Annotated in this window: 54 protein-coding genes (1 of these 54 running past the window's edge); 34 read left to right on the top strand and 20 right to left on the bottom strand. The window is 64.5% G+C overall.

Annotated elements, in window-relative coordinates; translation table 11 throughout:
• Positions 1-537 carry the 3' portion of a spermidine synthase gene (locus ABIB73_RS14560; RefSeq protein ID WP_354225036.1) on the top strand. 138 nt of this gene lie to the left of the window's left edge, so 537 of the gene's 675 nt are visible here — the last part of the coding sequence; its start codon lies beyond the left edge, outside the window; the stop codon is at positions 535-537.
• Here the strand turns inward: ABIB73_RS14560 and ABIB73_RS14555 are convergent.
• Positions 534-1,454, bottom strand: coding sequence for an alpha/beta fold hydrolase (locus ABIB73_RS14555; protein ID WP_354225035.1), 921 nt, complete (start codon positions 1,452-1,454; stop codon positions 534-536). The genes ABIB73_RS14560 and ABIB73_RS14555 overlap by 4 nt on opposite strands.
• 169 nt (positions 1,455-1,623) lie before the next feature.
• Here ABIB73_RS14555 and ABIB73_RS14550 point away from each other — a divergent pair, with 169 nt between their 5' ends.
• The 16 genes from ABIB73_RS14550 to ABIB73_RS14475 all read left to right on the top strand — a co-directional run bounded on the left by ABIB73_RS14550 (position 1,624) and on the right by ABIB73_RS14475 (position 15,515).
• A complete protein-coding gene (locus ABIB73_RS14550) occupies positions 1,624-2,004 on the top strand; it encodes a hypothetical protein (protein WP_354225034.1) in 381 nt (126 codons plus the stop codon).
• A complete protein-coding gene (locus tag ABIB73_RS14545; RefSeq protein WP_354225033.1) occupies positions 2,001-3,083 on the top strand; it encodes an alpha/beta fold hydrolase in 1,083 nt (360 codons plus the stop codon). Before ABIB73_RS14550 ends, ABIB73_RS14545 begins: the two co-directional genes overlap by 4 nt.
• Positions 3,080-3,673, top strand: a complete 594-nt coding sequence (locus tag ABIB73_RS14540) for a GNAT family N-acetyltransferase (RefSeq protein ID WP_354225032.1) — start codon at positions 3,080-3,082, stop codon at positions 3,671-3,673. Before ABIB73_RS14545 ends, ABIB73_RS14540 begins: the two co-directional genes overlap by 4 nt.
• Positions 3,674-3,854: 181 nt before the next feature.
• Positions 3,855-4,310: a phasin gene (locus ABIB73_RS14535; protein WP_354225031.1), complete on the top strand. Its 456-nt coding sequence runs from the start codon at positions 3,855-3,857 to the stop codon at positions 4,308-4,310.
• A 164-nt stretch (positions 4,311-4,474) separates the two neighbouring features.
• Positions 4,475-5,761 carry a DUF445 domain-containing protein gene (locus ABIB73_RS14530; protein WP_354225030.1) on the top strand — a complete coding sequence of 429 codons (1,287 nt, stop codon included), beginning with the start codon at positions 4,475-4,477 and terminating at the stop codon, positions 5,759-5,761.
• Positions 5,762-5,947: 186 nt separating this feature from the next.
• The gene (locus tag ABIB73_RS14525; protein ID WP_354225029.1) at positions 5,948-6,718 is read left to right on the top strand and encodes an esterase/lipase family protein; all 771 of its coding nucleotides are present in this window, start codon (positions 5,948-5,950) and stop codon (positions 6,716-6,718) included.
• Positions 6,719-6,934: 216 nt separating this feature from the next.
• On the top strand, positions 6,935-7,801 hold the full coding sequence (gene paaX, locus ABIB73_RS14520; protein WP_354225028.1) for a phenylacetic acid degradation operon negative regulatory protein PaaX: 867 nt from the start codon (positions 6,935-6,937) through the stop codon (positions 7,799-7,801).
• Between the two features lie 76 nt (positions 7,802-7,877).
• Positions 7,878-8,870, top strand: a complete 993-nt coding sequence (gene paaA / locus ABIB73_RS14515; RefSeq protein WP_354225027.1) for a 1,2-phenylacetyl-CoA epoxidase subunit PaaA — start codon at positions 7,878-7,880, stop codon at positions 8,868-8,870.
• A 10-nt stretch (positions 8,871-8,880) separates the two neighbouring features.
• Complete coding sequence (gene paaB / locus ABIB73_RS14510; RefSeq protein WP_080136639.1) at positions 8,881-9,168, top strand: 1,2-phenylacetyl-CoA epoxidase subunit PaaB; 288 nt, start codon at positions 8,881-8,883, stop codon at positions 9,166-9,168.
• Positions 9,168-9,944 carry a 1,2-phenylacetyl-CoA epoxidase subunit PaaC gene (paaC, locus tag ABIB73_RS14505; RefSeq protein WP_354225026.1) on the top strand — a complete coding sequence of 259 codons (777 nt, stop codon included), beginning with the start codon at positions 9,168-9,170 and terminating at the stop codon, positions 9,942-9,944. The genes paaB and paaC overlap by 1 nt, the downstream gene beginning before the upstream one ends.
• A complete protein-coding gene (paaD, locus tag ABIB73_RS14500; RefSeq protein ID WP_354225025.1) occupies positions 9,938-10,441 on the top strand; it encodes a 1,2-phenylacetyl-CoA epoxidase subunit PaaD in 504 nt (167 codons plus the stop codon). Before paaC ends, paaD begins: the two co-directional genes overlap by 7 nt.
• A gap of 2 nt (positions 10,442-10,443) precedes the next feature.
• Complete coding sequence (gene paaE / locus ABIB73_RS14495; RefSeq protein ID WP_354225024.1) at positions 10,444-11,526, top strand: 1,2-phenylacetyl-CoA epoxidase subunit PaaE; 1,083 nt, start codon at positions 10,444-10,446, stop codon at positions 11,524-11,526.
• 55 nt (positions 11,527-11,581) lie between these two features.
• Positions 11,582-12,031, top strand: a complete 450-nt coding sequence (gene paaI / locus ABIB73_RS14490) for a hydroxyphenylacetyl-CoA thioesterase PaaI (protein WP_354225023.1) — start codon at positions 11,582-11,584, stop codon at positions 12,029-12,031.
• 35 nt (positions 12,032-12,066) lie between these two features.
• Complete coding sequence (paaK, locus tag ABIB73_RS14485; RefSeq protein ID WP_354225022.1) at positions 12,067-13,398, top strand: phenylacetate--CoA ligase PaaK; 1,332 nt, start codon at positions 12,067-12,069, stop codon at positions 13,396-13,398.
• Positions 13,399-13,449: 51 nt separating this feature from the next.
• Complete coding sequence (locus ABIB73_RS14480) at positions 13,450-14,454, top strand: quinone oxidoreductase family protein (protein WP_354225021.1); 1,005 nt, start codon at positions 13,450-13,452, stop codon at positions 14,452-14,454.
• Positions 14,455-14,456: 2 nt separating this feature from the next.
• A complete protein-coding gene (locus ABIB73_RS14475) occupies positions 14,457-15,515 on the top strand; it encodes a YeeE/YedE family protein (RefSeq protein WP_354225020.1) in 1,059 nt (352 codons plus the stop codon).
• Here ABIB73_RS14475 and ABIB73_RS14470 read toward each other — a convergent pair.
• Positions 15,494-16,411 carry a DMT family transporter gene (locus tag ABIB73_RS14470; protein ID WP_354225019.1) on the bottom strand — a complete coding sequence of 306 codons (918 nt, stop codon included), beginning with the start codon at positions 16,409-16,411 and terminating at the stop codon, positions 15,494-15,496. The genes ABIB73_RS14475 and ABIB73_RS14470 overlap by 22 nt on opposite strands.
• 100 nt (positions 16,412-16,511) lie before the next feature.
• On the opposite strand from ABIB73_RS14470, the gene pdxR reads away from it, so the two are divergent.
• Entirely contained in the window at positions 16,512-17,942 is a 1,431-nt protein-coding gene (gene pdxR, locus ABIB73_RS14465) for a MocR-like pyridoxine biosynthesis transcription factor PdxR (protein WP_354225360.1), read from the top strand.
• Positions 17,943-17,952: 10 nt separating this feature from the next.
• Here pdxR and ABIB73_RS14460 read toward each other — a convergent pair whose 3' ends face one another.
• The 5 genes from ABIB73_RS14460 to ABIB73_RS14440 are packed head-to-tail and all read right to left on the bottom strand — an operon-like array spanning position 17,953 to position 22,709.
• Positions 17,953-19,176 (bottom strand): bifunctional alpha/beta hydrolase/OsmC family protein, encoded by a 1,224-nt coding sequence (locus tag ABIB73_RS14460; protein WP_354225018.1) that lies wholly within the window; start codon positions 19,174-19,176, stop codon positions 17,953-17,955.
• Positions 19,177-19,202: 26 nt separating this feature from the next.
• Positions 19,203-19,862, bottom strand: a complete 660-nt coding sequence (locus tag ABIB73_RS14455) for a sulfite oxidase-like oxidoreductase (RefSeq protein WP_354225017.1) — start codon at positions 19,860-19,862, stop codon at positions 19,203-19,205.
• Between the two features lie 3 nt (positions 19,863-19,865).
• Entirely contained in the window at positions 19,866-21,188 is a 1,323-nt protein-coding gene (locus ABIB73_RS14450; protein WP_354225016.1) for an MFS transporter, read from the bottom strand.
• 33 nt (positions 21,189-21,221) lie between these two features.
• On the bottom strand, positions 21,222-22,442 hold the full coding sequence (locus ABIB73_RS14445) for a cytochrome P450 (RefSeq protein WP_354225015.1): 1,221 nt from the start codon (positions 22,440-22,442) through the stop codon (positions 21,222-21,224).
• A gap of 57 nt (positions 22,443-22,499) precedes the next feature.
• On the bottom strand, positions 22,500-22,709 hold the full coding sequence (locus tag ABIB73_RS14440) for a ferredoxin (RefSeq protein WP_354225014.1): 210 nt from the start codon (positions 22,707-22,709) through the stop codon (positions 22,500-22,502).
• Between the two features lie 158 nt (positions 22,710-22,867).
• Between ABIB73_RS14440 and ABIB73_RS14435 the strand changes: the two genes are divergently transcribed.
• The gene (locus ABIB73_RS14435) at positions 22,868-23,515 is read left to right on the top strand and encodes a TetR/AcrR family transcriptional regulator (protein ID WP_354225013.1); all 648 of its coding nucleotides are present in this window, start codon (positions 22,868-22,870) and stop codon (positions 23,513-23,515) included.
• On the opposite strand, the gene ABIB73_RS14430 is transcribed toward ABIB73_RS14435, so the two are convergent.
• The 4 genes from ABIB73_RS14430 to ABIB73_RS14415 form a co-directional block, all read right to left on the bottom strand.
• Positions 23,512-24,162, bottom strand: coding sequence for an aspartate/glutamate racemase family protein (locus ABIB73_RS14430; RefSeq protein ID WP_354225012.1), 651 nt, complete (start codon positions 24,160-24,162; stop codon positions 23,512-23,514). The genes ABIB73_RS14435 and ABIB73_RS14430 overlap by 4 nt on opposite strands.
• A 148-nt stretch (positions 24,163-24,310) precedes the next feature.
• Positions 24,311-25,324 (bottom strand): amino acid ABC transporter substrate-binding protein, encoded by a 1,014-nt coding sequence (locus ABIB73_RS14425; RefSeq protein ID WP_354225011.1) that lies wholly within the window; start codon positions 25,322-25,324, stop codon positions 24,311-24,313.
• Positions 25,325-25,336: 12 nt separating this feature from the next.
• Complete coding sequence (locus ABIB73_RS14420) at positions 25,337-26,686, bottom strand: aspartate aminotransferase family protein (protein WP_354225010.1); 1,350 nt, start codon at positions 26,684-26,686, stop codon at positions 25,337-25,339.
• Positions 26,687-26,689: 3 nt separating this feature from the next.
• On the bottom strand, positions 26,690-27,562 hold the full coding sequence (locus ABIB73_RS14415) for a MurR/RpiR family transcriptional regulator (RefSeq protein WP_354225009.1): 873 nt from the start codon (positions 27,560-27,562) through the stop codon (positions 26,690-26,692).
• Positions 27,563-27,649: 87 nt separating this feature from the next.
• Here ABIB73_RS14415 and ABIB73_RS14410 point away from each other — a divergent pair, with 87 nt between their 5' ends.
• On the top strand, positions 27,650-28,837 hold the full coding sequence (locus ABIB73_RS14410; protein ID WP_354225008.1) for an amino acid ABC transporter permease: 1,188 nt from the start codon (positions 27,650-27,652) through the stop codon (positions 28,835-28,837).
• 2 nt (positions 28,838-28,839) lie between these two features.
• Positions 28,840-29,946 carry an amino acid ABC transporter permease gene (locus ABIB73_RS14405; protein ID WP_354225007.1) on the top strand — a complete coding sequence of 369 codons (1,107 nt, stop codon included), beginning with the start codon at positions 28,840-28,842 and terminating at the stop codon, positions 29,944-29,946.
• 65 nt (positions 29,947-30,011) lie between these two features.
• Here the strand turns inward: ABIB73_RS14405 and ABIB73_RS14400 are convergent, their stop codons facing one another.
• Positions 30,012-31,430 (bottom strand): amidase, encoded by a 1,419-nt coding sequence (locus ABIB73_RS14400; protein ID WP_354225006.1) that lies wholly within the window; start codon positions 31,428-31,430, stop codon positions 30,012-30,014.
• Between the two features lie 112 nt (positions 31,431-31,542).
• Positions 31,543-32,319, bottom strand: coding sequence for an SDR family oxidoreductase (locus ABIB73_RS14395; RefSeq protein WP_354225005.1), 777 nt, complete (start codon positions 32,317-32,319; stop codon positions 31,543-31,545).
• A gap of 155 nt (positions 32,320-32,474) precedes the next feature.
• On the opposite strand from ABIB73_RS14395, the gene ABIB73_RS14390 reads away from it, so the two are divergent.
• A complete protein-coding gene (locus tag ABIB73_RS14390; RefSeq protein WP_354225004.1) occupies positions 32,475-33,548 on the top strand; it encodes a tartrate dehydrogenase in 1,074 nt (357 codons plus the stop codon).
• 168 nt (positions 33,549-33,716) lie between these two features.
• On the opposite strand, the gene ABIB73_RS14385 is transcribed toward ABIB73_RS14390, so the two are convergent.
• Genes ABIB73_RS14385 through ABIB73_RS14370 form a run of 4 tightly spaced genes read right to left on the bottom strand, consistent with a single transcriptional unit; the run spans position 33,717 to position 37,926 of the window.
• Complete coding sequence (locus ABIB73_RS14385; RefSeq protein ID WP_354225003.1) at positions 33,717-34,790, bottom strand: malate/lactate/ureidoglycolate dehydrogenase; 1,074 nt, start codon at positions 34,788-34,790, stop codon at positions 33,717-33,719.
• Between the two features lie 11 nt (positions 34,791-34,801).
• Positions 34,802-35,713 (bottom strand): NAD(P)-dependent oxidoreductase, encoded by a 912-nt coding sequence (locus ABIB73_RS14380; RefSeq protein WP_354225002.1) that lies wholly within the window; start codon positions 35,711-35,713, stop codon positions 34,802-34,804.
• Between the two features lie 12 nt (positions 35,714-35,725).
• Positions 35,726-36,976: a Zn-dependent hydrolase gene (locus tag ABIB73_RS14375; RefSeq protein ID WP_354225001.1), complete on the bottom strand. Its 1,251-nt coding sequence runs from the start codon at positions 36,974-36,976 to the stop codon at positions 35,726-35,728.
• Positions 36,977-37,008: 32 nt separating this feature from the next.
• Positions 37,009-37,926: a LysR family transcriptional regulator gene (locus tag ABIB73_RS14370; protein WP_354225000.1), complete on the bottom strand. Its 918-nt coding sequence runs from the start codon at positions 37,924-37,926 to the stop codon at positions 37,009-37,011.
• Between the two features lie 120 nt (positions 37,927-38,046).
• Here ABIB73_RS14370 and ABIB73_RS14365 point away from each other — a divergent pair, with 120 nt between their 5' ends.
• The 6 genes from ABIB73_RS14365 (at position 38,047) to ABIB73_RS14340 (ending at position 43,683) form a co-directional block, all read left to right on the top strand.
• Entirely contained in the window at positions 38,047-38,862 is an 816-nt protein-coding gene (locus tag ABIB73_RS14365) for a putative hydro-lyase (protein ID WP_354224999.1), read from the top strand.
• Between the two features lie 87 nt (positions 38,863-38,949).
• The gene (locus ABIB73_RS14360; RefSeq protein WP_354224998.1) at positions 38,950-40,194 is read left to right on the top strand and encodes an ABC transporter substrate-binding protein; all 1,245 of its coding nucleotides are present in this window, start codon (positions 38,950-38,952) and stop codon (positions 40,192-40,194) included.
• 211 nt (positions 40,195-40,405) lie between these two features.
• Positions 40,406-41,284 carry a branched-chain amino acid ABC transporter permease gene (locus ABIB73_RS14355; RefSeq protein WP_354224997.1) on the top strand — a complete coding sequence of 293 codons (879 nt, stop codon included), beginning with the start codon at positions 40,406-40,408 and terminating at the stop codon, positions 41,282-41,284.
• Positions 41,284-42,267: a branched-chain amino acid ABC transporter permease gene (locus ABIB73_RS14350; protein WP_354224996.1), complete on the top strand. Its 984-nt coding sequence runs from the start codon at positions 41,284-41,286 to the stop codon at positions 42,265-42,267. Before ABIB73_RS14355 ends, ABIB73_RS14350 begins: the two co-directional genes overlap by 1 nt.
• On the top strand, positions 42,264-42,995 hold the full coding sequence (locus ABIB73_RS14345; protein ID WP_354224995.1) for an ABC transporter ATP-binding protein: 732 nt from the start codon (positions 42,264-42,266) through the stop codon (positions 42,993-42,995). Before ABIB73_RS14350 ends, ABIB73_RS14345 begins: the two co-directional genes overlap by 4 nt.
• Positions 42,979-43,683 carry an ABC transporter ATP-binding protein gene (locus ABIB73_RS14340; protein WP_354224994.1) on the top strand — a complete coding sequence of 235 codons (705 nt, stop codon included), beginning with the start codon at positions 42,979-42,981 and terminating at the stop codon, positions 43,681-43,683. Before ABIB73_RS14345 ends, ABIB73_RS14340 begins: the two co-directional genes overlap by 17 nt.
• A gap of 66 nt (positions 43,684-43,749) precedes the next feature.
• On the opposite strand, the gene ABIB73_RS14335 is transcribed toward ABIB73_RS14340, so the two are convergent.
• Both ABIB73_RS14335 and otnC read right to left on the bottom strand, forming a co-directional pair.
• Positions 43,750-44,016: a hypothetical protein gene (locus ABIB73_RS14335; RefSeq protein WP_354224993.1), complete on the bottom strand. Its 267-nt coding sequence runs from the start codon at positions 44,014-44,016 to the stop codon at positions 43,750-43,752.
• Between the two features lie 16 nt (positions 44,017-44,032).
• A complete protein-coding gene (gene otnC / locus ABIB73_RS14330; RefSeq protein ID WP_502918433.1) occupies positions 44,033-44,689 on the bottom strand; it encodes a 3-oxo-tetronate 4-phosphate decarboxylase in 657 nt (218 codons plus the stop codon).
• Positions 44,690-44,802: 113 nt separating this feature from the next.
• Here otnC and ltnD point away from each other — a divergent pair, with 113 nt between their 5' ends.
• The 6 genes from ltnD to ABIB73_RS14300 all read left to right on the top strand — a co-directional run bounded on the left by ltnD (position 44,803) and on the right by ABIB73_RS14300 (position 54,265).
• The gene (gene ltnD, locus ABIB73_RS14325) at positions 44,803-45,720 is read left to right on the top strand and encodes an L-threonate dehydrogenase (RefSeq protein WP_354224991.1); all 918 of its coding nucleotides are present in this window, start codon (positions 44,803-44,805) and stop codon (positions 45,718-45,720) included.
• Between the two features lie 17 nt (positions 45,721-45,737).
• Entirely contained in the window at positions 45,738-46,520 is a 783-nt protein-coding gene (gene otnI / locus ABIB73_RS14320; RefSeq protein WP_354224990.1) for a 2-oxo-tetronate isomerase, read from the top strand.
• A complete protein-coding gene (otnK, locus tag ABIB73_RS14315; protein WP_354224989.1) occupies positions 46,517-47,794 on the top strand; it encodes a 3-oxo-tetronate kinase in 1,278 nt (425 codons plus the stop codon). Before otnI ends, otnK begins: the two co-directional genes overlap by 4 nt.
• 165 nt (positions 47,795-47,959) lie before the next feature.
• The gene (locus tag ABIB73_RS14310) at positions 47,960-49,651 is read left to right on the top strand and encodes a methyl-accepting chemotaxis protein (RefSeq protein ID WP_354224988.1); all 1,692 of its coding nucleotides are present in this window, start codon (positions 47,960-47,962) and stop codon (positions 49,649-49,651) included.
• 245 nt (positions 49,652-49,896) lie between these two features.
• Positions 49,897-53,076, top strand: coding sequence for an efflux RND transporter permease subunit (locus ABIB73_RS14305; RefSeq protein WP_354224987.1), 3,180 nt, complete (start codon positions 49,897-49,899; stop codon positions 53,074-53,076).
• Positions 53,063-54,265 carry an efflux RND transporter periplasmic adaptor subunit gene (locus tag ABIB73_RS14300; protein WP_354224986.1) on the top strand — a complete coding sequence of 401 codons (1,203 nt, stop codon included), beginning with the start codon at positions 53,063-53,065 and terminating at the stop codon, positions 54,263-54,265. Before ABIB73_RS14305 ends, ABIB73_RS14300 begins: the two co-directional genes overlap by 14 nt.
• 148 nt (positions 54,266-54,413) lie before the next feature.
• Here the strand turns inward: ABIB73_RS14300 and ABIB73_RS14295 are convergent, their stop codons facing one another.
• Complete coding sequence (locus tag ABIB73_RS14295) at positions 54,414-55,928, bottom strand: acetyl-CoA acetyltransferase (RefSeq protein WP_354224985.1); 1,515 nt, start codon at positions 55,926-55,928, stop codon at positions 54,414-54,416.
• Positions 55,929-56,120 lie beyond the last annotated feature (192 nt).

Raw genomic sequence — 56,120 nt, 5'->3', positions numbered from 1 at the left:
GCCGCGCTCGCGACGCTCGCGGCGAAGCAGGTCGAGGCGGTCACAAAGCCCGTCGTTCTCATCGGTGGCCTTGGCATGGGCTTTACGCTGCGCGCGGCGCTTGCCGTGCTCACGAGCAGGGCGAAGATTGTGGTGTCGGAGCTCGTGCCGGCGGTGGTGACCTGGGCGCGAGGCCCGATGGCGCAGGTTTTCGGTGACAGTCTCGATGATCCCCGGGTGAGCATCCGGGAAACCGATGTTGGCGAAATCATCCGAGCGCAGCGATCGGCCTTTGACGCCATTCTCCTCGACGTCGACAACGGGCCTGAGGGACTAACCCGGAAGGGCAACGACGCGCTCTACAATGCGAGCGGGTTGAAAGCCGCAAAGACGGCGTTGCGGCCGGGTGGAGTGCTCGCCGTCTGGTCGTCGGGACCCAACCCCGCTTTTACCAAGCGCCTTGGGAGCGCCGGCTTTGACGTCAATGAAGTCGCTGTCCGCGCCACCGGCAGGGGCGGTGGCGCGCGTCATGTGATTTGGATCGCGCGGAAGGGCTAGGCCGCCTTCGCCGCCGCACCATGCGCATGGTTGTCGATGGCATCGATGATCTCGGGCCAGAAGCGCATCGGCAGCGCGTGGCCCATGCCATCGATCATCAGCAACTTTGCGCCTGGAACGGAGGCCGCCGTGTCCTTGCCGCCCTCTGGCCGCACGAGCGGATCGACCGTTCCGTGGATCACCAGCGTCGGTGTCTTCACATCATGCAGCCGTTCCTTTCGGCTGCCGGAGGCAAGGACGGCGCGGAGTTGCCGGCCGACGCCGGCCGGATTGAGGCCGCGTGCGAACACGCGCTCGGCACGATCAGGGTCGAGCGCCTCTTCCTCCGGAAACGATCCGGCGCGTAACACCTTCCAGGTCTGGCCGTAGCGGACAATGAATTCCTCTTTGCTGCGCGGCGGCGGTGCCATCAGCATCGCGGAGGCTTCCCGCGTCGGCGGCGGTACGCGCGGATTGCCTGTGGTCGACATAATCGAGGTGAGCGAGCGCACGCGCTCGGGAAATGACAGCGTCACCTCCTGCGCGATCATGCCGCCCATGGAGGCGCCGACCAGATGCGCGGATTTGATGCCGAGCGCATCCATCAGGCCGACCGTATCCCTGGCCATGTCGATCAGCTTGTAGGTTGCGGCAACTGGGATCCTGAGGAAGCGCAGCTTCAGCAGCTCGAGCGGCGTCAGCCGTTTGCCGCCGGTCAAATAGCTGGACTTGCCGATGTCGCGATTGTCGAAGCGGATCACGCGAAAACCGCGTCCGGCGAGCTGCTCGCAGAAGGCGTCGTCCCAATGGATCATCTGCGCGCCGAGCCCCATGATCAACAGCAGCGGCTCGGCGTTGTCGGTGCCAAAGATCTCGTAGCAGATGTCGATGCCGTTGGCGTGGACGGTCTGGGGCGGCTGATGCGCGGAGGCGTTCACGGGCGCGTTCCCTCGAGTTTTTGATCGATGCTGTATCGCATGGTTTCCTGTCGCGAAGAAGCGGCGTGCGCGAGACCGCACCCGTGGCTTGCCGGTTGACCGGCACCTCGCAACGGTGTGGTATGGCGGGACAAGAAGGGCCCAAGCCCTCCACATTGGGAGGACGCTGATGACCGACAAGATCACCGATCCGGTCGCCTTGTGGCAGAAAATGGTTGGCGAGATGGAGAAGGGTTTCAACTCCTTCGCCACCAAGGCGATGGAGACACCCGAATTCTCGCAGGCCGTGAACCGCGCCGGTGGCGTTGCTGCGGGTGCGCAGAGACAGTTCGGCGATCTCATGGAGAAATACCTGGTTTCCATGAACCTGCCGAGCCGCGAGCAGATGACCGGGATCGCTGAACGGCTGCAAGCCATGGAAGGCCAGATTGGCGAAATCAAGTCGATGCTGAGCCAGATGTCGGCCGCTTCCGGCGGATCGCAGGTCGACGCGGCATCGCGACCGCCGCGCACAAGACGTCCACCCTCCGAGGGCGGAGAGCCGAAATGAACGCGCCGACGGGACTTGATTTCGCAGGGATCCCGGAGCGCATCCAGTCCGAGGTGCAGCGCGCAATCCAGCGCAGCATCAAGGGCGTCGAATATTTCTCCACCTCGGGTCCCACGCTCGGCTCGACGCCGAAGGACGTGCTGCATTCGCGCGGCACGATGAGCCTCTATCACTACCGGCCGATGTCGGAAGAGATCTATCGCGTGCCGGTCCTGGTCGTGATGGCGACCACCAATCGCGGCTACATCCTCGATCTCGTGCCCGGGCAGAGCTTCATCGAGTTCCTGCTCAAGCGTGGCTACGACGTCTACATGCTCGACTGGAGCGCGCCGCGGCCGGAGGAGAAGAGTTTGCGGATGGAGGACTATGTCCTCGACTTCATCCCCGATTGCGTCCGCCGGGTGCAAGCCGATTCCGGCGAGCAGGACGTCTCTGTCATCGGTTATTGTTTCGGCGGTGTGCTATCGCTGCTCTACGGCTCGATCTTCCCGGACGGGCCGATGAAGAATCTGATCTGCTTCACCACGCCGATCGATTTCCGCGAGATGAAGCTGTTCTCCAACTTCTCCGACCGCCGCTATTTCGACGTCGACCGCCTCGTCGACAGTATCGGCAACGTGCCGCCGGAGATGATCCTGTCGTCCTTCGAGATGCTGCGCCCTGCCTCGCGCACGGTGAGCCAGATTCAGCTCTGGGAGAACATCTGGAACGACGAGTTCGTGAAGTCTTACCGGATGTTCGATCGCTGGGCGACCGACACGCTGCCGCTCGCGGGCGAATATTTCCGCACCATCACCAAGGATCTGATGTGGGACAACAAGCTGTTCAACGACACCATGTCGGTCGGCGGCCGTGCGGCAAAGCTGGAGAACATCAAGGTGCCATTCCTGCATGCGGTAGCCGAGCATGATCACATCGTGCCGTATGACGCCGCAAAGCATCTGATCACCAAGATCGGGTCTGGCGACAAGGAAGAGGTGATGCTCAAGGGCGGTCACGTTTCGCTGGTCGCCGGCGCCAATGCAGTGAAGCGGCTGTGGCCGAAACTGGATACCTGGCTGGGAAAGAGATCGACATGAATGAGCAGCGTGCCTATCCGCGTCACGTCAAGACCGAGGCCGGCGACATCGAGATCCGGCTGATGTCGCCAGCGGACGAAGCCGCGGTGCTCGCCTTCGGCAAGGGCCTGCCGACCCATGACCTGTTGTTCCTGCCGCGCAACATCAGCGAGCCCAAGGTGCTGTCCGCCTGGGTCAAGGAGATCGAGCGCGGCGCGATCACGAGCCTGCTCGTGGTCATGGACGGCAAGGTCGTCGGCTGCGGCACGCTGGTGCGCGATCCGCATTCCTGGTCGCCCCATGTCGGCGAGATCAGGATGGTGGTTTCGCCCGACGTCCGCGGAAAGGGGGTGGGAAAAGCACTGTCTCAGGAGACTTTCGCGCTCGCGCTCGGGGCCGGTTTGGAAAAGCTCTCCGTCCAGATGACGGTCGACCAGCAGGCGGCGATCGCCCTGTTCGAGAGCCTTGGCTTCAAGGCAGAGGCGCTGCTGCGGGACCATGTCCGGGACGTCGATGGCAAGACCCACGACATTGTCGCGCTCGGGCACAACATCGCGCAGGTCCAGGCCCAGATGGAGGCCTATGGGCTGCCGGGCGCTGTCCAGCACTAAAAACCCGGGCGGCTAGGGAGGCACCAGATTGCCTCCCATTAAGGCTGTTCACGGTTTCGTGATATCGCAGTGCAATATGAATGTTGCATCGCACAATTAACTATGCGATAGAAGCCGTGCCCCGGGCCACAAATGGACGGGGTGAGCCCATAGCTCAACCCAATGAGGATGGAGAGACCCAATGACCACCGAAACCAACACCGCTTTCGAGGGCTTCAAGGACGCGTTCAAGAACATCCAGAACCTGGAAGTTCCTGAGGCTGCCCGCGAGTTCGTCAAGAAGACCGCCAATACCGCTAAGGACCGCGCTGCCGAAGCTTTCGCCGGCTCCGAGCGGGTGACCGCCGCCGTCGAGAACGCGGTGACCGAATCCGTCGCCGAGGCCGGCAAGATCAGCCGCAACATCCAGCAGGCGATCTATGAGGACGCCGAGGCGTTCTTCTCCGGCATCGACAAGCTCGCGTCCGCCAAGTCGTTCAGCGAAGCCGTCGAGATCCAGTCTGGCCTGCTCCGCGCCAGCGGCGAAACCTTCGTCTCGCGTGCCAAGGCGACCACCGACTATCTCGGCAAGCTCGCCGCCAATGGTGCGAAGTCCGCTCAGGACAACTTCGCCAAGGTCTACACCAAGACCGCCTGAACCGGCGCTCGAGACGAGAAACTGAATTTTGAGGCCCGCTTCGGCGGGCCTTTGTTTTTTGCGCTGCCGTCGTTGCGAGCGAAGCGAAGCAATCCAGTCTGCGTCTGCGGAGAGATTCTGGATTGCTTCGCTTCGCTCGCAATGACGAGTACTGTGATGCAGTCATGGCTCCATCCGCTACTTTCTCCTTTGACTCTCCTGGTGATGCCGAACGCGCGGCCGAATTGCGCCGCGTGAAAGCATTGGCGACGCTGGTGCTGGCTTCGACGCTCGCGCTGTTTGTCGTCGCGAAATGGCTTTTGCCCGTGCATCCCGCCTTCGGCTTCATCGCTGCTTTCGCGGAAGCCGCGACCATCGGCGGGCTCGCCGACTGGTATGCGGTGGTCGCTCTGTTCAAGCGGCCGCTTGGCCTTCCGATCCCGCACACCGCGATCATCCAGAGCAATCAGGCCCGCATCGCCGACAAGCTCGGCGAGTTCATCCAGGTGCATTTCCTCGAGGCCGGGCCGGTCGAAGCCAAGCTGAACGAGATCGACTTCGGCTCCTTCGTCGCCGACTGGCTGCGCGACCGCAAGCGCAGCGACGATCTGGCGCGCTTCGCGCTCCGCCTGCTTCCGGAGGCGTTCTCGGCGACGGAAAGCTCCGGCCTGATGACCTTCATCATCCGCCGCATGTCCTCGCAGCTCCAGGCGATCGACCTCGCGCCGCTCGTCGCCGGCACGCTGCGCGGCTTCGTCGCGGAGCGGCGGCACCAGATCCTGTTCGACGATCTCCTGCGCGTGATGCACGACACGCTGAATCAGAAGGAGACGATGGCGATGATCCGCGAGAAGGTGCGCGCGGAATTGCCGACCCTGCTCAGGCTGTATCGCGCCGACAAGTTCCTGGTGAACAAGATCGTGGCGTCCGCCACCGCCTTCTTCGACGAGGTGCGCAGCGATCCCAAGCATCCATTCCGCGGCGAGTTCGACCGCATGGTGCTGACCTTCGTCGACCGGCTCGGCACTGACCAGGCCTATATAGGTCGCATCGACGGCTTGAAGCGCGATCTCCTGGCGCGCCCCGAGCTTGCCGATCTCGCGCGCACCGTCTGGGCCAACACGCGGGCCTTCATCGAGCGCAGCGCGACCGGCGAGACGCAGGTGTTGCAGCATCATCTCGCGGGCATGTTCGTTGCCGCCGGTGAAGCGCTCGCTGGCGACGCCGAGCTGCGCGGCGAGATCAACAAGGGGTTGGTGACGGTGCTCCGCAGCTTCGTCGCCGACCAGAAGAGCGGCGTCTCCACCTTCATCTCCGACCAGGTGAAATCGTGGAATATGGCGCAGCTGATTTCGCTGATTGAAATCAACATCGGCCGCGATCTGCAATACATCCGCTTCAACGGCTCGCTGATCGGCGGGCTCGCCGGTCTCACGCTCTACTCCGTAGAATTCCTGCTGCGATTGCTGTGACTTTTGCGTCACGCCCCTGAGCATTAACGCCCAGCCTATTGTGGCCCCGCGCCTGTCCCGCTTGAATGTCGGGAACCGGCCACCTAGCTGATTCATGTTGCGCTGCGGAACGTTCAAGAAGCCGGCGTATTGGAATTCATCGCCCCAGCCGGCATCGCGGCCGGTCTCCTTCCAAAGGAAACATTGATGACCGCCACCGCCCAGACCCTGCGCCCGCCGTCCCGTACCCTGATGTTTCTGGAGGGGCGCGCGATTCATGAGCTCGGCGCATTCCTCGGCGCGCTGCCGCTTCTGAGCCTCGCGCCGCGCGGCGACGGACATCCGGTTCTCGTGCTGCCGGGCTTGGTGGCCTCCGACGCGTCCACGCGTCCGCTGCGCGCGTTCCTGACGTCCAAGGGCTATGCGGTGAGCGGCTGGCGCCAGGGCCGCAATTACGGCCTGCGTTCGGGCGTGCAGCATGCGATGGTCGATCTGGTCCAGGAGCTCAACGACACCCATGGCCGCAAGATCAGTCTTGTGGGCTGGAGCCTCGGTGGCCTCTACGCGCGCCAGCTCGCCAAGATGATGCCCGAGCGGGTGCGTCAGGTAATCACGCTCGGCAGCCCCTTTGCCGGCGATCCCAAATCGACCAATGCCTGGCGTATCTATGAATGGGCCAGCGGACAGCGTGCCGATCAGGTCGATCCGCGCTTCGGCGGCGAGCTCGCCGTTCCGCCGCCGATGCCGACCACGGCGATCTTCAGCCGCACCGATGGCGTCTGCGCCTGGCAGGGCTGCATGGAAAAGACCGGCGCCGAGACCGAGAGCATCGAGGTGGAGAGCAGCCATTGCGGCATGGGGCATCACCCCGCCGCGGTCTATGCTGTGGCCGACCGTCTCGCGCAGACGGAAGGCGAGTGGCAGCCGTTTGATCGCAGCGGCTGGCGCAGCCTGGTCTATCCCGACCCGCATCGGTAGTGCTCTTCTTCACCTCGCTCCGCTTGCGGGGAGAGGTCGGATCGCATCGGAGATGCGATCCGGGTGAGGGGGACTCTCCGCGAGTCCAACTCCCACCGTTTCTGAGGAAGCAGCCCCTCACCCCAACCCTCTCCCCGTAAGAACGGGGCGAGGGAGAAGCAAGAGCGTTGCACCCGTCCATTGTCGTGCCTGCACCAAACGCGCTATGCCTCCCGCATGGCGCATCCGCTCTCCCGCATCATCGACCAGCTTAAGCGCGAGCCGTCGCGCACCGGCTCCATCGTCATCACGGTGTTCGGCGACGCCATCGTGCCGCGCGGGGGCTCGGTGTGGCTCGGCACGCTGCTGGAATTCTTCGCGGGCCTCGACATCGACAGCGGCGTGGTGCGCACCGCAATGTCGCGGCTCGCGGCCGATGGCTGGCTCACGCGCGAAAAGGTCGGCCGCAACAGTTTCTATCGGCTCGCCGAAAAGGGCCGGCAGACGTTTGAAGCTGCCACGCGCCACATTTACGATCCGCCACAATCCGACTGGACCGGACGCTTCGAGCTGCTCCTGATCGGCAATGGTGAGGACCGCGACGCCTCGCGTGAGGCGCTGCGCAACGCCGGCTTCGGCAGTCCGCTGCCGGGCGTGTGGGTCGCGCCGTCGGGCGTGCCGATCCCGGAGGAAGCTGCGGGCGCCATTCGCCTCGAAGTCTCGGCCGAGGACGACAGCGGGCGCCGCCTGCTCAGCGCGAGTTGGCCGCTGGACCGCACTGCGGACGCCTATCTCAAGTTCATGAAGATGTTCGAGCCGCTGCGCGCCGCCATCGCGCGCGGCGCGTCTCTCTCCGAGGCTGATGCCTTCACCGCGCGCATCCTCCTGATCCACTATTATCGCCGGGTCGTTCTGCGCGATCCGCTACTGCCCGAGAGCCTGCTGCCGGCCGACTGGCCGGGCAGGGCCGCCCGCGAGCTCTGCGGCGAAATCTATCGCGCGCTGCTCCTCCCGTCGGAACAATGGCTTGATGGCTACGGAACCAATAAGAAGGGGCCTTTGCCCCCGGCGCGAAAGCTGCTGGAACGGAGGTTCGCGGCCTGATTTTTATGTTACATAAAAATCTTGCATGAACTAATTTTTGTCATATATTGCCTCCCAACGAATTGGGAGGATGCGCATGTATACCCAGGCGCTCAATACAGCCGAGGCCGACGACCGCGGTCTTGAGGATGCAGCAAAGGCCGCGCGATTCCAGGCCCGCATCGATGCCGAAGAGCGCATCGAGCCGAACGATTGGATGCCGGCCGGCTATCGCAAGACACTGACCCGCCAGATCTCCCAGCACGCCCACTCCGAAATCGTCGGCATGCTGCCCGAAGGCAACTGGATTACGCGCGCGCCGTCGCTGCGTCGCAAGGCCGCGCTGCTTGCCAAGGTTCAGGACGAGTGCGGCCACGGGCTTTATCTCTACGCTGCCGCCGAGACGCTCGGCACCTCGCGCGAAGAGCTAGTCGACGCCATGCTCGCCGGAAAAGCCAAATACTCATCCATCTTCAACTATCCGACGCTGACCTGGGCCGACATCGGCACCATCGGCTGGCTGGTCGACGGCGCCGCGATCATGAACCAGATCCCGCTATGCCGCTGCTCCTATGGCCCCTATGCGCGCGCGATGATCCGCGTCTGCAAGGAGGAGTCGTTCCACCAGCGCCAGGGTTACGAGATCATGCTGACGCTGTGCCGCGGCTCGGACGAGCAGAAGGCGATGGCGCAGGATGCGCTGAACCGCTGGTGGTGGCCGGTGCTGATGATGTTCGGACCGCCCGATGCCACCAGCCAGCACAGCGACGTCTCGACCAAGTGGAAGATCAAGCGCTTCTCCAATGACGAGCTGCGCCAGAAGTTCGTCGATGCGACCGTGCCGCAGACGCAATATCTCGGGCTGACCATCCCCGATCCCGGCATGAGGCAGGATGCCGACGGGCACTGGCGCTACAGCGAGATCGACTGGACCGAATTCAAGCAGGTGCTCGCGGGCAACGGCCCGTGCAACCGCGATCGCATCGCCGCGCGCCGCAAGGCGCATGAGGACGGCGCCTGGGTGCGCGAGGCCGCAGCCGCTTATGCCGCAAAGCGCGCGCATCGCCAGACCGCACAAGCTGCCGAATAGGGAGATCACAATGGCCACGCCGAACACGCCGCTGTGGGAGGTCTTCATTCGCAGTCGCAACGGGCTCGCGCACAAGCATGTCGGCTCGCTGCATGCCAGCGACGCCACCATGGCCTTGCAGGCCGCGCGCGACATCTACACCCGCCGCGGCGAGGGCCTTTCGATCTGGGTGGTGCCGTCGACCGCGATCACCGCCAGCGATCCGGCCGAGAAGGGCATGATGTTCGAGCCGGCGGAATCGAAGATCTACCGGCATCCGACGTTCTACGAGGTGCCTGACGAAGTGGGGCACATGTGATGCCCGTCGCCAACATCGAAGTCTCCGAAACGCCGCTGGTGCTTTACGCGCTACGCCGCGCCGACGATGCACTGATCCTCGGCCACCGGCTGTCGGAATGGTGCGGGCATGCGCCGATGATGGAAGAGGACATGGCGCTCTCCAACATCGCGCTCGACCTCATCGGCCAGGCGCGCGAACTCTACTCTTACGCAGCCAAGGTCGAGGGCAGGGACAACGACGAGGACAAGCTCGCGTATCTGCGTGACGTAAGGCAGTACCGCAACCTGCTGCTGGTCGAGCAGCCCAATAGCGACTTCGCCCAGACCCTGGTACGGCAGTTCTTCTACTCCGCGTTCGCCGACCTCTACTGGCGCGCGATGATGGCCTCGCGCGATCCGACGCTTGCCGCCATTGCCGCCAAATCCGAGAAGGAGAGCGCCTATCACCTGCGGCATACCTCGGAATGGATCATACGGCTCGGCGACGGCACCGAAGAGAGCCACGCCCGCGCGCAAGCCGCGATTGACCACCTCTGGGCTTTCACTGGTGAGATGTTTGCCGTCGACGACAGCGAGCGCGCCCTGATCCATGCCGGTATCGTCGTCGATCCGGGTATCTTGCGCGGTTGCTGGCTGACGACGCTTTCCGATATCGTCAACGAAGCCACGCTCAAACTGCCGCAAAACGATTGGATGCAGCAGGGCGGCCGCGTGGGCCGGCACAGCGAGCATCTTGGCCATCTCCTCAGCGAGCTGCAATCGATGCAGCGCACCTTTCCGGGGCTGACATGGTGACGGTGCTCGACAGCGATACCGAGTTGCGCCGCCGCGCCTGGGATGCCGCGGCGAGTGTGGTCGATCCCGAAATTCCGGTGCTGACCATCGCCGATCTCGGTGTGCTGCGCGACATTTCTCTCAATGGCGGTCATGTCGAGGTCGCGATCACCCCGACCTATTCGGGCTGCCCGGCGATGAACATGATCGCGCTCGAAATCGAGCTCGCGCTGGAGCGCGCCGGTTTCCGCAGTCCCAAGGTCCGCACCGTGCTATCGCCGGCCTGGACGACGGACTGGATGAGCGAGGAGGGGCGCAGCAAGCTGCGCACCTATGGCATAGCGCCGCCGCAGGCCTCCAATTCGCGCCGTGCGCTGTTCGGCGAGCAGGCGGTTGTCTGCCCGCAGTGCGGTTCGGAGCAAACCGAACTGCTGTCCGAATTCGGCTCGACCTCCTGCAAGGCGCTGTGGCGCTGCAAGTCCTGCCGCGAACCCTTCGACTATTTCAAGTGTCATTGAGCATGTCAGCAGCCGCACCACGCTTCCATCGCCTGGCTGTCAACGATCTCCGCCGCGAGTCGTCGGATGCGGTATCGCTGACCTTCGCGATCCCGCGCGAACTCGCCGACGACTATGCGTTCAGCCCCGGCCAGTACCTCACGCTCCGCACGATGCTGGATGGCGAGGAGGTGCGCCGCTCCTATTCCATCTGCTCCGGTCCCGACGATGGCGAGATCCGCATCGCCGTGAAGAAGGTCGATGGCGGCGCGTTTTCGAGCTGGGCGGCCGACGACTTGAAATGCGGCGATGAGCTCGACGTGATGACGCCGACGGGCCGCTTCGGCGTGATCCCGCCGGCCGAGACCGGAAGCATCCATGTCGGCTTCGCCGCCGGCTCCGGCATCACGCCGATCCTGTCGATCGTGAAGGGCGTGCTGGCGCGCGAGCCGCAGAGCCGCTTCTTCCTGTTCTACGGCAACCGCGCGACCGACAACATCATGTTCCTCGAAGCGCTCGAGGAGCTCAAGGATCGCTTCATCGACCGTCTCTCGATCTTCCACGTCATCTCGGGCGAGGAACAGGACATCCCGATCCTGCACGGCCGGCTCGAAGGCGAGAAAGTAAAGGTGCTGCTGCGCTCGCTGGTGCCGGCCGCGAGCGTCGACCATGTTTTCGTTTGCGGTCCCCTTGGCATGAGCGAGGAGATCGAGGCGACCTGCCGCGATCTCGGCATCGCCGGCGAGCGCATCCATGTCGAGCGTTTCGTCTCCGAATTCGGCGGCAAGCCGCGCCCGAAGAAGATTGTTGCTCCCGATGCGCGCCCGAAGGCGATCGCCTCGCTGATTATCGACGGCAAGCGCCGCGACGTGCCGGTCGCCGAGGACGAGGCGATCCTCGATGCTGCGCTGCGCGCTGGCGTCGATCTGCCTTTTGCCTGCAAGGGGGGCATGTGCTCAACCTGCCGCGCAAAATTGGTGGAAGGCGAGGCGCCGATGGACATCAACTATTCGCTGGAGCCCTGGGAGCTGAAGGCCGGTTTTGTCCTGACCTGCCAGGCCAAGCCGTCGTCCGAGCGGGTCGTGGTCGATTACGACCACGTTTGACAGTCTTGACCAACCAGCAGAACATTGCGTCCAAACATTCGGCCGGGAGAGGCGCGTGAATCTCAAGACAGCATTGTCGCCCGAAGACGTGGCCCGCGCCTGTGCCGATGCGATGTGGGCGGAGGACGACGCCAGCAAAGGCCTCGGCATGGAAATCGTCGAGATCGGCCCGGGCTTTGCGACGCTGGCGATGACAGTGCGGCCGGACATGGTCAATGGCCAGCGCATTGCCCATGGCGGCTTCATCTTCACGCTTGCGGATTCCGCCTTCGCGTTCGCGTGCAACTCGCACAATGACCGTGTGGTTGCGGCGCTGGGCCAGATCACCTTCATCAAGCCCGGCAAGCTCGGCGACCGCCTCGTTGCAGCCGCGCGCGAGGTCGCGCGCGGCGGCCGCTCCGGCATCTACGACGTTCGCGTCACCGCCGGTGCCGCCGTCATCGCCGAATTCCGCGGGCATTCGCGTGTCATTCCCGGCACGTGGCTGCCAGAGCGAGGTCAATAAGCAAAAGAACAAACCAATGATGTGGGGAAACGAGAATGGCTTCGACGAAGCTGAAGGAAGGCGGCCACACCTATAGGGCCGAGATGGATGCGCATGAGCGCGCATCGCGCGACGAGATCAGGGCACTCCAGACGCAACGTCTCGCCTGGTCGCTGAAGCACGCCTACGACAACGTCGCGCATTACCGCAAGGCCTTCGACAAGGCCGGCGTGCATCCGTCCGACTTTCACGAGCTGTCCGATCTGGCAAAGTTTCCGTTCACGGTGAAGACGGATTTGCGTGACAATTATCCGTTCAACATGTTTGCCGTGCCGCGTGAAAAATTGGTGCGCGTACACGCCTCGTCTGGCACGACGGGCAAACCGATCGTCGTGGGCTACACCCAGCGCGATATCGACACCTGGTCGGAGGTGATGGCGCGCTCGATCCGCGCCGCCGGCGGCCGCACCGGCATGATCATCCACAACGCCTATGGTTATGGCCTCTTCACCGGCGGCCTCGGCGTTCACTACGGCGCCGAAAAACTCGGCTGCACGGTGGTCCCGATCTCGGGCGGCATGACCGAGCGGCAGGTGCAGCTCATCAACGATTTTCGTCCCGACATCATCACGGTCACGCCGAGCTACATGCTGGCGATCCTGGACGAGTTCAAGCGCCAGAAACTCGACCCGCGCCAATGCTCGCTCAAGGTCGGCATTTTCGGCGCCGAGCCCTGGACCAACGCGATGCGCGGCGAGATCGAGGACGCCTTCGACATGGACGCGACCGACATCTATGGCCTCTCCGAGGTGATCGGGCCCGGCGTCGCGCAGGAATGCATCGAGACCAAGGATGGTCTCCATATCTGGGAGGATCACTTTTATCCCGAGGTGATCGATCCCGAGACCGGTGCGGTGCTGCCGGACGGCGAGAAGGGTGAGCTGGTCTTCACCTCGTTGACCAAGGAAGCCTTCCCGATCGTCCGCTATCGCACCCGCGACCTGACGCGGCTGTTGCCGGGCACGGCGCGGCCGGGCATGCGGCGCATGGAGAAGGTGACGGGGCGTTCGGACGACATGATCATCCTGCGCGGCGTCAATCTGTTTCCGACCCAGATCGAAGAGGTGCTGCTCGCGACCGACTGGTGTGGCGGCCACTTCGTCCTGGAGCTGACCCGTGAAGGCCGTATGGACGAACTGACCATCATCGCAGAGGCGCGCCCCGAAAGCTGGGACGGCCGGGGTCTCTTGGACCATGCGGACCGGATATCGACCCACATCAAGAACACGATCGGCATCAGCTCCAATGTGCGGGTGGTCGCCCCGGCCACGCTGGAGCGCTCGCTCGGCAAGGCCAAGCGGCTTTACGACAAGCGGCCGAAGGATTGACTTGACCATCCGTAAGGGCGACAAGGCCCGCGAGAAATCGTGGGTCTTTCGATGTCATCAGCCGATCCCAAAACCGTCGAAGCGCGCTGCGTTCGCCTCAATGCCAAGGCCGAGAACGCCGCCGCGATTGCACCTCGCCTCGAGCGTCATACGCTCACGTGCGGTGCAAACGATCTCCTGATCGAAGTGAAGGCCGCGGCTGTCAACCCGTCGGACGTCAAGGCAGCGACCGGGCTGATGCCCTATGCAGTCTTCCCACGGACGCCCGGCCGCGACTACGCCGGTGTGGTGATCGGCGGGCCGGCCGGCACGATCGGCCGCAAGGTGTTCGGCTCCTCCGGTGATCTCGGCATCCGCCGCGACGGCACCCATGCCACCCATCTTGTCGTCGAGGCCGATGCTGTCGTCGACAAGCCGAAGAGCGTATCCTGGGCGGAGGCCGCCGGCATCGGCGTTCCCTTCGTCACCGCCATGGAAGGTTTTCGCCGCGCCGGCCTGCCGAAGAGCGGTGACACCGTTCTGGTATTCGGCGTCAACGGCAAGGTCGGCCAGGCCGCGGTGCAGATTGCGACCTGGCAGGGTGCGCGCGTCATCGGCGTGGTGCGCAAGGCCGAGGCTTATGAAGGCCACAGCAACGCGCCCGTCGAGGTGATTGACTCCTCCGCCACCGATGTCGCCGCGCGCGTGCGCGAAGTGAACGGCGGCAAGGGTGCCGACATCGTCTTCAACACCGTCGGCGATCCCTATTTTCAGGCAGCACACAAATCGCTGGCACTTCGCGGTCGCCAGATCCTGATCGCCGCGATCGACCGCATCGTGCAATTCAACATCCTCGAATTCTACCGGGGGCAGCACACCTATGTCGGCATCGACACGCTCGGCCTGCCGTCCGCCGCAACGGGCGCGGTGCTGCGCGACCTCGGGCCCGGTTTTGCGAGCGGCCACCTGAAGCCGTTCCCGATCAAGGCCAATGCGATCTATCCGCTGGAGCGCGCCAAGGAAGCTTATGCGGCCGTCGCTGGCTCCTCGCGCGATCGCGTGATCCTGAAGCCGTAACCATGGAGTCGTCCGCTCAACTCGTCATCCTCGCCGGCCTCGCCATCGGGCTCGTCTACGGCGCTGTCGGCCTGCTCAGCGGCTTCTGCCTGATGAGCAGCATGCGCGGCTTTCTGGCGAAGGGCGACGGCCGGCTGGTGCGGACCTATGCGCTGGCGATCGCGGTTGCGATTGCGGCTAGCCAGTTTCTCGCCGGCAGCGGCGCGGTCGACCTCGGCAAGTCGATCTACCTGCAACCGACGTTTTCGGCGCCGGTGCTGTTCCTCGGCGGCCTCCTGTTCGGCTACGGCATGGTGCTGTCGAATGGCTGCGGCTCGCGCGCTCTGGTGTTGCTCGGCCGCGGCAATCTCCGCTCCTTCGTCGTCGTGATCGTGCTCGCGATTGCCGCGCAGATGACACTCAAGGGCCTGATTGCACCCGCGCGCATTGCGCTGGTTCAAGTCTCGCAAGCTACGGTCAGCGCCAATTCGTTCCCGTCGCTGCTGGCGACCGTCGGTCTCGGCGAAGCCGTCTCGCGCGTGCTGGCTTCCGTCGCGATCGTCGTTGCGCTGATCTTCTTTGCTTTCGCGCATCCGGCGTTCCGCCGCTCGCCGGGCCAGATCGCGGCCGGCATCATCATCGGCCTCCTCGCCGCCGGCGGCTGGTTCGCCACCGGTTATCTCGGCGCTGACGACTTCAGCCCGGTTCCGGTGACGTCGCTTACCTTCATCGCGCCGATCGCGGACGCCCTGCAATACGCCATGCTCTCGACCGGCCTGACGCTCAACTTCGGCATCGCGACGGTCGCCGGCGTCTTCGCCGGCAGTCTAGTCACCGCGCTCGCCACGGGCCGCTTTCAGCTCGAAGGCTATTCCTCGCCACGCCACATGCTCCGCTCGGCCGGCGGCGCCACGCTGATGGGGATCGGCGGCGTGATGGCATTCGGCTGCTCGATTGGGCAGGGGCTCACCGGCATGTCGACGCTCGCGGTGGGCTCGTTCATTGCGGTTGCCGGAATCCTGCTCGGCACGACGGCGGGCCTGCGCGGTGCGCTGCGGGTTCAGCCCCTCGCGATGGCCTGATCCCGCAGCAGTCGGTCGCCTAGAGTCGCAAGGCCGATGCCGGCGACGATCAGCGCTGCCGCGATGGCAAGACTGATGTCGATCGGTTCGCCCAGCAGGATCGCAGCACTGGCTATGCCGACGAGTGGCGTCGCGGTGGTGCCGAGCGACGTCGTCAGGGCCGAGATGCTCTTGTTCACCATCGACATCGCCCAATAGGCCAGCGCCGTTCCGATCAGGCCCGAATACAGGAACAGCTGCACCGGCTTCCACGACCATTCCACGTGCGGCAGACCGTCTGTGATCGTTGCGGCGATCGACAGCACGATCGTCGCGACCAGCACCTGCCAGATCAAAAGCTGGAGTGGCGAGGCGATCCAGCGATGTGCACGGATGTAGATGATGTTCGCGGCCCAGCAGATCGCGGCCAGGATCACCATGCCGGCGCCAAGCAGGACGTTGACGTTGGTCCAGTCGATCGATGCCGGATTCAGGATCACGGCAAGGCCCGCTAGTCCAAGCAATGCGCCGGCGACTTTGGGCGTGGTCAGTGTATCCTTGCCCAGCAGTGGCGCCGCGAGGGCGACCCAGAGCGGCGTCGTATAACCCAGCACGATGCCCTTGCTGGCGGGCAGAAAACGCAGGCCGGCCGCGACCAGCGTCGAGAACAGCGTCATGTGCAGCAAGGCGACACTGAGGACCACGGGGATGTCGCGTCGCTCCGGAATGACCAGATTGTTGCTCAGTCCGAGGATCACGAACAATCCAGTTAGCGCGATCCAGCTGCGGATTGCCGCGGTCCACAGCGGCGGAACGAATTGCACCAGCTGCTTCGTCACCGACCAGTTCACGCCCCAGGCCAGCACGACGATGAGGAAGAGGCTGACGGCGGTGCGGGGTGACAGGGGAGAATTCATCGCAAGGTCCTTGAAGCAGTCTGGCCCGGGGCATAGCATCTCAATTGGCACCTTAAAAAGTGCCAGACTGAGAAGGAATAAGGTGCCAGTTTCAGAAGAGATGATTGCCGGACTGATTGGGCTGAAGCGGGCCGGGGAGGAAGGGCTGGTGGCGCAGTTGACGAGCCAGCTGAGGAGCCTGATCGCAAGCGGCCGTATCGGTAAAGGCCACGCCTTGCCATCGAGCCGCCGGCTTGCGAGCGATCTCAACGTCTCCCGCAACACCGTCACCTATGCGTTCGAGCAGCTCGCCGCGGAGGGATATCTGGCAGCGTCGCGCGGGCGGCGCCCAGTTGTGACGGTCGATGGCGGCGAGCGGATCGAAGCAGCAGGCGCTGCCACATCGCGTGTGCGTTCGCCGAGGCCGCGGCTCTCTCCGTGGGCGTCGAAGCTCCAGCAGACCGACTGGCCGATGTCCTATCTGGCCCCGCTGCGTCCCCTGCGTCCGGGGCATGGTGATTTCAGGGAGTTTCCGAACGAGGTCTGGGCACGCTGCCTGCGCCGCAGCGCCGTGCTTGCGGCCAAACGCGAGCTCGGCCCGGTCAACCGGCCGCGGCTGCGCGAGGCGCTCGCGCATTATCTCGCGACCAGCAGAGGGGTCCGCGCCACGGCTGACCAGATCATGATCCTGCCGAGCGCGCAGGCGGCGCTGACCTTGATTGCGGCTGCCGTCATCGCGCCGGGCGACGATGTCTGGGTCGAGGATCCCGGCTATCCCGGCGCCGCGGCTGCCTTTCGAGCGTCCGGTGCGCGTGTGACCGGCGTGAGGCTGGACGAGCAGGGCATGCAGGGGATGCCGAAAATGGCAACGCCAACGCTGATCTTCATGACGCCGACGCATCAGCACCCGACGGGACGGTTGATGTCGCTCGCCCGCCGCACCGAGTTTCTCGGTGCCAGCAGGCCGGGCAAGACCTGGATCGTGGAAGACGATTACGACGGTGAATTCCACTACGATAGCCGGCCGGTGCCGGCCTTGCAGGGGCTCGATGCCCATGGCCGCGTGTTCTATGTCGGCACGTTCTCGAAGGCGATGACGTCGGATATCCGGCTCGGCTATCTCGTCGCGCCGCCGGCGCTGGTCAGCACTTTGGAGATCGCACAACGGCACGTCGGGCTGATTGCCGCCAGCCATATCCAGGAAGCGCTGGCCGAGTTCATCACGGACGGCCATTTTCTCGCGCATGTCCGGCGGATGCGCCGGCTCTATCATGCGCGTCGCGATCACCTTGTGGAGGGACTGAAGCGCCATCTCGGCGACGTGCTGTCCGTTGAGGTGCCCTCGGGCGGCATTCAGCTCGTCGCCCGCCTCAAGCGTGGGACCGCAGATCAAGCGGCGGTAAAGCGGCTGGTGGCAGCAGGAGTTGAGACTCGCCCCTTGTCCAGCCTCGCGCTCGGCCGGCCGCGCGATCACGGCCTGCTGCTCGGCTTTGCGGCCTGGCGCGAGAACGAAATCAGCGCGGCCGTGCGGACGATGGCGTCGTGTTTCTAGCGCGATCGCGCTAGCTCACAGCCCTGGTCACAATGCGGATCTCCGAGGTGAGTGTGCGGTGCACCGGACATTTGTCGGCGATCTCCATCAGCTTCTTGCGTTGCTCGGCATCGAGCGCGCCGTCGATCGCAATGTCGCGCTCGATCTGGTCGAGCATGCCGTCGCGCGTTTCGCACTCCTCGCAGTCCTTGGCGTAGATCTTGGAATGCTTCAGCGTGACCGTGACACGATCAAGCGGCAGGGACTTGCGGTCGGCATACAGGCGCATGGTCATGGAGGTGCAGGCTCCGAGACCGGCGAGCAGGAAATCATAGGGGCCCGGGCCGGCATCCTCGCCGCCGGCGGCAACCGGTTCGTCCGCCACCAGACGATGTGGCCCGACCGAAATGATCTGGTTGAACTTGCTCTTGCGGGTTTCCTGCACCACGACCAGACGCGGCGCTTCGGACGAGTCTGCCGCCGTCGCGGGTTTGGCGACTTCGACGTAGCGGTTTGCCCAAGTCGCGATCACGTCGGCGGCGTAGAGCGCGTCGGCCGGCTTGGTCAGGAGATGATCGGCATGGTCGAGCGAGACGAAGCTCTTGGAATGCTTTGCCGCAACGAAGATCTTCGTTGCGTTGTCGATGCCGACGGTGTCGTCGACCGGCGAATGCATCACCAGCAGCGCCTTGTGCAGGCCGGTGACGTCCTTCATCAGTTCGTGCTCGACGATGTCGTCGAGGAATTCGCGTTTGATCCGGAACGGACGGCCAGCAAGTGAAACCTCGACTTCGCCCTGCGCGCGGATCGCGTCGACATGCTCCTTGAACAGGCCGGTGACGTGGGCGGGATCGGACGGGGCCGCGATGGTCGCGACCGCTTTCGCCTCGGGAATCCTTCCTGCCGCCGCGAGGATCGCGGCGCCGCCGAGGCTGTGGCCGATCAGGATCGACGGCGCCTTGCGGGTCGCGCGCAGATGGTCGGCCGCGTGCACGAGATCGGCGACGTTGGAGGAAAACGTCGAATTGGCGAAATCGCCTTCGCTTGAGCCGAGACCGGTGAAGTCGAAGCGCAGCACTGCAATGCCTTTGGCAGCAAGCGCAACCGAGATGCGTTTGGCCGCCAGCGTGTCCTTGCCGCAGGTGAAGCAGTGCGCGAACAGCGCGAAGGCCACGGGCTCACCGTCCGGCAGCTCCAGCGCGGCTGCAAGCTGATGGTTGCCTTCGCCGGTGAATTGAAAGCGTTCCGTCGGCATGGGCTTCCCCTCGTTCTTGTTGAATCCTAGTCGCCTGAATAGCGCTGCTCGGCCCAGGGATCGCCGCGGTTATGGTAGCCGCGGACTTCCCAGAAGCCCGGTGCGTCCTCGGTCACGAATTCGATGGCCTGGAGCCATTTGGCGCTCTTCCAGAAATAGAGATGCGGCACGACCAGCCGCACCGGGCCGCCATGCTCGTCCGACAGCGGTTCGCCCGACCAGCTATGGGTGAGCAGCGCGTCCTCGGCGGCAAAGTCTTCCAGTGCGAGGTTGGTGGTGTAGCCGTCATAGCAGTGCAGCGCCACGAAGTGCGCATCCTCGCGCGGCTGGCAGGCCGCGAGCAGTTCGCGCGTCGCTAGCCCTTCCCACTGGTTGTCGTAGCGCGACCAGGTGGTGACGCAGTGGATGTCTGAAGTGAACTGCGTCTGCCTTTGAGCAGCAAACTCCGCATACGTCCAGAACACGGAGTTCTTGATTGCGCCGTAGACGTCGAGCCGCCAGCGCTCACGCGAAACCGGCGGCACGACCCCAAGATCGAGCACGGGCCAGTCCTTGGTGAGATGCTGGCCGGGCGGCAGCCGCTGGTCTTCCGGGCGGATAGTCCTGCCCGTCAGGAAGCGGCCCTCGCGCGCCCACTTCTCCTTGGCGCGCGTCAGCTTGCTGTCGGATGGCGGCTCGTCGGCCATGAGCTACTCGTGGCGATGCATCGCGGAGGCATGTTTGGTGTCGCGCATGGTAGAATAGATGATCAGCGACAGGCAGATGACGCCGCTGAGATAGTAGTAGAACCATTCCTCATGTCCGATGCTCTTGAAATAGAGCGCGATCGCCGGCGCCGTGCCGCCGAAGACCGAGACTGTGATGGCATAGGGCAGGCCTACGCCGAGGGCGCGGACATTGGTCGGAAACAGCTCGGCTTTGACCACCGCGTTGATCGAGGTGTAGCCTGCGACGAACAGCCAGGCACAGCAGATCAGGATGAACGCTGTGAATGGCGACTTGGTCTCCTTCAGCGTCATCAGCAGCGGCACGGTCGCGAGCGTGCCGGCGACGCCAAAGAAGATCAGCAGCGGCTTGCGACCGATCTTGTCGGAGATCGCGCCATAGATCGGCTGCAGGATGGTCGCGAAGATCAGCGTGCCGAAGATCACGAAAGTAGTCTGGTCCTCGGTCAGCCCGACCGAGAGTTTGACGAAAGTCTGCATGTAGGTGGTGAAGGTGTAGAACGCCGCGGTGCCGCCCGCGGTCAGGCCGACCACCAGCAACAGCTCGCGCGGATATTTCAGCAAATTGGCGATCGAGCCGGTCGGCTTCGCCAGTTTCTTGGCTTCCTCGAACGCTTCGGTCTCGTGCAGGCCGCGCCGCATCACCGCGGCGAAGATCGCGAGCATCGCGCCGATCACGAAGGGAATCCGCCAACCCCAGGCTTTCAGCTCCTCGGGCGTGAGGAATACCTTTTGCAGGAGCAAGAGCACGATGATCGCGGTGAGCTGGCCGCCGATCAGCGTGACGTACTGAAAGCTCGAATAGAAGCCGCGGTGCTTGGGGTCGGCGACCTCGCTGAGGTAGGTGGCGCTGGCGCCATATTCACCGCCGAGGCTCAGGCCTTCGATGACGCGGGCGAGCGCGAGAATCACCGGGGCGGCAAAACCGATCGTGGCATAGGTCGGCGTGAGCGCGATGATCAGTGAACCGAAGCACATGAAGACGACCGACAGCGTCAGCGAGATGCGGCGGCCGAAATTGTCGGCGATGTAGCCGAACAACCAGCCGCCCAGCGGCCGCATCAGGAAGGTCGCCGCGAACACAACGGCGACGTTCAATTGCTGGACGACGGGATCACTGCCTGGGAAGAAGGCGGGAGCGAAATAGAGCGCGAACGCTGTATAGGCGTAGAAATCATACCATTCGACGAGATTGCCGATCGAGCCGATGAAGATCGCCTTGATCCGCCGCTCGGCGTCGGCGACGTCAAAATGCTCGGAGGCCGGTTTGATTGCTTGCTCTGTCACGTCCGGCCTCCCAGAAATCCAATGTCTGGGAGCCTACATCGCCTTTCCGAGCAAAAATGGCAACTGGCGGGGGCCTCTCACCGTGCCCTGCGACCAGGTCACGGTGCCTGCCGGGTCGAGCCGGAAGTCCGGAATCCGCTTCAGCCATTCCTCCAGCGCGACCTGCATCTCCATCCGCGCCAGATTGGAACCGACGCAGCGATGGATGCCAAGGCCAAAGGCGGCATGGCGGTTCTCCCGCCGGTCGATCACGACCTTGTCAGCGTCCGGAAACATTTTTGGATCCCGGTTGGCGGCTGGGAAGGAGAGCAGCACCATGTTGCCAGCCTTGACCGGGCAGCCCGAGATCGTGGTTTCCTTGACCACCTCGCGCGCCATCGTCACCGGCGAATAGGCGCGCAGCAGCTCCTCCACGGCGGTCGGGATCAGCGCGGGCTCGGCGGTCAGGCGCTCGCGGTCGGCCGGCGTCCGGGCGAGGTGCCAGAGCGAGGAGCCGATCGCGCTCCAGGTGGTGTCGATGCCGGCAATCAGGAGCAGGCGCAGCGAGCCCAGCACGTGGGCTTCCTCCAGCGGCTGGCCGTCTTTGCCCTTGGCATTCATCAGATAGGAGATGAGATCGTCGGTCGGCTTCTTCCTGCGCTCCTCGATATGAGCCCTGAAATAGTCGCTCATCTCGTGCACGGCCTGGAGCAGCATGGTCTCGTCCTTGATGCCGAGCTCAAGGATCATGTGGATCCAGTTGATGAAGAGGTCGCTATCGCTCTCGGGAATGCCGAGCATGTGGGCGATCGCGCGCACCGGGATGTGCTTGGTGTAACGCGCCGCCGCATCGACCCCGGCTTCGGCGATGAAGCCGTCGATCAATTCGTTGCAGATGGCGCGGACGCGCGGCTCGAGCTTCTTCATAGCGTCCGGCGTGAACGGCGGCAGTAGCAATTGCTTGGCCGGCTTGTGCACGGGCGGATCGGAGGTGATCGGCGGGGCGGCGTTCTGGGTTACCTCGGGCCGCGCGTCGCGGACGATGATGCGGCGCGACGAAAAATGCTCGGTGTCGTTGGCGATCTCCCGCACCGCCTCATAGGTCGTCGGCATGTAGCAGCCGAGGAAGCGTTCGGTGCGCACGACGGGGCTTGCGGCGCGTAGTTCCTCCCAGATCGGGAAGGGGTCTTCCGTCCATTGCGGGTCGGTGTGGTCGAAATCGTTGACCCAGTCGGTCACGGGCGGATGGGCGGCAGGTTGGCTGACGTCGGACATCTCGGAATCCCTTGGAGCTCGTGTTCGCTGAAGGCACGCAAACGGGCAGAAGCCGCGCTACTCTTCGATCACATCGATTGCGATTTCCGGACAATTGGATTTTGCAAGCCAGGCCTTGTCTTCGAGTCCCGGCGGGACAGTTCCGTCCCCCGCTTCGTGGGCGTTGCCGTACTCGTCGAGTTCGAACAGCTCCGGTGCGAGCGCCCTGCAACGTGCATGGCCCTGGCATTTGTCGGGATCGACGTGAACTCTCAGTCGCTCTGTCATTGCGGCTTCCTCGGTCGTATGCGAGCGGTCCGAAGGACGGCTCGCGTTCCTCATGTCAGTTTCTATCGGCGGCGTTGGTTGCCAAGCTTTAAGTTATATCCTATTACATTCGCGACAGGCTTCCCCTGTCAAGCGCAAACTTATAGGCTCGGCGCAACATGCGTTCACAACTTGCCCGTAAGCCGCCCAATACCTACCACCATGGCGATCTCCGCGACGCCTTGATCAAGGCCGCGCTGCGCGAGGCCGAGCAGGGCGGGGCGGAGGCGATCAGCATCAAGGCGCTGGCAAAACAGCTCGGCGTCTCGCAGCCGGCGCCGTACCGGCATTTCGCTGACCGGGAAGCGCTGCTCGCGGCGGTGACGGCGGAGGCGTTCCGGCAGCTCAGCGCGATCCTGCGCGAGGCGATGGCGAAGTCGTCGAAACAATCAAAACTGTCGCGGCTGGCTCAGGCGACGCTGGAATTCGGTCTTCGCCGCAATGGGATCTACCGGCTGATGTTCGCATCGCGCACCGTGTCCTGCGCGGCCAAGGGCAGCGAGCTGCACGAGGCCACGCGCGAGACGTTTGTGCTGGTTATTGAAGCTCTGGAGGCGCCGGCGGTCGGCTACTTGCGCGAGCGGCACGCGCTCAAGATCTGGGCGGCGCTACACGGCGTGGTGACGCTGGCCGAGCAGGGCCTGTTCACCGGCGAGGCCGCGCATGCCACGCGCGAGGAGCTGGTCGAGGATTTCGTCAACGAGACGAAGACGGCGCTCGCGACCGCGATCAAGGACGCGCGCCGCAAGGAGAAGGCCGGCGCTTAAGTCTTTGCCGCGTGCAGCTTCATCAGCTTTTGCACGGCGCTGTCCGGCGTCGTGACGACAGGGCGGCCGGTGGCCTCCGCAACCAGCGGCGCCGTGGCCGCGATGCTGAACTGCGCGAGCGCTATGACATCGCAATCGCGCAGGTCCTTTGATGCTTCCACAATCAGCCGATCGTGTTCGGTACGGTCGCCGCGGTCGAGTGCAGCCAGCGCGCCCTCGGCAAGTCTCGGCACGATCTGGACCGAGGCGGGAAACTCCGGCGGCATCGAGACCAGCGTCGGCGGGAAGGTCGAGAGCAGGCCGACCCGCTTGCCCATCGTCACCGCCTGCTCGATCATGGCTTCGTTCGGCTTGAGCACCGGCATCGGCGCATGCGCCGCTGCGACCGCCTCGATGCAGGGGCCGAAGGCCGAGCAGGTGAACAGGATCGCGTCCGCGCCCGTCGCGACCGCGTAATCGCCGAGCGCGAGGAAGCGCTCGGTCATGGCATCGGTGAGCGCGCCGTCGCACGCCAGATCCGCCGACAGGCTGTCATCGAGCAGGTTCATCAGCCGTACCTCGGGCCAGGCCGTTGCGAACGCCGCCTCGATCGGAGCGATGGAATGCTTGAGGGCGTGGATCAGGGCGATGCGAGGGGGTGTCGTCATTGAACGTGACTACCTGGAAAAGAATCTCGTGCCCCGGACGCAGCGCAATGCGTAGTGTGGCGCTGCAGAGCCGGGGCCCATCGTGGCCGCTGGGTCCCGGCTCTGCGCAGCAGCGTTACACGCTGCAGCGCGTTCGGGACACGCGTGTTTACTTGAACGGAATGGCGTACATCAAGCCACCCTTGCTCCAGAGGCCGTTGAGGCCGCGTTCGAGCTTGAGCGGGCTCGCCTTGCCGACATTGCGCTCGTAGATCTCGCCGTAATTGCCGGTGGCCTTGATCGCCGTGACCAGCCATTTGTTGTCGAGCCCGAGCCGCGAGCCGAGATCGCCGGAGGCGCCGAGCAGGCGCTGGATCGCAGGCGTCTGCGACTTCGCCATCTCATCCACGTTGCCCTGCGTGACGCCGAGCTCCTCTGCCTCGATCAGGCCGTAATGCAGCCAGGTGATGATGTCGCTCCAGACTTCGTCGCCGTTGCGGGTGAAGGGGCCGAGCGGCTCCTTGCTGATGGTCTGCGGCAGCACGACGTAATCGGCAGGGTTCGGTGCCGCGGTGGTCACGGCGCCCGCGAGTGCGGAAGCGTCCTGGGTCATGGCATCGCAGCGGCCGCCGAAGAAGGTCTGGTACATGGTGTCGACGCGATCAAACACCAGCGGCTTCCAGTCGATGCCGTTGGCGCGACCGTAATCGCCGAGCGTGACCTCGTGCGTAGTACCTTGCGCGACGCAGACGGTGGCGCCCTTGAGATCCTTGAGCTCCTTCACGCCGAGGTCCTTCTTCACGACAAAGCCCTGGCCGTCGTAGAAGTTGATCGGGCCTTGCCGCAGGCCCAGCGTCACGCCGCGCAAATAGGTCTGCGTCGAGTTGCGGTAGAGCACGTCGATCTCGCCCGATTGCAGCGCGGTGAAACGGTTCTGCGCCGTCAGCGAGACGTAACGCACCTTGTTGGGGTCGCCGAGGACGCCGGCCGCGAGCGCGCGGCAATAGTCGACGTCGAGGCCCTTGTAATTGCCTTGCGAGTCCGGCGCGGAGAAACCTGCAAAGCCCGCGCTGACGCCGCACACCAGCGTGCCGCGGCTCTTCACCGTGTCGAGCGTCGCCGCCGACGCGATAACCGTCGAAGCCGCGAGCACACCTGCCGCAATAACCACTTTCCTCATCATAATACTCTCCCCTCAGTGATTGACACTACGCAACACGTCGTCGACGGCCGTGCCGAGCTTGTCGACGATCAGGTCGATTTCGTCGGCCGAAGTGATATAGGGCGGCGCCAGTAGCACATGGTCGCCGCGGACGCCGTCCACGGTGCCGCCGCCCGGATAGCAGCCCAGCCCATTGGCGAAGGCCTCCGCCTTGATCTTCTGGTTGAGCTTGAGCGCCGGATCGAACGAGGTGCGGCTGGCGCGATCGGCGACGAGCTCGATCGCCCAGAATAGCCCGCGGCCCCTGATATCGCCGACATGGCGGTGATTGCCGAAGCGCTCGATCAGGCGCTGCTCAAGCTGCTTGCCACGCTTCTTCACCCGGTCGAGCAGGCCGTCCTCGCGGATCACATCCTGCACCGCGAGCGCGGCCGCGCAGGCGAGGGGATGCGCCAGGTAAGTATGGCCGTGCTGGAATGCGCCCGAGCCAGCTCGGATCGTGTCGATGATCTTGCCGCTCGCGAGCATCGCTCCGATCGGCTGGTAGCCGCCGCCGAGACCTTTTGCGATGGCCTGGATGTCGGGCGCGACGCCCTCCTGCTCCCAGGCATGGGTGGTGCCGGTGCGGCCCATGCCACTCATGACCTCGTCGAGGATCAGCAGCGCGCCATGCCGGTCGCAGATCTCGCGGACCGCCTTGAAGTAGCCGTCCGGCGCGGTCACGGCACCCGCAGTGGCGCCGACAACGGGCTCGGCGAGAAATGCAGCGACGGTGTTCGGACCAAGCCGCTGGAACTCGGCCTCGAGCTCCGCGGCGAGCCGCGCCACGAACTGAGTATCCGATTCACCGTCGTGCTTCTCGTGATAGGCAAAGGCCGGCGTCACGTGGCTGAAGGCAGCCGACAGCAGCGGCGCATAGGGCGCGCGACGCCAGGCATTGCCACCGGCGGCGAGGGCGCCGAGCGTGTTGCCGTGATAGCTCTGTCGCCGCGCGATGAAATGCTGCCGCTGCGGCTCGCCGCGCTCGATGAAATATTGCCGCGCGAGCTTGATGCTGGCCTCGATCGCTTCCGACCCGCCGCTGACGAAATAGGCATAAGCGAGGCCGCCGGGCTCGTGGCCCACCAGCGTCTCGGCCAGCGCCTCGGCCGGCTCGGACGAGAAGAAGGCGGTGTGGGCATAGGCCAGTGCCGAGGCCTGCTTCGCCATCGCCGCGATCACGCGCGGATGCTGGTGGCCGAGGCAGGAGACCGCCGCGCCGCCGGAGGCATCGATGATGCGCCGTCCGTCCTCGGCGAAGAGATAGACGCCTTCGCCGCCGATCGCCTTGGGCGGCGTCTCGCGCAACGAACGATGCAGCACGCGGCTGGTGCGAGCGGCCATGGGTCAACCTTTCTCTGGGACGTAGGTCGAGGCTGCAGCGAGCCGCGCCTCTGTATTTTCGAGACGCTTCTTCGCGGCCGTGCCGCCGAGCGAGAAGGTCACCGCGGCCAGCGACTGCGCAATCGCAATGGCGCCAGTGAGACTCGGGAAGAAGCCAGGCGAGGAGGCCGCTTCGAACAGCAGCACGTGGTCGGCGCCTTCGGCCATCGGTGCCGAGAGGCTATCGGCGATCGCGATCAGCGTCGCCCCGGCACGGTAGGCAGCTTGTGCGACGCGGACGCTCGCATGTGTATAAGGCAAGAACCCGATGACGATGACCGCTTCGCCGGGCCGGAAGGCGCCGAGGTCGAGATCGTCAGGGCCGGACGTACCGACGATCTGCACCTGTTCGGGACGGAATAGCCGTAGTTCGTAGTTCAGCAGCTCCGCGACGCTGCGGCAGCTCCGATAACCGGTGATCCAGATCCGCCTGGCGTCATGCAGTGCGCGGGCCGCTTCCGTGATCGCGTGTGCGGAGATGCGCGGAAGGCCGGCAGCCTCGGCCGCGAGCTTGTCGGTGACCAGTGCGACATCGGCGTGCGGGCCATGGCTGCGGCTTTTGGCGCGGCCGGAGAACGGCGAGATTTGCGACGGCCGTCGCGCCTCGGTCAGTGCCGCGCGTAATTCATCCCAGCCGGAATAGCCGATGGCCTTTGCGAGCCGCGTGAATGCGGCGGGATCGGCGCCGGCTTCCGCCGCGAGATCGCGCATTGAACGGGTGGTGGCATCGTAATCATTCGCTGCGACGAAACGTCCGACCTCCTGCAACCGCATCGGAAGCGATGGCAATGCGATGCGCAGTTCGCTCAGCGGCGAGGATTTCGCGGGCTCGGCCATGAAACATTTGTTGCACGAATTAGAGTTTGGTGCAACAGTTGACGTGAGCCGCCGGAAATCGCTGTTTTCAAGAAGGATTTTTGTGCTGTGACCACCGATGATCCCAGGCCGCCGCCGCGCCGCCGTTTCTTCGCCGCGCTAGGACCCAATGAGTTGAAGGGCCTGTTCTGGCAAATCGTGGTCGTCGGGATCGCGGTCGCCGTCATCGCCTTCCTCTGGACCAACACCGTCACCAATCTCTCGGCCCGCCGCATCACCACCGGCTTCGCCTTCCTCGGCCGCGAGGCCGGCATGCCCATCGCCGACAGTCTGCTCTCCTACAATCCGAAGAACACCTACCTCTGGGCCTTCGTGGTCGGTGTCGCCAACACTCTTCGCGTCGCGGTGATCGGCATCGTGCTTGCGACCATTCTGGGCACGCTGATCGGGATCTCGCGGCTATCGGCCAATTGGCTGCTATCCCGGTTCGCCGCCGTCTACGTCGAAGTCTTGCGCGACATCCCGCTGCTGCTTCAGCTCCTGTTCTGGTATGTGCTGATGCAGGCGCTGCCGGCCGCGCGCGCGGCGTGGCGGCCGGTCGAGGGCGTGTTCCTCTCCAATCGCGGATTGATTTTACCGGCGGTCCCGATCGGGCTGCCACAGCTTCGGGTGTTTGGCGCGGTCGTGCTGGGCTTGGCCGCGTTCTATCTCATTCAGCGATGGCTGATTGCGCAGCAGATGCGCGATGGCAAGCCGCGGCCAGCATGGCCCTTTGCGCTCGGCGTCATTGTCGTGCTGCCGGCGGCGGTGTCGGTGTTGCTCGGCGTGTCCTGGACGATTGAATGGCCCGAGTTGCGCGGCTTCAACTACATCGGCGGGCTCACGCTCTCGCCTGAGTATTTTGCACTGCTGCTCGCGCTCGTGACCTACACCTCGGCCTTTATCGCCGAGATCGTGCGCAGCGGCATCCAGTCGGTGCCGCGCGGCCAGTGGGACGCCGCCAATGCGCTCGGCCTGCGTCGCAGCTTCATGCTGCGCCAGATCATTTTGCCGCAGGCGCTCCGCGTCATCGTACCGCCCATGACCAGCCAGTATCTCAACCTGACCAAGAACTCCTCGCTCGCGGTGGCAATCGGCTACCAGGACGTGGTCTCGATTGCCAACACCACGCTGAACCAGACTGGGCAGGCGATCGAGGCGATCGCGCTGATCATGGCCGTGTTCCTGACCATCAGCCTCGGCATCAGCTTCTTCATGAACTGGTACAATGCGCGCATCGCGCTGGTGGAGCGCTGAGCATGACGGCGATCACCGACATGCCGGACGCGCCGCGCGCCGCCCGCCGCCCGCAAATGGGAAACCCGATACTGCGCTGGCTGCGCACCAACCTGTTCTCGTCGATCCCGAACGGAATCATCTCGCTGGTGCTGCTGGCCGTACTCGCGAAAGGCGTGATCAGCTTCGTGCAATGGGGCATTGCCAACGCAGTGTGGCTGACGCCGGCAAATGACTCGAGCGCCTGCCGCGCCGCGCGCGGCGTCGGCGCCTGCTGGGCGATCATTCCGGAAAAATACCGCTTCATCCTGTTCGGCACCTATCCCTTCGACGAGCAGTGGCGGCCGGCGTTGTCGGTCGTGCTGTTCATTGCGCTGTTCTATCTTTCCACCCGCCGCGCCTTGTGGCGGCGCGAGTTGGCCTATCTCTGGATCGGCGCGCTGGCGTTGATCAGCGTGTTGATGTGGGGCGGCGTGCTCGGCCTCTCCTTCGTCTCGCAGGACCGTTGGGGCGGATTGCCGGTGACGCTGATCCTCGCGACGTTCGGGTTGGCGTTTGGCTTCCCGCTCGGCATCCTCGTCGCGCTCGGCCGGCGCTCGAAGCTGCCGGCGATCCGCTCGCTCTCGGTGCTCTATGTCGAGCTGATCCGCGGCGTGCCGCTGGTCAGCCTGTTGTTCATGGCAAGCGTGATGTTCCCGCTGTTCATGCCTGCTGGATTCAACATCGACAAGCTCCTGCGTGCGCAGATTGCTATCATCCTTTTTGCGGGTGCCTATCTTGCCGAAGTCATCCGTGGCGGGCTCCAGGCCGTGCCGCGCGGGCAATATGAAGCCGCTGATGCGCTCGGGCTATCCTATTGGCGCAAGCACCGGCTGATCGTCCTGCCGCAGGCGATCCGCCACGTCATCCCGCCGCTGGTCAACACCTTCATCGCGTTTTTCAAGGACACCAGCCTCGTGCTGATCATCGGCATCTTCGATCTGCTGACGACGGCCAAGACAGCGATCATCGATCCCGGCTGGCAGCAGTTTTCGGTCGAGGTCTACATCTTTGTCGCCGCGATCTATTTCGCGTTCTGTTTCGCGATGTCGCGTTATAGTCGCAGCCTGGAGGCAACGAGCGGGAGGTAGGCAGTTCGTGTCCCGGACAAGGCCCAGCGCGTTAGCGCTGCGCCGCGTCCGGGGCACGAGAGATGTTACTTCTTCACCCGCGGATCGATCGGCGTGGTCCCGCGCAGGCCCAGAATATCCTCCAGCACCTTCGCTCCCGCGATCACCTGTGCGTCCGCGCGGGGTGCGCCGACCACCTGCACACCGACCGGCAGGCCCGATGCTGTGAAGCCGCAGGGTAGCGACAGCGCAGGGCAGCACGCGAGCGTGATGGCATAGACGATGCCGAGCCATTCGACATAGTTGTCGAACCGCTTGCCGGCGCATTCGGCGACATAGCGGTGCTCGATCGGGAAGGGCGGCACGATTGTGGTGGGCACCAGCAGCAGATCGTAGGTCTTGAAGAACTCGACCGCGCGCGCGGTCATCCCGACGCGCTGTGCCTCAGCGCGCTCGATCCGTTCGACGGTGAGCTTGAGGCCTTCCTCGATGTTCCAGATCACCTCTGGCTTCAGCAGGTCGCGCCTGGTGCGCAGCAGGGTTGCCTTGCTCATCGCGAAGTCGAGCGCGCGCAGCACGTGAAAACATTCATGCGCTTCGCGCCAATCCGGATGCGCTTCTTCCACGATCGCACCGGCTTCGGCAAAGCGTTCCGCCGCCTTGCGTGTGATCGACTTGACTTCGGGGTCGACGGGTGTGATGCCGAGATCCGGAGAGTAGGCGATGCGCTTCGGCTTCTTGCCCGATCGTGCCGCCGACAGGAACGCGGTCGATGGCGCCGGAAGCGACAGTGGATCGGCTGCATAGTCGCCGCTCATGGCGTCCAGCAGCAGCGCAAGGTCCTCGACATTGCGTGCCATCGGGCCCTGCACGCCGAGATTGCGATCGATGGCGACCTTGGGCGTGTTCGCGACCCGGCCGATGCTTGGCCGCATGCCGACCACACCGCAGAAGCTTGCAGGACTGCGAAGCGAGCCGCCCATGTCGGAGCCTTGCGCGAGCCATGCCATGCCGGTGGCAAGCGCCACCGCCGCGCCGCCGGAGGAGCCGGCCGCTGACTTGGCCATGTCCCAGGGATTGAGCGTGGCGCCGAACACCTCGTTGAACGTATTGGCGCCGGCACCGAATTCCGGCGTGTTGGATTTTGCGTAGACGACGGCGCCGTTGGCCTCGAGGTTCTCGACCATCAGGTCGGACTGTTCCGGGACGTAGTCCTTGAAGATCGGTGAACCTTGCGTATTCAGCACCCCGGCGACATTGGAGAGATCCTTGATCGGCACCGGCAGGCCCGCGAGCAGCCCGCGCGCGCCGGCCGGCTTCTGCATCAATGCCTTGGCGCTATCCCGCGCGCGATCGAAGCACAGCGTCGGCAGCGCGTTGACCTTGCCGTCAACCTCGCTGATGCGCTTCTCCAGCACATCCAGAAGCTCGAGTGGCGAGACATCGCCGGACCGCAGTTTGTCGACGACGGCGCAGGCGGTTTGGCGGATCAGGTCTTGAGACAACTATTTTACTCCTGTGCTTATCTGTCGTCATTGCGAGCGCAGCGAGGCAATCCAGTCTGTCACTGCGGGGCATTCCTGGATGGCTTCGCTGCGCTCGCAATGACGGAAGAACTTAACCCCAACCCGCGCTGATGCCGCCATCAACCGTGTAGATGACCCCGGATGTATAGCCGGCGCGATCCGATGCCAGGAATGCCATCAGGTCGCCGATCTCGCGCGCATGCGCAGGTCTGCCGAGTGGCAGGCCCTTCTGGAATTCCTTGTAGCGACTCTCGTCGCCGAACTGGTGCTTGGCTCGCGTCTTGAGCAGGGTGACGTGGCGGTCAGTGCCGACCGGGCCGGGGTTGATGCCGACCACCCGGATGTTGTCGGCGAGGCTCTTGCCCCCGAGCGCGCGGGTGAAAGCCATCAGCGCCGCATTGCCGGCGCTGCCGCAGATGTAGCTGGCGTCGAATTTCTCGCCGGCCGCGCCGATGTCGTTGACGATGACGCCGCCGCCCTTTGTCTTCATCTGCGCGTAGATCATACGCGTGAGGTTGATATAGCCGAACACTTTCAACTCCCAAGCGTGGCGCCAGGTCGCTTCGTCGATCTTGTCGATGGAGCCGCCCGGGATGTCGCCGGCATTGTTGACGAGCACGTCGATGTCGGCGGCCTCTTTCGCAAGCCGCGCGATGTCCTCGGCCTTGCGCAAATCGACGACGCTCGTCGCGGCATCGATCTGATGCGCAGAGCGCACGCGGTCGGCCAACGCCTTGAGCTGATCGCCGCTGCGGGCGGCGAGCAGGAGATGACAGCCCTCTTCGGCAAACGCTTCGGCCGCGGCTGCGCCGATGCCCTTGGACGCGCCCGTGATCAGGACGCGCTTGCCACGCAGATGCAGATCCATGCGGTTACTCGCTCGGTGGGAACAAGATGAAATCAGTAGGCGGTCGGCCGCGCCACGGTCAACATTGCAGTGCAGCGTTGCACTGCCGCTGACTTTGGTCCATTGCAGTGCGGTCAAAAAAGCGGCGGCTGCCAGACCAACCAAGGACGTTCTCGATGAGCAAGAAGCAATACCGGATCGCGGTGATCCCCGGCGACGGCATCGGCAAGGAAGTGATGCCGCAGGGCCTGCGCGTGCTGGAGGCGGCGGCCAAGAAGCACGGCGTTTCCCTGCATTTCGATCATTTCGACTTCTCGTCCTGGGACTATTACGAGAAGCACGGGCAGATGATGCCGGATGACTGGAAGGAGAAGATCGGCAAGCACGATGCGATCTATTTCGGCGCGGTCGGCTGGCCCGCCAAGATTCCGGACCACGTCTCGCTGTGGGGTTCGCTGATCAAATTCCGCCGCGAGTTCGATCAATATGTGAATTTGCGTCCGGTGCGGTTGATGCCCGGCGTGCCGTCGCCGCTGGCGAACCGCAAGCCAGGCGATATCGATTTCTGGGTGGTGCGCGAGAACACCGAGGGCGAGTATTCCTCCGTCGGCGGCCGCATGTTCCCGGACACGGAGCGCGAGTTCGTCACCCAGCAGACGGTGATGACCCGCACCGGTGTCGACCGCATCCTGAAATTCGCCTTCGAACTCGCGCAGTCGCGACCGAAGAAGCACTTGACCTCGGCGACCAAGTCCAACGGCATCTCCATCACCATGCCCTATTGGGACGAGCGTGTGGAGGCGATGGCCAAGACGTTTCCGGGCGTGAAGTGGGACAAGTACCACATCGACATCCTGACCGCGAACTTCGTGCTGCATCCGGACTGGTTCGACGTCGTGGTCGGCTCCAATCTGTTCGGTGACATCCTCTCCGACCTCGGCCCCGCCTGCACCGGTACGATCGGCATCGCGCCGTCCGGCAACATCAATCCCGAGGGCAATTTCCCGTCAGTGTTCGAACCGGTGCACGGCTCGGCGCCTGATATCGCCGGTCAAGGCATCGCCAATCCGATCGGCGCAATCTGGTCGGGTGCGATGATGTTAGAGCATCTCGGCGAGAAGCAAGCGGGCAAGTCGATCGTCGATGCGATCGAGCGCACTCTGGCAGAGCGCACGCTCCGCACCAGGGACCTCGGCGGCAATGCCGACACCACGGCCTGCGGCAAGGCGGTTGCAGATATGGTGGATTGAGGCACGCTACCAACCACGGGGTCGTCCCGGCGAAGGCCGGGACCCATAAGCCCCAGGGCGTAGTTGTGGCGCGAAGCTCGCAACTACGACTCTTCGCCAAACCACGTTTTGTGGTTATGGGTCCCGGCCTTCGCCGGGACGACACCGATTGCGATTGCTTCGCCTCCGCTACCCCGCGATCTTCTCGATCGCCGCCTGGTCCAGCCCGAACTTCTTCCCGGCGTCCAAAATCTCCTGCCAGGTGGTCGGATCGACCGGGATACCCTCAGCCAACCGCTTCTTCTTCGTCTCGCGCTCGGGCTCGCCGGCGATCCTCACCTTGTCGACGCCGGGGGCGGGCGGCGAGCCGGTGTGCCAGGCGACGAAGCTCTCGACTTCGCGCGCCAGGTTTTCGCCGGTGCCAAGTTTGCTCGGGTCGATGATGATCGAGAGCATGCCGTTGAGGACGTTGTGCTTGCCGTCGGACGGGCCCTTGACCACCTGCCCGCCGGAGAGCGCGCCGCCGAGGATTTCGCACACCAGCGCGAGCCCCGAACCCTTGTGCTCGCCGAACGGCAGGATGGCGCCGTGCGGCGGGATCACGGCGTAGCGCGGATTGACCGTGGGTTTGCCTTCATTGTCGATAATGGTGCCGGGCTCGAGTTCGACGCCCTTGTTGTGGGCGACGCGGGTCTTACCCTGCGCGATCCTGCTGGTGGCGAAGTCGAGCACGATCGGCTCCTTGCCCGCGCGCGGGATGCCGACGCAGAACGGGTTGGTGCCGTGGCGCGCATCGCTGCCGCCCCAGGGCGCCACGATCGGGCGCGAGATCACGTTGACGAAGTGGATCGATACCAGCCCGTGGTCGATACACTGCTCGGCCCAGTGGCCGATGCGGCCGATGTGGTGCGCGTTGGAAAGGCCGACCAGACACACGCCGTTGCGCTTGGCGCGCTCTGCCGCCAGCTCCATCGCTTCATGGCCGATCACCTGGCCGTAGCCGGTGAGGCCGTCGAGGGTGAGAAGCGGACCCGTGTCGAGAACGATCTTGACGTGCTGGTTCACGGCGAGGCCGCCCGTGGTGACGCTCTGGACATAGCGCGGGATCATGCCGACGCCGTGCGAGTCGTGTCCCTTGAGATTGGCCTCGACGAGGTTGGTGGATACGAGCTCGGCCTCGCGGTCCGAAGACCCGCCCGCCTTGACGATTGCACGGACGACGTTGGTGAGCGGCTCAGCCTTGATATTGCGATAGTCGGCCATTGGCGTTGCTCTTATCCTTTCACAATTCTGCGGCAGTGCTCCCACGCCGCATGGATCAGGTTCTCGCTGGCCTCCGGCGTGCGGAAGGCGGAATGTGCCGACAGCGTCACGTTCGGCAGTTTCGTCAGTGGATGATCGCCGGGCAGGGGCTCGATGTTGAAGACGTCGAGGCCGGCATGACGGATATGGCCCGACTTCAGCGCGTCGATCATCGCTTGCTCGTCGACGACTGCGGCGCGGGCGGTGTTGATGAGGATCACGCCGGGCTTCATCTTCGCGATCTTCTCACGCGTGATCATGCCGCGGGTCACGTCATTGAGTAGCAGATGCAGCGACACCACGTCGCTTCTTGCCAGAACTGTGTCGAGGTCGGTGAACTCGACGCCCGGAAAACTCTTCGGCGAACGGTTCCAGGCGATCACCTTCATGCCGCTGCCGGACGCAATGCGTGCGACTTCCGCGGCGATGCCACCGAAGCCGATCAGGCCGAGCGTCTTGCCGGTGAGCTGCATGCCGTCCTCGCGCAGCCAGTTCCCGCCGCGCATCTCGCGATCCATCATTGCGATGACACGGGCCGAAGCCCACATCAGTGCGATCGCGGATTCCGCCACGGCTGTGTCACCGTAGCCCTTGATCAGATGCACGGAGATGCCGAGCTCGGCGAGCTCTTCCGGATTCATGTAGCTGCGTGCGCCGGTGCCGAGAAACACGACGTGCTTGAGGCCCGCGCATTTCTTCGCGACCTCGGTCGGCAGCGCGGTGTGGTCGACGATCGCGATCTCGGCGCCGTCGAGGATATCAGGATACTGCTCGGGCTTGATGTCGGGATCGCGGTGGATCCGCACCTTGGGATCGCCGGGCTGCTCCAGCCGCTCCATGATCACGGCGAGCGCTTCGTTGGCGTCGACGAAAACTCCGCGCATCGTTCTCTCCGATCAGGACGCGACGCCGGCGATCGCCAGCACGGTGTGCATCAGCACGTTGGTGCCCGCGGCGCAGTCAGGCTGCGTGGCATCCTCCAGCTCGTTGTGGCTGATACCGTCCTTGCAGGGCACGAACACCATTGCCGCCGGCATGATTGTGTTGAGGTTGCAGGCGTCGTGGCCTGCGCCGGAGGTGATGCGGCGAGAGGAATAACCGAGCGTCGTCGCTGCATTCTCGACTGCTGCGATGAGCTTGGGATCGAAATGGGTCGGCGGCTTGCGCCAGACGAGATCGATCTTCACCTCGACCTTGCGACGTGCGGCGATTTCGGCAATAGCTGCGCGCAGATCGCGATCGAGCGCATCCATGATCGCGCCGTCGGCGCTGCGGCAGTCCATGGTGAAAGCGATCTCACCGGGGATGACGTTGCGTGAGGGGTTTGCAATCACGGCTTCGCCGATGGTGCCGACCGCCTTCGGCCCGTGTTTCCTGGCAATCGCCTCCATCGCCAGCACGATCTCGGAAAGCGTCGCCAATGCATCGCGCCGCAGCGGCATCGGTGTCGATCCGGCATGGCTCTCGAAGCCGGAGATCTTGCCGTCGTACCAGAGCACGCCCTGGCCGGAATCGACCACGCCGATAGTCTTGCCTTCCGCTTCGAGGATCGGGCCCTGCTCGATGTGCAATTCGACGAAACAGCCGAGCTTCTGGAAGCCGACCGGCTTGTCGCCGCGATAGCCGATGCCGTCGAGCGCCTGGCCGACGGTCGTGCCCTCGACGTCCTTGCGCGAGAGGATGTCGTCGGTGGTGAAGTCGCCGACGTAAGCCGCCGACGCCATCATCGCGGGTGCGAAGCGCGAGCCTTCCTCGTTGGTCCAGTTGACGACGCAGATCGGTGCTTCGGTCTCGATGCCGGCGTCGTTCAGCGTGCGGATCACTTCGAGCGCGCCGAGCGTTCCCAAAATGCCGTCATACTTGCCGCCGGTCGGTTGGGTGTCGAGATGCGAGCCGATACCGACGGGCGGCTTCGACATGTCGCGTCCCTTGCGCAGGCCGAACTGAGAACCAAGTGCGTCCGTGTGCACCTCGAGGCCGGCGTCCTCACATGCCTTGCGGAACCAGTCGCGCACCTGCTTGTCTTCGCTGCTCAGCGTCAGCCGCCGCACACCGCCCTTGGCGGTCGCGCCGAATTGCGCGGTCTCGTGGATGGAGCCCCAGAGGCGGGCGGAATCGATTTGCAGGTTGGTGGCGGCTCGGCTCATGCGGTCGGTCTCTCGATTATCCGGCGCCTGTTTCAATGACGCGCCAGCGCGGGCGCGTCAACCGCGAGGCTGCTCTGCGCAATCTGACATGCAAGCTCGGCGACGCGCTCCACCGCAACGACATCGGGCGAGGCGAGCCAGCTCGCGGTGAACGTCAGCGGCGCGATTTCGAGATCGGTGTCGAGCAGTTGCAGCCGCCCGTCAGCGAGTTCGTTCTCAACGATGGCGTCGGGGATCACGGCGATGCCGAGGCCCTCGACCGCCATGTGGATGACGGTTGCCAGCGAAGCGGAGGCGTGCAGCCGGATCGGCGGCAGCTCGGGCCGGTCGAACACTTCGCGCACAACCTCGTAGGGCCTGGTCTTGCGTGGGAAGGTGATGATCGGAAACCGCGCAAGCTCTGCCCGGGTCACCGGGCCGTTGCCGAGGCCGAGCGAAGGGCTGGCGAGAAAGCCGATCGGATAGTCGGCGAGGACGCGGTTGTGCACGCCGGAGGCCGACAGCGGACCGACGACGAAGGCAAGTTCGATCTCCTGCGCAAGCAGGCGCGCGGTGAGGTTCGGCGTGATGTCGACCTCGATCTCCAGCGACAGGTTCGGGTAGACCTCGTTCATGCTCTTCACCAGCCGCGGCAGCCAAGTGTGCACGATGGTCTCGGCGACGCCGAGCCGCATCACGCCGCGCATGGCGGAGCGATCGCCGATCTCCGCTATCATCGCCGCGCGCAGGCCGATCAGCTTCTCCGCATAGACCATCATCTGCCGGCCGCTCGGCGTCGGCGAAGCGACGCGATGGTCGCGATTGAGCAGCTTCACACCCATCTCGCGCTCGAGTTGCGCGATGCGCTGGGAGATCGCGGGCTGGGTCGTATTGAGCCGTGCTGCGGCGCCGCGGAAGCTGCCGAGCTTCACAACCCAGAGGAATGTCTCGATCGATCTAAAGTCTAACATTGGAAGGATTTTCCAGTCCGATAAATAAAATTTATCGATCTTGATTAGAAAGGAAGATTAGACTTTATATCATGCTTGGTGTTGGCTTGTCTTTGTCGAGTTTATAGGCAGGTCGATCACATGACTGTTTTTGTGGCAGCGCAGCAAACTGAAACACCCGACACCCTCCCGAGCCGTCAGGCGCGGCTCGCATATCGCGGCGGCCAGGTCGGTTCCACCGCGGGTGTCGCGCCCGGCTTCGTCCAGGGCAATCTGGCGATCCTGCCGGCGGAATATGCCAGCGCTTTTCACCGTTTCTGCCAGCTCAATCCGAAACCGTGCCCGATCATCGGCATGTCCGATGTCGGCAGCCCGCACATCCCAGCGCTCGGCGCCGATCTCGATATCCGCACCGACGTGCCGCGCTACCGCGTCTGGCGCGACGGCGAAGTCGTCGACGAGCCGACCGACGTGAGCAAATACTGGCGCGACGATCTCGTGACCTTCGTGCTCGGCTGCTCCTTCTCCTTTGAAGAGGCCTTGCTCGACGAGGGCATGCCGATCCGCCACATCGAGCAGAACGTGCGGGTGCCGATGTACCGCACCAACATCGCCTGCGGCGAGGCCGGTCCGTTCGCCGGTCCCATGGTGGTGTCGATGCGTCCGTTCAAGCCGGCCGATGCGATCCGCGCGGTGCAGATCACCTCGCGCTATCCCGCCGTGCACGGCGCGCCCGTGCATCTCGGCCATCCGCATTTGATCGGCATCAAGGACATCGCCAAGCCCGATTACGGCGACCCCGTGCCTGTCGCCGATGACGAGATCCCGGTGTTCTGGGCCTGCGGCGTGACGCCGCAATCGGTGATCAACGCCGCCAAGCTGCCGTTTGCGATCACGCATTCGCCCGGCCTGATGCTGGTGACGGATCTGAAGAACAAGACCATGGCCGTGATTTAGTAGGCAGCGTTTGCTGCTTCTTCGGGCTTTACCGCATCCATCAATCGCTTCATTCGATCAGCCGAAATTCAGTAAGAGGACTTTGCCATGACGATCTCTCGCCGCGACGTGTTGCTCGGTGCCACCGCCACTGCTGCGCTGGTGCCGCTGGCGGCGCGCGCCCAGACCTCGGAAGTCGTGATCGGTGTCATCTATCCGTTCTCCGGCGGCAGTGCCCAGCAGGGCGTCGATGCGCAGAAGGCCTATGAGACCGCGCTCGAAGTCATCAACAAGGACACCGATTTCGACCTGCCGCTGGCGAAGGGCGAGGGCCTGCCGGGCCTCGGCGGCGCCAAGGTGCGCCTCGTTTTCGCCGACCACCAGGCCGATCCGCAGAAGGGCCGCGCCGAAGCCGAGCGTCTGATCACGCAGGAGAAGGTTTCCGCCATCATAGGCACCTACCAGAGCGCGGTCGCCGTCACCGTCAGCCAGATCTGCGAGCGCTACCAGATCCCGTTCGTCTCCGCCGACAACTCCTCGCCGAGCCTGCATCGCCGCGGCCTGAAATATTACTTCCGCGCGGCGCCGCATGACGAGATGTACTCGGCCGCGATGTTCGACTTCTTCGATGCCTTGAAGAAGAAGGGCACCAAGATCGAGACGCTGTCGCTGTTCCACGAAGATACCATCTTCGGCACCGATTCCGGCAACGCCCAGGCCAAGATCGCCGGCGAGCGCGGCTACAAGATCGTCTCCGACATCAAGTACCGCGCCAACTCGCCGTCGCTGTCGGCCGAAGTGCAGCAGCTCAAGACCGCGAATGCGGACGTGCTGATGCCCTCGAGCTACACCACCGATGGCATCCTCCTGGTCAAGACCATGGGCGAGCTCGGCTACAAGCCGAACGCGATCGTGGCCCAGGACGCCGGCTTCTCCGAGAAGGCGCTCTACGACGCCGTCGGCGACAAGCTCGAAGGCGTGATCTCGCGCGGCACCTTCTCGCTCGACCTCGCGCAGAAGCGCCCGATGGTTGGCAAGATCAACGAGATGTTCAAGGCGAAGTCGGGCAAGGATTTCAACGATCTCACCTCGCGCCAGTTCATGGGCCTGATCATCCTCGCCGACGCCATCAACCGCGCCAAGTCGGCCGACGGCGAGAAGATCCGCGATGCGCTGGTCGCGACCGACATCCCGGGCGAGCAGACCATCATGCCCTGGAAGCGCGTCAAGTTCGACGAGATGGGCCAGAACAACGACGCCGACCCGGTGCTCTTGCAATATGTCGGCGGCAAGTTCGTCACCATCTTCCCGCCGCAGGCCGCGATCGCCGAGGCGATCTGGCCGATGAAGTAAGCGGCGCGATATCTCCCAACGTCGTCCCGGACAAGCGCAGCTCTTGGCAACGCGTTAGCGTTGTCCAGAGCGGAGCGCAGATCCGGGACCCATTACCACAGGCAGGCGTTTCTGCGATGATTGGCTGCCGTTCATCCTCTCGATGGATTCGTGGTTATGGGTCCTGGCTTTCGCCATGACGACATCGGAGTAACGCAGGAGCAGAGCACCGGTGACAGCCCAAGCCATTATCCAAAGTCTCGCGAGCGGCCTGCTCATGGGCCTGCTCTACGGACTGATCGCCGTCGGCCTCGCGCTGATCTTCGGCCTGATGGACGTCGTGAACTTCGCCCATGGCGAGTTCCTGATGATCGCGATGTACGTGTCCTTTTTCCTGTTCACGTTTTTCGCGATCGACCCCTTGCTGTCCGCGCCATTGGTCGCCGCGGCACTCTTCGTTTTCGGAGCGGTGGTCTATCTGTTGATTGTGCGCTTTGCGATGCGCGCCAAGGCCAATGCCGGCATGGTGCAGATCTTCTCGACCTTCGGCCTCGCGATCGTGATGCGCGGTCTCGCGCAATTCTTCTTCACGCCGGACTATCGCAGCGTTCCGCATTCCTGGCTCGGTGGCAAGACAGTGTCGGTGGCAGGGATCTTCCTGCCAGAACCGCAACTCGTCGGCGCGCTGGTCTCGATCCTGGCCTTCGCCGGGCTCTATTTGTTCATCCACCGCACCGATTTCGGTCGCGCGCTGGAGGCCACCCGCGAAGACCCCGGCGCGGTGGCGCTGGTCGGCATCGACAAGAACCGCGTGTTCGCGCTCGGCTGGGGCCTCGGCGCCGCACTGGTCGGCCTTGCCGGCGCGATCATGGCGAGCTTCTTCTACATCTATCCCGACGTCGGCGCGTCCTTTGCGCTGATCGCCTATGTCACGGTGGCGCTCGGCGGCTTCGGCAGCGTGTTCGGCGCGTTCGCCGGTGGCATCATCGTCGGCCTGGTCGAAGCCGGCACCGCGCTGGTGCTGCCGCCGTCGCTGAAATCGGTCGGCATCTATGCCGTTTACCTCCTCGTCGTCTTCATTCGGCCGCGCGGCCTGTTCGGGCAGATGTGATGGACCAGCATTTTGCCGCGCGGCGTCGCCGCGACCTCATCATCGCCGCGGTGCTGGCCGCGCTCGCCGCACTGGCACCTCTGGTGGTGAAGGACGTCTACGTCCAGAACATCCTGATCCTGACCTTGTTGTACGCGGCGCTGTCGCAGAGCTGGAACATCCTCTCCGGCTATTGCGGGCAGATCTCGCTGGGCCACGCGCTCTATTTCGGCATCGGCGCCTACGCCACCGAACTGCTCTTCACCAAGTTCGGCGTGCTGCCCTGGTTCGGCATGCTCGGCGGAGGCGTGATTGCGGCCTTGATCGCAATGGGGCTCGGCTATCCCTTCTTCCGCCTGCGCGGCCATTACTTCGTGATTGCGACCATCGTCATCGCCGAGATCGGGCTGCTGCTGTTCCAGAATTGGGATTGGGCGGGCGCTGCGATGGGAATTACCATTCCGGTGCGTGGCGACAGCTGGTTGAAATTCCAGTTCCTGCGCAGCAAGCTGCCGTACTTCTATTTCGCGCTGGTGCTGTGCTGCCTCGCCTGGTTCGTCACCTGGTGGCTGGAAGACTCCAAATGGGGCTTCTGGTGGCGCGCGGTGAAGGACAATCCGGACGCCGCCGAGAGCCTCGGCGTCGTAGTGTTCAACTCCAAGATGGGCGCCGCTGCCGTCTCCGCTTTCCTCGTGGCCGTCGGCGGCGGCTTCTATGCGCAGTTTCTCGCCTATATCGATCCTGAAAGCGTGATGGGATTCCAGTTCTCGCTGTTGATGGCGCTGCCGGCCGTGCTTGGCGGCATCGGCACTCTCTGGGGTCCCGTGTTAGGGGCGGCTATCCTGATCCCGATGACGGAGCTGACACGCTCCTATATCGGCGGCTCCGGCCGCGGCGTGGACCTCATCGTCTATGGCGCGCTGATCGTGGCGATCTCGCTGGCACTGCCGCGCGGTCTGGTGAGCCTGTTCTCCCGCTCAAAAGCGAAAGGAGCCACACGATGACCGCGCTCCTTGAAACCCGCGGCGTCTGGCAGCGTTTCGGCGGCCTCGTCGCCAACAGCGACGTCTCGATCTCGGTCGGCCGTGGCGAGATCGTCGGCCTGATCGGCCCCAACGGCGCCGGCAAGTCGACGCTGTTCAATCTCATCGCCGGCGTGTTGCCGCCGACCCAAGGCTCGATCTGGTTCGACGGCGTGGATGTGACAAAAATGCCGGCGGCCGAGCGCTGCCAGCGTGGCGTCGGGCGCACCTTCCAGGTCGTCAAGAGCTTTGAGACCATGACGGTCATCGACAACGTCATCGTTGGTGCGCTCGTGCGCAACACCGTGATGCGCGAGGCGCGCCGGAAGGCGCATGAAGTGCTGGAGTTCACCGGCCTTGCCGCGCGCGCCGATGTGCTCGCAAGCGACCTCGTGCCGGCCGAGAAGCGCCGCCTCGAAGTCGCCCGTGCGCTCGCGACCGAACCGAAACTGCTGCTGCTCGACGAAGTCCTCACCGGGCTGACACCGACCGAGGCGCAGACCGGTGTGGCGCTGGTGCGCAAGGTGCGCGATGCCGGCATCACTGTTTTGATGGTCGAGCATGTCATGGAGATCGTGATGCCGCTCGTCGACCGCGCCATCGTGCTCGACCTCGGCAAGGTGCTGGTCGAGGGCAGGCCCACTGAGGTCGTCCGCGATCCCAAGGTGATCAGCGCATATCTGGGAGATCGTCATGCTGTCGGTGCGTGAAGTCACGACCGCCTATCAGGGTCTGGTCGCGATCTCCGCGATCAGCATTGAAGTCGCCAAAGGCGAGATTGTCTGCGTGGCCGGTGCCAATGGCGCGGGCAAGTCGACGCTGCTGAAATCGATCGCCGGCGCCGAGCGGCCGCGCTCGGGCACCGTGACGTTCGACGGCAAGCGTCTCGACGGCATGGCGCAGCATCACATCACCGCCACCGGCATCGCCTATGTGCCGGAGAACCGCCGCCTGTTTCCGCGTCTGTCGGTGCGCGACAATCTGCGCCTCGGCAGCTATCTTTATCGCGGCGAAGCGAACCGCGAAGAGCCGCTCGATCTCGTCTTCACGCTGTTTCCGCGCCTGTCCGAACGCCTGGAGCAGCGCGCCGAAACGCTCTCCGGCGGCGAGCAGCAGATGCTCGCGATCGGCCGCGCGCTGATGACGCGCCCACGTCTGCTGATGCTGGACGAGCCTTCGCAGGGTATCATGCCAAAGCTGGTCGACGAAATCTTCCAGGCGGTGAAGCGCATCCGCGACGCCGGCATGACCGTGCTGATCGTCGAGCAGCGCATGGCCGAGTGCCTGGAGATCGCCGACCGCGCCTACATCCTGCAAACCGGCCGCGTCCTCATGCAGGGCCCGTCCGCAGAGATCAGAGGCAATCCAGATGTGCGGAAGGCGTATCTGGGGCTCTGAACGCTCCGATTGCAGTCCAGGTCGCTCCGGCACGCGGACGGCAGGAGGGAAGAGGTCCGACAGGCGCTATCGAATGACCTCGACCTTCGCCGCCAAGTCTGGCACGCGGCTTACCCGGTAGGTGGCGTTGCTGCATGTGAGGACCCATACCTCGTGATCCGGCTTCGAGCGCTTGGCGTCCTTCACAGCCTTGAGTGCCTTGTCGCAAGCGAAGCCTTGCGTGCGGATCTGTGCCGCCAAGGTGGCCTGCACAGTCTCTTGCGTCTGTGCGGTCGATTCCCCCAGACCCCATACCAGCAGAACGATGAAAGCGAAGCCTGCGAATCTCGCCATGAACGTCCTCCATGAATTAGTGCCCATGTTCCGGCAGCGTAACCCCGAACACCTTCACCAGATCCGTCACTTGTTCCGGCGACAGATAGCGCGGGTTCATCCCCCGCAGCAGCAGATACAGCTTCGCCGTTTCTTCGAGTTCCTCCGTCGCGAACACGGCCGCTTCCAGCGTATCGCCAGCAACCACCGGGCCGTGATTGGCGAGCAGCACGGATGAATATTTCCCCGCGAGCCCCTTGATGGCATCCGCGACCGCGGGATCACCGGGACGGTAATAGGGCACGAGCGCGGTGGCGCCGCATTTCATCAGGTAATAGGCCGTCATCGGCGGCAGCGCGGCGCGCGGGTCGATCTCGGGCAGCATCGAGAGCGCGACCGAATGGGTCGAATGCAGATGCACGATTGCGCGTGCGGTCCAGCGCGTTTCATAAAGCGCGGTGTGCAGCGGAACTTCCTTGGTCGGGGCATCGCCCGAGATCAGCCGGCCCTTCTCATCCAACCGCGACAGCCGTGCCGGATCGAGGAAGCCGAGCGAGGCGTTGGTCGGCGTCACCAGCCATCCGCCATCGTGCATCTTGACGCTGATATTGCCGGAGGAGCCAGGTGTCAGCCCGCGCTCGAACAGCGACCGTCCGAAGCGGCAGATCTCCTCGCGAAGCCGTGTCTCACTCATGGCCGTCATGCTTGCTTGTCTCACGCTTTGGCAGCGCGGCCAAGCCGTGTTATTCGAGACGAGAGCCGCCGTAAAAGCCGGCCGTCCGGGAAACGTTCGCAAGGGTCAGCCGCATGTCCGCCTCCACGTCACAGAATCAGCGCATCGCCGTCATCGGGCTCGGCTCGATGGGCTTTGGCATGGCGACCTCGCTGAAGCGCGCCGGCCACACCGTCACCGGCTGCGACGTTTCGGCTGATGCCGTGGCGCGCTTCGTGAAGGATGGCGGCGCGGGCGCCAAGACGCCGGCCGAGGCGGCCAAGGGCGCGGACATCGTCGTCAGCGTCGTCGTCAATGCGGCGCAGACCGAAGCCATCCTGTTCGGTAAGGATGGCGTAGCCGAGACCATGCCGAAGGACAGCGTCTTCATCTCCTCCGCCACCATGGATCCCGACGTGGCGCGCCGCCTCGCCAAGCAGCTGGAGGCAACCGGCCGGCATTATCTGGACGCGCCGATCTCCGGTGGCGCGCAGCGCGCCGCCCAAGGCGAATTGACCATCCTTGCGTCCGGCAGTGCGGCTGCCTTTACAAAAGCGCGGCCGGCGCTCGATGCCATGGCCGCAAAGCTTTACGAGCTCGGCGATGCCGCAGGGCAGGGCGCCGCCTTCAAGATGATCAACCAGTTGCTCGCTGGTGTGCACATCGCGGCCGCATCGGAAGCGATGGCGTTCGCCGCCAAGCAGGGGCTCGACATCCGCAAGGTCTATGAGGTGATCACGGCCTCCGCCGGCAATTCCTGGATGTTCGAGAACCGCATGCCGCATGTGCTCGACGGCGACTACACGCCGCGCAGCGCGGTCGAGATTTTTGTCAAGGATCTCGGAATCATCCAGGACATGGCGCGCAGCGCCCGATTCCCGGTGCCGGTCTCTGCCGCAGCCCTCCAGATGTTTCTGATGACCGCCGCCGCCGGCATGGGCCGCGATGATGATGCGTCGGTGGCGCGGATGTATGCGCAGGTCACCGGCGTCAAACTTCCCGGCGACAAGTAGAGCCAAGAGGATTTTCAATGCCCCGTTTTGCCGCCAATCTCTCGATGATGTTCACCGAGGTACCATTCCTCGACCGCTTCGACGCCGCTGCGCAAGCGGGCTTCACCGCCGTCGAATTCCTCTTTCCCTACGAGCATCCGGCCGAGGCGGTCGGCGAGCGCCTCAATCGCAACGGCCTGATTCAGGCGCTGTTCAACCTGCCGCCGGGCGACTGGAATGCCGGCGAGAAAGGCTTTGCAGCGCTGCCGGCGCGCTTCTCCGATCTCAAGGCGAGCCTCGAGACCGCGCTGCCCTATGCCAAGGCGACCGGCGTCAAGCGTCTGCACCTGATGGCGGGCATCGCCAACCGCGGCGAGCGCGTCGCGATCGAAGCGTTCTACAAGTCGGTGGCGTGGGCGGCGGAGTTCTTCGCGCCGCACGGTATCGACATCGTGCTCGAGCCAATCAATGCACGCAACGTGCCCGGCTACTTCCTCAACGATTTCGGCTTCGCGCGCGATCTGATCCAGGAATTGCGGCTTCCGAACCTGAAACTCCAGTTCGACATCTATCACTGCCAGATCATCCATGGTGACGTCACGATGCGGCTGCGCGAAATGATGCCGATCATCGGCCACGTCCAGATCGCCAGCATCCCTTCGCGCAACGAGCCTGATAGCGAGGAGCTGAACTATCCGTTCCTGTTCGCCGAGCTCGACCGGCTCGGCTATCCCGGATTCGTCGGCTGCGAATACAATCCGCGCGGCAAGACCACCGATGGCCTCGCTTGGTTCAAGCCTTACGCGGGGGTGAAGCCGTGACGCTGGCATTAGGCTGCATCGCCGACGACTACACCGGCGCCTCCGATCTCGCCAACACGCTGACGCGCGCGGGTCTGCGCACCGTGCAGACCATCGGCGTGCCTGCGGATGATCTCGCGCTGCCCGAGGTCGATGCCGTCGTGGTGTCGCTCAAGAGCCGCTCGATCGAGGCGGGCCTTGCCGTGTCGCGCTCCAGCGCGGCGGAGAAATGGCTGCGCGGCCGCGGTGCGAGCCACGTGCTGTTCAAGATCTGCTCGACCTTCGATTCTACTGACGCCGGCAATATCGGCCCGGTGATGGATGCGCTGCGCGCCGATTGCGGTGAGGCCGTCGTGCTGGTGACGCCGGCTTTTCCCGAAACCGGCCGCACCGTTTACCAGGGCAATCTGTTCGTCGGCGCTGTGCCGCTGAACGAGAGCCCGCTGAAGGATCATCCGCTCAACCCGATGCGCGATTCCAACCTGGTGCGCGTGCTGGCGCGCCAGAGCAAGACGCAAATCGGTCTCGTCGACCTCGCGACCGTGACGCGTGGGGCGGATGCCGTGCGGGCGCGACTTGCCGAATTATCGGGCCAGGGCATTGGAGCTGCAATCATCGACGCCGTGTTCGATCGTGACCTCGAGACCATCGGCCTTGTCGCTGCCAACCATCAGCTGTCGGTCGGCGCTTCCGGCATCGGCCTCGGGCTAGCGCGCGCCCTGGTGTCGACCGGCAAGGTCAAATCAACCGCGGTGAGCGGCGAGACCGGTGCCGCCGTCGGCGGACCGGCGGCCTGCCTCGCCGGAAGCTGCTCGCAGGCGACGCTCAAGCAGATCGCCAGCGCTGAAAGTGTCATGCCGGTGCTTCATCTCGATCCGGACCGTATTCTTACGGGAGCCGGCGAGGCGCAGCGTGCGCTGGACTGGGCGAGGCCGCGATTGGCCGAAGGTCCGGTGCTGATCGCGTCGAGCGCGACACCGGATCAGGTCGCCGCGCTCCAGGCGCGCCACGGCCGCGACGCGGCGGGGCATGCCATCGAGCAGACCATGGCCGACATCGCCGAAAACCTTGTGAGATCAGGCGTGCGGCGATTGGTCGTCGCCGGCGGCGAGACCTCCGGCGCGGTCGTTGATCGGCTGAAGATTCCTGGATTCCTCGTCGGTGCGGAGATCGCCGCGGGCGTGCCGGTGCTACGCGCTGTGGGCCACCAAGGGGGCGCCATGCTGCTCGCGCTGAAGTCCGGAAATTTCGGCGGGCCCGAGTTTTTCTCGGATGCGCTTGGGCTCATGCGCTGAGCGCAGGGCATTCTTAGTCCCTCCTTCACTACTTTAAGGTTCCGTACTCGTACGGAGTCGTAGTTAACAATTGCTCAGTCGCTTTGTTGTTGGATATCGGCGCCGCTCCTTTTGATTTGACCACGATTTAGGACGCGCGACCGCGCCAACGCAAAGAGACCCGCCATGTTCGCTAAGATTTCCATTCGCGCCAAGATCATCAGCGTCGTGGCGTTCCTGCTGGTCGCGATGAGTGGTATGGGCCTGCTCGCCGTCATGAAGATGCGGGCCATCAACGCCAACACCGTCGATATCACCGCGAACTGGATGCCCAGCGTGCGCGTGATCGGCGATCTGCGCGCCGGCGTCATCACCTACCGGAACGTCATTCGCGAGCACATGCTGGCAGAAACGCTGGAGGAGAAGCTCGCGGCGGAGAAGACCCTCGCGACCGTGGTCGAGGCCAACACCAAGTTCCGCAAGAGCTATGAGACGATGATTACCTCGCCCGAGGAACGTGCTCTCTACAGCCAGTGGTCCAAGACCTGGGAGGACTACAAGAAAGGTACCCAGGAAGTCATGGCACTGTCGCGCCAGGAGGCCGGCAAGATCCCGCACGAGGCGCACGAGCTGAACACCAAGACGGTCAACAAGATCGGGCTTGAGGCCGATGCGATCTTGGCCAAGGATATCGAGCTCAACACCAAGGGCGGCGATCAGGCCTCCGCGGACGCATCCGACACCTATTACTATGCCTTCATGATCGTCGCGATGATCCTCGGCGCCGCCGTGATCGCCGGCATTGGTGTCAGCTTCTACCTCGTTCACGACGTCTCCAGCGGCATCAACTCGATCGTCGAACCGATGCAGGCGCTGGGCAAGGGCGACCTGACCGCCGAAGTCCCGCATCGCGGCGAGAAGACCGAGATCGGCGCCATGGCCGATGTGCTCCAGGTCTTCAAGGAGGCGCTGGTCGCCAAGAAGGCGGCGGACGAAGCCGCCGCGGCCGACGCCGAAGCCAAGATCGAGCGTGGCCGCCGCGTCGACAACATCACCCGCGAATTCGAAACGATGATCGGCGAGATCGTCCAGACCGTGTCGTCGGCCTCGACCCAGCTCGAAGCCTCCGCCTCGACGCTGACTTCGACCGCCGACCGCTCGCAGCGCATGGCGACCACGGTTGCCGCCGCCTCCGAAGAAGCCTCCACCAACGTGCAGTCGGTTGCTTCGGCCACCGAGGAGATGGCCTCGTCGGTCGGCGAGATCAGCCGTCAGGTGCAGGAATCGGCGCGGATGGCGGGCGACGCCGTCGGCCAGGCCCGTGCCACCACCGAGCGCGTCAGCGAACTCTCCAAGGCGGCTTCGCGCATCGGCGACGTCGTCGAGCTGATCAACACCATCGCCGGCCAGACCAACCTGCTGGCGCTCAACGCCACCATCGAGGCGGCGCGCGCCGGTGAAGCCGGCCGCGGTTTTGCGGTGGTCGCCTCCGAGGTGAAGGCGCTCGCCGAGCAGACCGCCAAGGCGACCGGCGAGATCGGCCAGCAGATCTCCGGCATCCAGGCGGCGACCAACGACTCGGTCGGCGCTATCAAGGAAATCTCCTCGACCATCGAGCGCCTGTCGGAAATCTCCTCGGCCATCGCGGCCGCGGTGGAAGAGCAGGGGGCCGCGACCCAGGAGATCGCCCGCAACGTCCAGCAGGCGGCCCAGGGCACCCAGCAGGTCTCCTCCAACATCACCGACGTGCAGCGCGGCGCGACCGAGACCGGCACGGCCTCCTCGCAGGTGCTGTCGGCCGCGCAGATGCTGTCCAACGACAGCACCCGACTCAAGACCGAGGTCGGCAAATTCCTGACCAATGTCCGCGCGGCGTAAGCCGGGAGACGATGGCAGTTCTGAAAGCGGCGCCTCCGGGTGCCGCTTTTTTACGTGGGTGAAAGCTGCTTCTGTAACCACTCGGACGCTGGCTGCATATCTGGAATGCGATTTCGCCGGGCGATAGCAGGGAATTGACCGCGCGTGACATGCTGTCGTTGGCCATTGCGCTGGCGTTCGGGTAAATCAGCCGAGGAACCCGCGGGGGCGTGTTCCCTGTCCCCTGATTTGGAATTGCCTGACGAATGATTGCTCTGGTCCGTATTGCCCTGAGCCGGCCCTACACGTTTGTCGTGCTCGCACTCCTGCTCCTGATCATCGGACCGCTCGCAGCGCTGCGGACGCCGACCGACATCTTTCCGGAGATCCGTATCCCCGTGATCGGCGTGGTCTGGCAGTACACTGGCCTGCCGCCGGACCAGATGTCCGGCCGCATCACCACGCCGTTCCAGCGCTCGCTGACGACCACGGTCAACGACATCGAGCACATCACTGCCAACTCCTATAACGGCTTCGGCATCGTCAAGATCTTCTTCCAGCCGACCGTCGACATCCGCACCGCAAATGCCCAGGTTACCGCGATCTCGCAGACGCTGTTGAAGCAACTGCCGCCCGGCGCGACGCCGCCCTTGATCCTGAACTACTCCGCCTCGACCGTGCCGATCATTCAGGTGGCGCTGTCGGGCGACGGCCTCACCGAGCAGAACCTCGCCGACATCGGCATCAATCAGCTCCGCACGCCGCTCGTCACCGTCCCCGGCGCGGCGATCCCGTATCCGTTCGGCGGCAAGCAGCGCCAGGTCCAGATCGACCTCGATCCGACCGCGCTCCAGGCCCGCGGCCTGTCCGGCCAGGATGTCGCCAACGCGCTCGCCGCGCAAAACCTGATCACGCCGGTCGGCACCCAGAAGATCGGCACCTTCGAGTACAATATCCAGCTCAACAACTCGCCGCTCAAGATCGACGAGCTCGGCAATCTGCCGATCAAGACCGTCAACGGCGCGATGGTCTATGTGCGCGATGTCGCGACCGTGCGCGACGGCAATCCGCCGCAGACCAACATCGTCCATGTCGACGGCAATCGCTCGGTGCTGATGATGGTGTTGAAGGCGGGCGCGACCTCGACGCTCGACATCATCGCCGGCATCAAGCAGAAGGTGATCGACGTCAAGGACCAGATGCCGGATGCGCTCAAGATCGGCTTCATCGGCGACCAGTCGGTGTTCGTCCGCGGCGCGATTCAAGGCGTCGCCTTCGAGGGCGTGATCGCGGCGCTGCTCACCAGCGTCATGATCCTGCTGTTCCTCGGCAGCTGGCGCTCGACCGTGATCATCGCGGTCTCGATCCCGCTGTCGGTGCTCGGCGCCATCATCATGCTGTCGGCGATCGGCGAGACGCTCAACATCATGACGCTCGGCGGTCTCGCGCTCGCGGTCGGCATCCTCGTCGACGACGCCACCGTGACCATCGAGAATATCAACTACCATCTCGAGCAGGGCAAGCCGGTCGAGCAGTCGATCCTCGACGGCGCCAACCAGATCGTGACGCCGGCCTTCGTCTCGCTGCTCTGCATCTGCATCGTGTTCGTGCCGATGTTCTTCCTCACCGGCGTCGCGCGCTTCCTGTTCGTGCCGATGGCCGAAGCCGTGATGTTCGCCATGATGTGGTCGTTCATCCTGTCGCGCACGCTGGTGCCGACGATGGCGAATTACCTCTTGCAGGCGCACGTCCATCATGAGGGCGAGCCGCCGAAGTCGCGCAATCCGCTTGTCTGGTTCCAGCGTGGTTTCGAGAAGCGGTTCGAACGCATTCGCGGCGGGTACCACAATCTGCTGGGGCTCGCGCTTGGGCACCGTATGGTGTTCGTCGCTGGCTTCCTTTGCGTGGTCGGAGCGTCCTTTGCGCTGGTGCCGTTCCTCGGCCGCAACTTCTTCCCTGCGGTCGATGCCGGCAACATTCTGATGCATGTCCGCACCCAGGTCGGCACCCGTGTCGAGGAGACCGCGAACCAGCTCGCCGACGTGCAGAAGGCTATCCGCAAGCTGATCCCCGGCGAGATCGACACGCTGACCGACAACATCGGCATGCCGATCTCCGGCATCAACATGACCTACAACAACACCGGCGTGATCGGCCCACAGGACGGCGACATCCAGATCAAGCTCAAGGAAGGCCACAAGCCGACCGAGGAACATGTGCGCGTGCTGCGCGAGCAGCTGCCGCGTCTGTTTCCCGGCGTCAGCTTCGCTTTCCTGCCGGCCGACATCGTCAGCCAGATTTTGAACTTCGGCGCGCCGGCGCCGATCGACCTCCAGGTCCGTGGCGCCAATGCCGAGGCCAACTTTGCTTACGCCAACAAGCTGCTCGCCAAGGTCCGCCGAATTCCGGGTGTCGCCGACGCGCGCATCCAGCAGTCGCCGAACAATCCGACCTTCAACATCGACGTCGACCGCACCCGCGCGCAATATGTCGGCCTGACCGAGCGCGACGTCACCAACAGCCTCGTGGTCAATCTCGCGGGCTCCTCTCAGGTCGCGCCGACCTACTATCTCAACCCGGACAACGGCGTGTCCTACTCCATCGTGATGCAGACGCCGCAATACCAGATCGATTCGCTCAGCGCGCTCCAGACGCTGCCGATCACGGCGACCGGCAATTCGCAGTCGCCGATCCTCGGCGGCATCGCCGACATCAAGCGCTCGACGTCGAGTGCGGTGGTGTCACAATACGACATCCAGACGCTGGTGCAGATTTTCGCGACGACGTCGGGCCGCGATCTCGGCGCGGTGTCCAATGATATCCGGCAGGTTATCGCCGACACCGCCAACGAGGTCCCGAAGGGCTCCTCCGTGGTGCTGCTCGGCCAGGTGCAGACCATGAACAGCGCCTTCAGCGGGCTCCTGTTTGGACTGCTCGGCGCTATTGTCCTGATCTACCTCCTGATCGTCGTCAACTTCCAGTCCTGGTCCGATCCGTTCGTGATCATCACGGCGCTGCCGGCAGCCCTCGCCGGCATCGTCTGGATGCTGTTCACGACCCAGACCACGCTGTCGGTGCCCGCGCTTACCGGCGCCATCATGTGCATGGGCGTCGCCACCGCCAACAGCGTGCTCGTGATCTCGTTCGCCCGAGAACGCTATGAGGAGCTCGGCGACCCCGTCGCGGCGGCGCTGGAGGCCGGCTTCGTCCGGTTCCGCCCGGTGCTGATGACCGCGCTCGCCATGATCATCGGCATGGCGCCGATGGCCCTGGGGCTCGGCGAGGGCGGCGAGCAGAACGCGCCGCTTGGCCGCGCCGTGATCGGCGGCCTGATCTTTGCAACGTTCGCCACGCTGATATTTGTTCCCGTGGTGTTCAGTATGGTACACAAGAAACAAGGCGCCAAAGCCGCCGCCCCCTTGGAGACTCCGCATGTCGCCCACTGAACCAAGCTCACCGGTCTCGCGCCGGAAACTGGGCATTTTCGGCGTGGTGGCGCTGATTGCGGCAGGCCTCGTGGTCGGCACCGGCATCCGGGCTCGCGAGGACCAGGGCTCCAGGCTGAAGGAATGGACCGACGATCAGGCCGTTCCGAGCGTCGCGGTGAGCCAGCCCAATGCCAAGGCTCTCAACTCCACCATCGACCTGCCGGGTCGCCTCGAAGCCTATTACCGTGCCCCGATCTTCGCCCGTGTCTCGGGCTATCTGAAGAGCTGGAGCGCCGACATCGGCGCCCGGGTCAAGGCCGGGCAGGTGATCGCCGAGATCGAGGCGCCCGACCTCGATCAGCAGCTGCTCCAGGCCCGCGCCGACCTCGCCAGCCAGCAGGCCAGCGCGAGGCTGTCGGAGGCAACGCTGAACCGGCGCAAGACGCTGGTCGCCTCCAATTTCGTCTCCGCGCAGGAGATCGACGAGCGCACTGCCGACCTCTCCAACAAGAACGCGGCCGTCCACTCGGGGCAGGCCAACGTCGAACGCCTGGAGGCGCTGGCCGGCTACAAGAAGATCACCGTGCCGTTCGACGGCGTGGTCACCGCGCGCGACACCGATGTTGGCGCGCTGATCAACGCCGGCGGCGGCTCGGGCCCGGCGATGTTCGTGGTCTCCGACATCACCAAGCTGCGGGTCTACGTCAACGTGCCCCAGAACTACGTGCCGGCGATCAAGATCGGCGCCAAGGCCACCATGGTGATGCCGGAATACCCGAACCGGACGTTCCAGGCGACGGTGGAGGCGTCCTCGCAGGCCGTCGACGTGGCGTCGGGCACGACGCGCATGCAGCTCGGCCTCGACAATTCCAATGGCGAGTTGATGCCCGGCGGCTACGCCAGTGTGAAGTTGAACCTCCAGCGCGACACGGCGCCGCTGAGCATTCCTGCCAGTGCCCTGATCTTCAACGGCAGCGGCCTGCGCGTCGCGACCGTCGGTCCCGACGACAAGGTGCAGTTCAAGACCGTGACGATCGCGCGCGATCTCGGCAGGGAGATTGAACTCGCCTCCGGCATCGTCCCGGACGACCGCATCATCACCGCGCCGCCGGATGGCCTGTCCAATGGCGATCCGGTGCGAGTCGTCGGCCCTGGCGCCAAGGGCAAGCCCGCGACCGCGTCCGAACCGCAGGTGCCGAAGGGCTAAGGGTAATCTCGTGCCCCGGACGCAGCGCAGCACGAAGTGGTGCGCTGCTGAGCCGGGGTCTATTCTCGCCGCGGTGTACCGCGCCGCCATCTGGGTCCCGGCTCTGCGGAGCGGCATTTCGCGCCGCACCGCGTCCGGGACACGAGGGCTACCCCACCCGCCACTCCGGCACGCCGTCTGCGGCGATCGCGACCTCGCCGAGCGAGCCGACCGGTGTGCGATCCATATTCAGCAAATGCGCCAACGTCGCGCTGTCATCAGCCGGAATTCGCGCCAGCGTGCGCCGGTCATCCGCCGTGCGCAGCATGACGACCCCGTGCTCGACATCGCCGCCGCGGCCATAGAGCACCGTAAAACTCTCGACCTTGCCCTTGCCGTTCGGCTCCGTGACGAACTCCGGCACCGCACGCTTGTTGCTGTCGGCCACCGTTTGCACGCTCGTCTCCTGCGCCAGCGCCGCGCGCGGCGGCGTCTTCGAGACCACCAGCGCGTGATGCTTGGTGACGAAGCCGCCCTGGCCATAGAGCAGGCCGAGCTCGGCGCCGTCGCGCAGGCGCTGCACCATCGCGCAGGCCGCGTGCGTCATGTAGGTGTTGAGCGGCGCGCCGAAGAAGGTGAGGCCGCCGGTCACGGTGGGCTGGACGTCGGCGCCTAAGCCCAGTGTTCGCCGCGCCATCTTGGGCACGCAGGGGAAGCAGCTGTAGAGCTCGATCGCGTCGAACTTTTTGCCGTCGCCGCCAGCCAGATCCATCGCCGCCTTGAGCACCGCGTTCTGCGGATGGCTCTCATGGAACTGATCGCGCAGCAGATAGTCGCGCGGCTCCTCCGCCGAGGCGCCGCCGAGCGGATAAACCAGTCTGTCCTCCGCAATGCCGGCCGCGCGCGCTTTGGCAAGGCTGGTGAGCAGCAGCGCGCCGCCCATGTTGACGCTGGGATTGGCAACCATCAGTTTGTTATAAGGCCACGCGATGAGACGGTTATCCGCGGTCGGCGTGGTGATCTCGTCCGCAGTATAGCGCCGCTTCAGCCAGGCGTTTGGATTTTGCGCGGCAGCCTCGGAATAGCGCGACCACAGCGTCCCCGACTCCGCCATCGCCTCGCGTGGCGTCTGGCCCCAATGGGCGGATGAAGCCGCCTCGTAGAAGGGATAGACGGTGACGGGGCGAAACACGCCGAGCTTCACCGCCAGCGGCTTCTGGAACGCCGCGCCGCGCTTCGGTTCCTCGACATCATGGGCGAACGGTGTCCATGGTAGCTTTGTGCCGGCACGCTCGGCCTTGGTCGCGCTCGACTGCGCTTCGGCGCCACAGACCGCGGCTACCGTGCATTCGCCGCGTGCGATGCGTTTGGCAGCCTCGTGGATATAGCGGATCGGGCTCTCGCCGCCGACCGGACCGTAATAGCAATGCGAAGGCGTGATGCCGAGGCGCTGCGCCAGCAGCTTCTCCGGATCCCGGTAGCGCCAGCTCAGGAAATTGACGACGTCGAGCGACTGCACCTCGCCGAGCAGTTTTGCGCCGGCATCCGCCTCCGCGCGCCGCAGCGCCTGTTCCAGCAGATCGAGCGGCTCGAGGCCCTCGGCGATCTCCTTCGGGCGGTCGATGATCTCGCCGACGCCGACGATGACGGGAATGCGGTCTGGGGGGAGGGAGGGGTTTGTCATTTCTTCTTGCCTCGCTCTCTAGATCTTCGGCACGCCGCCACCCTTCGAGGCCTTCGCTACGCTCCGGCACCTCAGGACGACGGCTACGGGTACAGCGTCATCCTGAGAGCTTGTGACGCTTTTGCTCGTTCGGAGCGGAGTGGGGCTGCTTGTCGCGGTAAATGGCGGGTCTGAGTTCGTCGATGAGCTCTC

The organism is Bradyrhizobium sp. F1.4.3 (assembly GCF_040548375.1).
Classification (GTDB): Bacteria; Pseudomonadota; Alphaproteobacteria; order Rhizobiales; family Xanthobacteraceae; genus Bradyrhizobium.
This window is presented reverse-complemented; position numbering and strand designations above follow the sequence as displayed.

Excerpts from the sequence above, each read along its gene's own strand:
- ABIB73_RS14360 (WP_354224998.1), top strand. The coding sequence starts at position 38,950 with ATGACGATCTCTCGCCGCGACGTGTTGCTCGGTGCCACCGCCACTGCT.
- ABIB73_RS14445 (WP_354225015.1), bottom strand. The coding sequence starts at position 22,442 with ATGTCCGACGTCAGCCAACCTGCCGCCCATCCGCCCGTGACCGACTGG.
- ABIB73_RS14350 (WP_354224996.1), top strand. The coding sequence starts at position 41,284 with ATGGACCAGCATTTTGCCGCGCGGCGTCGCCGCGACCTCATCATCGCC.
- ABIB73_RS14295 (WP_354224985.1), bottom strand. The coding sequence starts at position 55,928 with ATGACAAACCCCTCCCTCCCCCCAGACCGCATTCCCGTCATCGTCGGC.
- ABIB73_RS14550 (WP_354225034.1), top strand. The coding sequence starts at position 1,624 with ATGACCGACAAGATCACCGATCCGGTCGCCTTGTGGCAGAAAATGGTT.
- paaC (WP_354225026.1), top strand. The coding sequence starts at position 9,168 with ATGCCCGTCGCCAACATCGAAGTCTCCGAAACGCCGCTGGTGCTTTAC.
- ABIB73_RS14455 (WP_354225017.1), bottom strand. The coding sequence starts at position 19,862 with ATGGCCGACGAGCCGCCATCCGACAGCAAGCTGACGCGCGCCAAGGAG.
- ABIB73_RS14420 (WP_354225010.1), bottom strand. The coding sequence starts at position 26,686 with ATGGCCGCTCGCACCAGCCGCGTGCTGCATCGTTCGTTGCGCGAGACG.
- ABIB73_RS14390 (WP_354225004.1), top strand. The coding sequence starts at position 32,475 with ATGAGCAAGAAGCAATACCGGATCGCGGTGATCCCCGGCGACGGCATC.
- ABIB73_RS14335 (WP_354224993.1), bottom strand. The coding sequence starts at position 44,016 with ATGGCGAGATTCGCAGGCTTCGCTTTCATCGTTCTGCTGGTATGGGGT.
- otnC (WP_502918433.1), bottom strand. The coding sequence starts at position 44,689 with ATGAGTGAGACACGGCTTCGCGAGGAGATCTGCCGCTTCGGACGGTCG.
- ABIB73_RS14380 (WP_354225002.1), bottom strand. The coding sequence starts at position 35,713 with ATGCGCGGAGTTTTCGTCGACGCCAACGAAGCGCTCGCCGTGATCATG.
- ABIB73_RS14415 (WP_354225009.1), bottom strand. The coding sequence starts at position 27,562 with ATGGCCGAGCCCGCGAAATCCTCGCCGCTGAGCGAACTGCGCATCGCA.
- ABIB73_RS14545 (WP_354225033.1), top strand. The coding sequence starts at position 2,001 with ATGAACGCGCCGACGGGACTTGATTTCGCAGGGATCCCGGAGCGCATC.
- paaK (WP_354225022.1), top strand. The coding sequence starts at position 12,067 with ATGGCTTCGACGAAGCTGAAGGAAGGCGGCCACACCTATAGGGCCGAG.
- ABIB73_RS14480 (WP_354225021.1), top strand. The coding sequence starts at position 13,450 with ATGTCATCAGCCGATCCCAAAACCGTCGAAGCGCGCTGCGTTCGCCTC.
- ltnD (WP_354224991.1), top strand. The coding sequence starts at position 44,803 with ATGTCCGCCTCCACGTCACAGAATCAGCGCATCGCCGTCATCGGGCTC.
- ABIB73_RS14340 (WP_354224994.1), top strand. The coding sequence starts at position 42,979 with ATGCTGTCGGTGCGTGAAGTCACGACCGCCTATCAGGGTCTGGTCGCG.
- ABIB73_RS14540 (WP_354225032.1), top strand. The coding sequence starts at position 3,080 with ATGAATGAGCAGCGTGCCTATCCGCGTCACGTCAAGACCGAGGCCGGC.
- ABIB73_RS14440 (WP_354225014.1), bottom strand. The coding sequence starts at position 22,709 with ATGACAGAGCGACTGAGAGTTCACGTCGATCCCGACAAATGCCAGGGC.
- ABIB73_RS14435 (WP_354225013.1), top strand. The coding sequence starts at position 22,868 with ATGCGTTCACAACTTGCCCGTAAGCCGCCCAATACCTACCACCATGGC.
- pdxR (WP_354225360.1), top strand. The coding sequence starts at position 16,512 with ATGATTGCCGGACTGATTGGGCTGAAGCGGGCCGGGGAGGAAGGGCTG.
- ABIB73_RS14470 (WP_354225019.1), bottom strand. The coding sequence starts at position 16,411 with ATGAATTCTCCCCTGTCACCCCGCACCGCCGTCAGCCTCTTCCTCATC.
- otnI (WP_354224990.1), top strand. The coding sequence starts at position 45,738 with ATGCCCCGTTTTGCCGCCAATCTCTCGATGATGTTCACCGAGGTACCA.
- ABIB73_RS14395 (WP_354225005.1), bottom strand. The coding sequence starts at position 32,319 with ATGGATCTGCATCTGCGTGGCAAGCGCGTCCTGATCACGGGCGCGTCC.
- ABIB73_RS14310 (WP_354224988.1), top strand. The coding sequence starts at position 47,960 with ATGTTCGCTAAGATTTCCATTCGCGCCAAGATCATCAGCGTCGTGGCG.
- ABIB73_RS14475 (WP_354225020.1), top strand. The coding sequence starts at position 14,457 with ATGGAGTCGTCCGCTCAACTCGTCATCCTCGCCGGCCTCGCCATCGGG.
- ABIB73_RS14375 (WP_354225001.1), bottom strand. The coding sequence starts at position 36,976 with ATGAGCCGAGCCGCCACCAACCTGCAAATCGATTCCGCCCGCCTCTGG.
- ABIB73_RS14370 (WP_354225000.1), bottom strand. The coding sequence starts at position 37,926 with ATGTTAGACTTTAGATCGATCGAGACATTCCTCTGGGTTGTGAAGCTC.
- paaD (WP_354225025.1), top strand. The coding sequence starts at position 9,938 with ATGGTGACGGTGCTCGACAGCGATACCGAGTTGCGCCGCCGCGCCTGG.
- ABIB73_RS14305 (WP_354224987.1), top strand. The coding sequence starts at position 49,897 with ATGATTGCTCTGGTCCGTATTGCCCTGAGCCGGCCCTACACGTTTGTC.
- paaE (WP_354225024.1), top strand. The coding sequence starts at position 10,444 with ATGTCAGCAGCCGCACCACGCTTCCATCGCCTGGCTGTCAACGATCTC.
- ABIB73_RS14365 (WP_354224999.1), top strand. The coding sequence starts at position 38,047 with ATGACTGTTTTTGTGGCAGCGCAGCAAACTGAAACACCCGACACCCTC.
- paaA (WP_354225027.1), top strand. The coding sequence starts at position 7,878 with ATGTATACCCAGGCGCTCAATACAGCCGAGGCCGACGACCGCGGTCTT.
- ABIB73_RS14300 (WP_354224986.1), top strand. The coding sequence starts at position 53,063 with ATGTCGCCCACTGAACCAAGCTCACCGGTCTCGCGCCGGAAACTGGGC.
- ABIB73_RS14525 (WP_354225029.1), top strand. The coding sequence starts at position 5,948 with ATGACCGCCACCGCCCAGACCCTGCGCCCGCCGTCCCGTACCCTGATG.
- ABIB73_RS14430 (WP_354225012.1), bottom strand. The coding sequence starts at position 24,162 with ATGACGACACCCCCTCGCATCGCCCTGATCCACGCCCTCAAGCATTCC.
- ABIB73_RS14425 (WP_354225011.1), bottom strand. The coding sequence starts at position 25,324 with ATGATGAGGAAAGTGGTTATTGCGGCAGGTGTGCTCGCGGCTTCGACG.
- ABIB73_RS14530 (WP_354225030.1), top strand. The coding sequence starts at position 4,475 with ATGGCTCCATCCGCTACTTTCTCCTTTGACTCTCCTGGTGATGCCGAA.
- ABIB73_RS14385 (WP_354225003.1), bottom strand. The coding sequence starts at position 34,790 with ATGGCCGACTATCGCAATATCAAGGCTGAGCCGCTCACCAACGTCGTC.
- ABIB73_RS14535 (WP_354225031.1), top strand. The coding sequence starts at position 3,855 with ATGACCACCGAAACCAACACCGCTTTCGAGGGCTTCAAGGACGCGTTC.
- ABIB73_RS14405 (WP_354225007.1), top strand. The coding sequence starts at position 28,840 with ATGACGGCGATCACCGACATGCCGGACGCGCCGCGCGCCGCCCGCCGC.
- paaB (WP_080136639.1), top strand. The coding sequence starts at position 8,881 with ATGGCCACGCCGAACACGCCGCTGTGGGAGGTCTTCATTCGCAGTCGC.
- ABIB73_RS14345 (WP_354224995.1), top strand. The coding sequence starts at position 42,264 with ATGACCGCGCTCCTTGAAACCCGCGGCGTCTGGCAGCGTTTCGGCGGC.
- paaX (WP_354225028.1), top strand. The coding sequence starts at position 6,935 with ATGGCGCATCCGCTCTCCCGCATCATCGACCAGCTTAAGCGCGAGCCG.
- ABIB73_RS14460 (WP_354225018.1), bottom strand. The coding sequence starts at position 19,176 with ATGCCGACGGAACGCTTTCAATTCACCGGCGAAGGCAACCATCAGCTT.